Genomic DNA, 57,671 nt, shown 5'->3' with positions numbered 1-57,671 from the left:
GAAGCCCTTGTCGGCCCGGCCGCCGAACACCGCGGCGTGGAAGAGGTCGCGCAGGGTCTCCCCCGCGGCCCGCGCGGGCCGTACGGCCTCCGCCCGCTCCGCGGCTGCTTCCGCCTCGGGTGTGTCGGCGGCCGGTGCCTGTACGGCGTACTCGTCCAGGAGCAGCGCGGCCAGCCGGGCCGGGGTCTCGCTGTCGAACACCACCAGCGGCGGCAGCTTGAGCCCGGTGTCCATCATCAGGACGTTGCGCAGCTCCATCGCGCTGAGCGAGTCGAAGCCGGACGCCAGGAACCCGCGCTCGAGGTCGATCTCCGCCGGGTCCGCGTACCCGAGGATGGCCGCGGCCCGCGTCTGCACCAGCTCCCGCAGCGCCGCCTCCTGCTCGCCGCGGGAGGCCTGGGCGATCCGCGGCCAGATGAGCTCCGCCTCGACCGCCTTGGCCCCTGCCGTGCGCCGCTGGGCGGTGACGGGACGCAGCAGGGCGGCGAGTTTCCCGGCCGTCCGCGACTGGAGGGCCGTGCGGTTGATGTGCAGGGGCACGGTGGCGGGGCGGCCGGAGGTGAGGGCCGCGTCGAACAGGGCGAGGGCCTCCTCGGCCGTGAGCGGCGGCAGGCCCTGGCGTTCCATGCGCTTGACGTCGGTGTCGGAGAGGTACTGCCCCAGGCCCGTGTCCAGCCACAGGCCGTACGCCAGGGACTGCGCGGGCCGGCCGTGGGTGTCGCGGTGGGTGGCGAGGGCGTCGAGGAAGGTGTTGGCGGCGGCGTAGTTGGCCTGTCCGGCGGCGAGGGTGAGACCGCCCGCCGAGGAGATGAGGGCGAACAGGGCCAGCGGGGCGTCGGCGGTGAGCTCGTGCAGGTACCAGGCCGCGTCCGCCTTGGGGGCGAGGACGGCGTCCAGGCGGTCGGGGGTCATGGTGGCGATCAGACCGTTGTCGCCCGTGCCCGCCGCGTGGATCACGCCGGTGAGGGGGTGGGCGGCGGGGATGCCGGCCAGGAGCTCGGTCAGGGCGTCGCGGTCGGAGACGTCGCAGGCGGCGACGGTGACCCGGGCGCCGAGCTCGCCGAGTTCGGCGGTGAGCTCGGCGGCGCCTTCGGCGGCCGGGCCGCGCCGGCTGGTCAGCAGCAGGTGGCCCACGCCGTGCTCGGTGACCAGGTGGCGGGCCAGGTGGGCGCCGATGCCACCCGTGCCGCCGGTGATCAGGACGGTGCCCTCGGGGGCGAGGGCGGGGCTGTCGATGGGGGTGGCGGCGACCGGGGCCAGGCGGGGGATGCGGACGCCGCCCGCGCGCAGGGCGCTCTCGGGCTCGCCGGAGGCGATCACCGCGTCGAGGCCGTCGAGGTCGTCGCCGGTGGTGTCGGTGATCTGGATGCGGCCGGGGTTCTCGGCCTGGGCGGCGCGGACCAGGCCCCAGACGGGGGCCTGGGCGAGGTCGATGCTCTCGTCGTCGTCGACGGCCACACCGGACCGGGTGACGACGACGAGGGTGGAGTCGGTGAAGCGTTCGTCGGTGAGCCACTGCTGGATGACGGCGAGGGTGCCGCCGGTGGCGGCACGTACGGCGTCCGGCACCGGCCCGTCGGTCCGCGGGACGCGGTGGACGACCGCGCCGGAGACCGGCTCGTCACCGGTCACGTCCTCCCACAGCCGGTGGGCGGCGGTCCCGGTGGCCGCCGCGCCGGGCAGGGGCCGCCAGGCGATCTCGTGCAGGGAGTCCGGCCGACCGCCCTCCAGCTGCTCCTGCGACACCGGGCGGAACGTCAGGCTGCGCACGGACAGCACCGGGGCGCCGGTCGTGTCGGAGGCCTCCAGGGACATGGTGTTCTCGCCGGTCCAGGCGATGCGCACGCGCAGGGCGGTGGCGCCGACCGCGTGGAGGGCCACGTCCTCCCAGTGGAAGGGCAGCAGCGGCCGGGCGCCGTCCTCGCCGTCGTCGGCGGAGCCGCCGATGCCGAGGGCGTGCATGGTCGCGTCGAGCAGGGCCGGGTGGATGCCGAAGTCCTCGGCGTCGCCGTGGGCCTTCTCCGGCAGCTCGATCTCGGCGTAGATGTCGTCGCCGGCCGTCCAGGCGGCCTTCAGGCCCTGGAAGACCGGGCCGTAGTGGTAGCCGCGCTCCTGGAGGACCTCGTAGGTGTCCGTCACGTCCGCCTGGACGGCGCCGGCCGGGGGCCAGGCCGTGAGGCCCGCGGCGGGAGCGGGCGCGCCGGTGCCGAGGAGGCCCTCGGCGTGCAGCAGCCACGGGCTGTCGGCGGTGGCGTGCTCGTGCCGCGAGTGGATACGGACGGCCCGTCGGCCCTCGTCGTCGGGCGCGCCGAGCGCGACCTGGAGGGCGATGCCGCCGTCCGCGGGCAGCACCAGGGGCGCCTGGAGGGTGAGTTCCTCCAGGGTGGTGCAGCCGGCCTGCTCCCCCGCCCGCAGGGCGAGTTCGACGAAGCCGGTGCCGGGCAGCAGCACGGTCCCCAGAACGTCGTGGTCCGCCACCCAGCCGTGTGTTGCCGCGGCCAGCCGCCCGGTGAGGACCACCTCGTCGGAACCGGCCAGGGCGACGGAGGCGCCGAGCAGCGGGTGGCCGACCGAGGTCTGGCCGTGGTGGGCGACGTCGGTGACCGCCGTGGCCTCCATCCAGTACCGCTGGTGCTGGAAGGCGTAGGTGGGCAGGTCGACCCGGCGGGCTCCGGTGCCCTCGTAGAACGCCGTCCAGTTCACGCGGACGCCCGCGGTGAACAGGCGTGAGACGGCGGTCAGGAGGGTGCGGGCCTCGGGGCGGTTGCGGCGTACGGCCGCCTCGACCACGGTGTCGTCGACGGTGGCCTGGGTGAGCGCGGACAGGACGGCGTCCGGGCCCAGTTCCAGGAAGCGGGTCACTCCCCGTGCGTTGAGGTGGGTGACGGTGTCGGCGAAACGGACGGCTTCGCGCAGGTGACGGGTCCAGTAGTCGGGGGTGCCCCAGCCGTCGGTCACCTCGCCGTGGACGCCCGCGACCACGGGGATGCGCGGCGCAGCGACGGTGATGTTCTCGGCGACCAGGTGGAACTCGGCGAGGGCCGGGTCCATGAGCGGGGAGTGGAAGGCGTGGGAGACGCGGAGGCGGGTGGTCTTCCGGCCGCGCTCCGAGAACTCGGCGACGATCGCTTCCACGTCCGCCTCGACACCCGAAACCACCACGGACTGGGGACTGTTGATCGCCGCGATGCCGACGGTCTCGGAGACGAGGGGGAGGATTTCGTCCTCGGTCGCCTGGATCGCGGCCATCGCGCCACCTGCGGGGAGGGCCTGCATCAGACGTCCGCGTGCGGTGACCAGACGGGCCGCGTCCTCCAGCGAGATCGCGCCCGAGACGTGAGCCGCGGTGATCTCGCCGATGGAGTGCCCGGCGAGGTAGTCCGGGCGGATGCCCCACGACTCCACCAGCCGGTACAGAGCGGTCTCGACGGCGAACAGCGCCGGCTGGGTGTACGAGGTGCTGTTCAGCAGCTCCTCGTCCTCGCCCCAGATCACCTCGTACAACGGCCGTTCGAGGTAGGCATTCACGGCCGCGGCGACCTCGTCCAGCGCGGTCGCGAACACCGGGAAGGCGGCGTGCAGTTCGCGCCCCATCCCCAGCCGCTGGGCGCCCTGACCGGTGAACAGGAACGCCGTCCTGCCGTCCACCCGGCCGCCACTGACCGCAGGAGCCGAAAGCCCCGCCAGCAGTTCCTCCCGCGACTCCGCGACCACCACGGCCCGCTGCTCGTGCAGTGTGCGACTGGTCACCGTCGAGAAGGCGAGATCCGTCAGGGAAAGCTCCTCGTCGGCCTCCACCAGCGCGCGCAGCCGTGCGGCCTGCTCGGCGAGGGCCTGAGGCGTACGGGCCGTCACCGCCACGGGGACCAGGGGCAGTTCGGCGTGCTCCTCGGCCGCCACCGGTTCCACGGCGGGCGCCTCTTCGAGGATGACGTGGGCGTTCGTACCGCTCAGACCGAAGGACGACACACCCGCGCGGCGCGGACGGTCCCCGCCGGGCCACTCCACCGCCTCCGTCAGGAGCCGGACGTTGCCCTCCTCCCAGTCGACGTGCGGGGTCGGCTCGTCCACGTGCAGCGTCTTCGGCAGCACCTCGTTGCGCAGGGCGAGGACCATCTTGATGACGCCGCTGACGCCGGCGGCGGCCTGGGTGTGGGCGATGTTGGACTTCAGGGAGCCGAGCCACAGCGGCTTGTCGTCGTCGCGGTCCTGGCCGTACGTCGCCAGCACCGCCTGCGCCTCGATCGGGTCGCCGAGCTTGGTGCCGGTGCCGTGCGCCTCGACCGCGTCGACGTCGGCGGTGGTCAGGCCGGCGGCGGCGAGGGCGCTCTGGATGACCCGTTGCTGGGAGGGCCCGTTGGGGGCGGTCAGGCCGTTGCTCGCACCGTCCTGGTTGACCGCGGAGCTCCTGACGAGGGCGAGGACCTGGTGGCCGTTGCGGCGGGCGTCCGACAGGCGCTCCACCACCACGACGCCCACGCCCTCCGACCAGGCGGCGCCGTCCGCCGCGCCCGCGAAGGACTTGCAGCGGCCGTCGGCGGCCAGGCCACGCTGGCGGCTGAACTCGATGAACATGTCGGGGCTCGCCATCACCGCGACGCCGCCGACCAGCGCGAGCGTGGACTCGCCCGAACGGAGCGACTGGATCGCGAGGTGGAGGGAGACCAGGGAGGAGGAGCAGGCCGTGTCCACGGTCATCGACGGGCCTTCCAGGCCCAGGGTGTACGAGACACGGCCGGAGATCAGGCTGCCGCCGGTGGTGGCGGCGGCCTCGGTGCCCTGGCCGTAGTCGTGGTACATCACGCCCGCGAAGACACCGGTCCGGCTGCCCTTGAGGGAGCGCGGGTCGATCCCGGCCCGTTCCAGGGCCTCCCAGGACACTTCGAGCAGCTGACGCTGCTGCGGGTCCATGACGAGCGCCTCGTTGGGGCCGATGCCGAAGAAGCCGGGGTCGAAGTCGCCGGCGTCGTAGAGGAATCCGCCCTCGTTCGCGTACGTCTTGCCGGGGGTGCCCGGCTCGGGGTCGTACACGCCCGGGTCCCAGCCGCGGTCCGACGGGAACACGGACACCGCGTCCCGGCCCTCGAGGAGCAGGTCCCAGAGGTCCTCGGGTGAGGTGACGCCGCCGGGCAGACGGCAGCTCATGGCGACGATCGCGATCGGGTCGTCGTCGTCCGAGGTGCCGCGGACCGGGCCGGTGACGGCCGCGGCGGCGGTCGTCCCGGCGAGGCTCTCGCCGAGGTAGTCGGCGACGGCGCGGGCGTTCGGGTAGTCGAAGACGAGCGTCGCGGGCAGCCTGAGGCCGGTGCGGGCGGCGAGCTGGTTGCGCAGTTCGACGGCGCTGAGGGAGTCGAAGCCCAGCTCCTGGAAGGCCCGGTCGGGCTCGACGGCGTCGGCCGAGGCGTGCCCGAGAACGGCGGCGACGTTCTCCCGGGCCAGCTCCAGCAGGGCGTCGGCGCGCTCGTCGGCGGTGAGCCCCGCCAGCCGGGCGGCGAGGGCCGAGCTGTCGGCCGCCGCGCCCTGCGCGCTCCGCCGGACCGTGCGGCGCTGCGCGGTCGCGGGCCGCAGGAGGGCGGCGACCTCGTCCGTACGGGCCTTGAGCGCCGCGCGGTCGATGTGCAGCGGGACGGTGGCGGGGCGGCCGGAGGTGAGGGCCGCGTCGAACAGGGCGAGGGCCTCCTCGGCCGTGAGCGGCGGCAGGCCCTGGCGCCGCATCCGCTTGACGTCGGTGTCGGAGATGTACTGGCCCATGCCGGTGCCCATCCACAGGCCGTAGGCGAGGGACCGGGCGGGCCGGTCCTCGGCGTGCCGGTGGGCGGCGAGGGCGTCGAGGAAGGTGTTGGCGGCGGCGTAGTTGGCCTGTCCGGCGGCGAGGGTGAGGCCGCCCGCCGAGGAGATGAGGGCGAACAGGGCGAGGGGGGTGTCGGCGGTGAGTTCGTGCAGGTGCCAGGCCGCGTCCGCCTTCGGGGCGAGGACGGCGTCCAGGCGGTCGGGGGTCATGGTGGGGATCAGGCCGTTGTCGCCGGCCCCGGCCGCGTGGACCACGCCGGTCAGGCGGACGCCCGACAGGAGCTCGGCGAGGGCGTCGCGGTCGGAGACGTCACACGCCGCGACGGTCACCTCCGCGCCGGACTCGCGCAGTTCCGCGGCGAGTTCGGCGGCTCCCTCGGCCGCGGGGCCGCGGCGGCTGGTCAGCAACAGGTGCCGTGCGCCGTGCTCGGTGACCAGGTGGCGGGCCAGGTGGGCGCCGATGCCTCCCGTACCGCCGGTGATCAGCACGGTGCCCTCGGGGTCCAGGGAGGGTGATTCGGCATCCGGCGCGGTCACCGGGACCAGGCGCGGGATACGGACCTTGCCCTCGCGCACCGCGCTCTCCGGCTCGCCGGAGGCGATGACCGCGGCGAGGCCGTCCAAGCCGTCCGCGATGTCGGTGATCTGGACGCGGCCGGGGTTCTCGGCCTGCGCAGCGCGCACCAGGCCCCACACCGGTGCCTGCGCCAGGTCCGCGCGCTCACCGGGCTCCGCGGCCACACCGCCCTGGGTGACGACGACGAGGGTGGAGTCGGCGAACCGCTCCTCGGCCAGCCATTGCTGAATGACCGTCAGGGTCTGGTTCGCGGCGGCGCGTACGGCCTCGGGGAGCGGGCCGTCCGTCCGCGGGACGCGGTAGACGACCGCGCCGGTCACCGGTTCGTCGCCGGTGACCTCCTCCCACAGCCGGTGGGTGGCCTCGGTGTCGGCCGTGCCGGGCAGGGGGTGCCACCCGATCTCGTACAGCGACTGCTGCGGTCCGCCGTCCAGTTGCTCCTGGGAGACCGGGCGGGAGATCAGCGAGCCGACCGTCAGGACGGGCGCGCCGCCGGCGTCGGCCACGGTGACGGTCACCGTGTTCGGGCCCGACGGTGTGATGGCCACCCGGAGCGTGGCCGCGCCGGCGGCGTGCAGGGTGACGTCGTTCCAGGAGAAGGGCAGGACCGTGGACTCGTCCGTGCTCGAACCGTCGTCGATCAGTGCCACGTGCATGGCCGCGTCGAGGAGGGCGGGGTGGATGCCGAACTCGGCGGCGGCTTCGTGCGACTGCTCGGGGAGGGAGACCTCGGCGTACAGCGAGTCGCCGGAGGACCAGGCGGCCGTCAGGCCCTGGAAGACCGGGCCGTAGTGGTAGCCGCGGTCGCGCAGCAGCTCGTACGCGCCCTCGACGGTGGTCGGGGTGGCGCCGGGCGGCGGCCACGCGGTGAGGTCGGCGGCCGGGGCGCCGGCCTGCGGGGCCAGGGCGCCCTCGGCGTGCCGGATCCAGTCGGCGTCGTCGGCGTGCTCCGGACGGGAGTGCACGGTCACCGTACGGCGGCCCGCGGCGTCGGGGGCGCCGATCCACACCTGGACGGCGACCCCGCCGCGCTCGGGCAGTACGAGCGGTGCGTGCAGGGTCAGTTCCTCGACCCGGTCGCAGCCGGCCCGGTCGCCCGCGCGGACGGCGAGTTCGACGAACCCGGTGCCGGGGAACAGGATGGTGCCGAGGACGTCGTGGTCGGCCAGCCAGGGCTGGGAGTCGACGGACAGCCGCCCGGTCAGGACGATCTCGCCGGAGTCGGCGGAGGAGATGGCGGCACCCAGCAGGGGGTGCCCGACGGACTCCAGGCCCGCCGAGACCGGTCCGGCACCGCTGGCCTCGTCCGGCTCGACCCAGTACCGCTCGTGCTGGAAGGCGTAGGTGGGCAGGTCGGCCCAGCGTTCCCCGACCGCACCGAAGTAGGCCGCCCAGTCGACCGCCACGCCCTGCGCGTGCACCCGGCCGGCGGCGGCGATGATCTCCCGCGCCTCCGGTCGCTTGCGCCGCAGTGCCGGCACGAAGACGGCTCCCTCGGCGTCGGCGGCCGTCTGTGCGCCTAGCGCGGTGAGGATCGCGTCCGGGCCGAGCTCCAGGAAGGTTTCGACGCCGCGCTCCTGGAGGTGGGTGACGGTGTCGGCGAAGCGGACGGCTTCGCGCAGGTGGCGGGTCCAGTACTCCGGGGTGCCCCAGTCGTCGCTGATCTCGCCGTGCACACCGGCGACCACGGGAATGCGCGGGGCGTTGACCGTGATGCTCTCCGCGACCCGGCGGAACTCGGCGAGGGCCGGTTCCATCAGGGGCGAGTGGAAGGCGTGGGAGACGCGGAGGCGGGTGGTCTTGCGGCCCTGCTCGGCGAACTGGGCGACGATCGCCTCGACATCCGCCTCGACACCGGAAACCACCACGGAAGTGGGGCTGTTGATCGCCGCGATGCCGACGGTCTCGGAGACGAGAGGGAGGATTTCGTCCTCGGTCGCCTGGATGGCGGCCATCGCGCCGCCCGCCGGGAGCGCCTGCATCAGACGTCCGCGGGCGGTGACCAGCCGGGCCGCGTCCTCCAGCGAGATCGCGCCCGAGACATGGGCCGCGGTGATCTCACCGATGGAGTGCCCGGCCAGGTAGTCGGGGCGGATGCCCCACGACTCCACCAGCCGGTACAGAGCCGTCTCCACGGCGAACAGCGCCGGCTGGGTGTACGAGGTGCTGTTCAGCAGCTCCTCGTCCTCACCCCAGATCACCTCGTACAACGGCCGGTCCAAGTGGGCGTCCACGGCCGCCGCCACCTCGTCCAGCGCGGACGCGAACACCGGGAAGGCGGCGTGCAGTTCACGTCCCATCCCCAGCCGCTGGGCCCCCTGACCGGTGAACAGGAACGCCGTCCTGCCCTCCCGTACGGAACCCGTGACGACGTCCGGTGCCGCCGCGCCCTCGGCCAGCGCGGACAGGCCGGCCAGCAGCTCGGCGCGGGACTCGCCGACGACGACGGCCCGGTGGTCGAGGCGGGCCCGCCGGGCGGCCAGGCCCCGGCCGGCGGAGGCGATCGCCGTGTCGTCCAGGCCCTCCGCGTACGCGGCCAGACTCGCCGCCTGGGCCCGCAGGGCGTTCGGGGTACGGCCGGAGACCACCCACGGCACCAGTGACGGCACGGGCGCGGTGCCCTCGGTGGCGGCCTCCTCGGCGGGTTCCTCGGCGGGCGCCTCCTCCACGATGACGTGGGAGTTCGTACCGCTCAGCCCGAACGACGACACACCCGCCCGGCGCGGGCGCTCCCCGGAGGGCCACTCCACCGCCTCCGTCAGGAGCCGGACGTTGCCGGCCTCCCAGTCGACGTGCGGGGTCGGCTCGTCCACGTGCAGCGTCTTGGGCAGGACGCCGTTGCGGAGCGCCTGCACCATCTTGATGACGCCGGCGACACCGGCGGCGGCCTGCGAGTGGCCGATGTTGGACTTCAGGGAGCCCAGCCACAGCGGCTTGTCGTCGTCGCGGCCCTGCCCGTACGTCGCGAGCAGTGCCTGGGCCTCGATCGGGTCGCCGAGGGTGGTGCCCGTGCCGTGGGCCTCGACCGCGTCGACGTCGGCGGTGGTGAGGCCGGCGTTCTCCAGGGCGGCGCGGATGACGCGGCGCTGGGAGGGGCCGTTGGGCGCGGTCAGGCCGTTGGAGGCGCCGTCCTGGTTGACGGCGGAGCCCTTGACCACGGCGAGCACGCGGTGGCCGTTGCGGCGGGCGTCGGACAGCCGCTCCAGGAGCAGCACGCCGACGCCCTCCGACCAGCCGGTGCCGTCGGTGGCCGCGGCGAAGGACTTGCAGCGGCCGTCCTTGGACAGCCCGCGCTGGCGGCTGAACTCGACGAACACCTCGGGCGAGGACATCACGGCCACGCCGCCCGCGAGCGCGAGGGTGGACTCGCCGGAGCGCAGCGACTGGGCGGCCAGGTGGATGGCGACGAGGGAGGAGGAGCAGGCGGTGTCGATGGTGACCGACGGGCCCTCGAACCCGAAGACGTAGGAGACCCGGCCGGAGGCGATGGAACCGGTGGCGTTGTTGTACGGGTAGTCGTGGTACATCATCCCGGAGTACACGCCGGTCCGGCTGCCCTTGAGCGTGTGCGGGTCGATGCCCGCGCGCTCGAAGACCTCCCAGGACGCCTCCAGCAGCAGCCGCTGCTGGGGGTCCATGATGAGCGCCTCGTTGGGGCTGATGGAGAACAGCGCCGGGTCAAAGCGGTCCGCCTCGTGCAGGAAGCCGCCCTGGTTGACGTACGTGGTGTTCGGGCGCTCGCCGTCGGGGTCGTACAGGCCCTCGGTGTCCCAGCCGCGGTTGCCGGGGAACTCCGTGACGGCGTCGCGCCCTTCGTCGACCAGCCGCCACAGCCCCTCGGGGGAGTCCACGCCACCCGGGTAGCGGCAGGCCATGCCGATGATGGCGATGGGCTCCCGGGCGGCGGCCGTCAGGTTCCGGTTCTGGGTGCGCAGGCGGGCGGTTTCCTTCATGGACGCCCGGAGTGCGTCGAGGAGCTTCTGGTCTGAATTGGACATCTGCTTCTCTCACATTCCCTGTGTGTCGTCCAGCCCGAAACCGTCGAGCGCCATGCTGATGAGACTCTCGGCGTCCAGGTCGTCGATCGCTTCCTCGTCGGCGACGGCCGTGCCCGGCGCGCTCTCGGCGCCGTCCCCGTCGGCGAGTTGCAGCAGGGTGTCCACGACGCCCAGCTCGCGCAGCCGGGCCAGCGGGACGGTCTGCAGCAGCCGGCGGATCCTCGCCTCGTCCTCCGCGCCCGGCCCGTCCGCGCCGTCCGTCCCGCTCTCCGGGCGGAACTCCTCGGCGAAGTACTCGGCGACCGCCGTCGGGTTCGGGTAGTCGAAGACCAGCGTGGGCGGCAGGCGCAGCCCGGTGGCCTCGGCGAGGCTGTTGCGGAACTCGACGGCCGACAGCGAGTCGAAGCCCAGCTCGTTGAACTCGCGGGTCTTGCCGACGGCCGATGTGGAGGAGTGGCCGAGGACGGCGGCGGCGTGGGCCCGTACCAGGTCGATCAGTTCGTCGGTGCGGGCCTGCTCGGACAGGGCGGCCATCCGGGTGCGGAACGCCGTCGCGTCGGCGGCGGCGGCCTCCGCGCGGCGCCGGGACCGGCTCGGGGCGAGGCCGCGCAGCAGCGGCGGCACGTCCGTGGCGGACCGCAGCGCCCTGAGGTTCAGCCGCAGGGTGACCAGGGTGGCCTCGCCCTCGGTGAGCGCGGCGTCGAAGACCTCGGTGCCGGCCGTCGTGGACAGCGCCTCGATGCCGAGGCGGCCGATCCGGTCGGCGCCGGAGGCGGCCAGGTCGCCCGCCATGCCGCCCGTGCTGTCCTCGCCGGCCCACGGCCCCCACGCCAGGGACTGGGCGGGCAGGCCGGCGGCGCGGCGGTGGGCGGCGAGGGCGTCGAGGAAGGCGTTGGCGGCGGCGTAGTTGGCCTGGCCGGGGTTGCCGAGCACACCGGCCGCCGAGGAGAACAGGACGAACGCCGCCAGGTCGCGGTCGGCCGTCAGCTCGTGCAGGTGCAGGGCGGCCTCGGCCTTCGGGCGCAGCACGGCCGCGACCCGCTCGGGGGTGAGGGAGGCGAGGACGCCGTCGTCGATGACACCCGCCAGGTGCAGGACGCCGGTCAGCGGCCGGGCGGCCGGGATGCCGGCCAGCAGTGCCTCCAGGGCCGCGCGGTCGCCGGTGTCGCAGGCGACGATCTCAGCCTCGGCTCCCAACTCACTGATTTCCTGTACGAGTTCGGTGGCGCCCTCGGCCGCGGGGCCGCGCCGGCTGGTGAGCAGCAGGTGTCGTACGCCGTACCGGGTCACCAGGTGGCGGGCGAAGATCCGGCCCAGCAGACCGGTGCCGCCCGTGATCAGGACGGTGCCGTCGGGGGCGAACTCCGGTGCGGGGGCCTCTGTTTCGGTGGTGGCGCGGGCCAGGCGCGGGACCAGGTGGGCGCCGTCGCGCACGGCGAGCTGCGGCTCCCCGGAGGCGACGGCCACGGCGACGGCGGTGTCCGCCGTGTCCCCGTCCAGCAGGACGATCCGGCCCGGGTTCTCCGACTGCGCGGACCGGATCAGGCCCCACACGGCCGCACCGGCGAGGCCGGGCCGTTCCCCGTCGGCGACGGCGACCGCGCCCCGGGTGCGTACGACCAGGGTGGCGCCCTCGAAGCGCGCGTCCGCGAGCCAGTCCTGGACGGTGCGCAGCGCCGCGTCCACGGACTCCCGTACGGCGGAGGTGTCAGCGGAGGTGTCCGCGTCCCAGACGACGGCGTCCGGTACGGCGGCCTCGGCGGAGGCGGTGACCTCCGCCCAGGTCCCCACGGTCGGTACGTCGGCGGGCGTGTCGGCGGTCAGCTCCGTCCAGTCCACCCGGAAGAGCGCGTCACGGGCGGCGGACGCGCCGGAGACCTGGTCGGCGGCGGTCAGCGGGCGCAGGACCAGCGAGCCGATCGAGGCGACCGGCGCGCCGGAGCCGTCCGCGAGGTCCACGCTCACGGCACCCTCGCCGTGCGCGGTGACCCGGACTCGCAGCCGCGTGGCCCCCTCGGCGGTCAGGGACACCCCGGACCAGGCGAAGGGCAGCGCGGCCTTGCCACCGGTCACACCGGACAGCGCCACCGGGTGCAGCGCGGCGTCGAGCAGCGCCGGGTGGACGCCGAACCCGTCGGCGTCGACGCCCTCGGGCAGCGCCACCTCGGCGTACACGTCGTCACCCGCGCGCCAGGCGGCACGCAGCCCGCGGAACACCGGCCCGTACCCCAGCCCGGCCTGAGCCACCTCGTCGTAGAACCCGTCCAGGTCGATCGGCTCGGCACCCTGCGGCGGCCACACCGCCGCGTCGAACTCCCGGGCGATCTCAGCGACTTCGGCGAGCGTGCCGGTCGCGTGCCGGACCCACGGCTCGTCCTCGTCGCCGCGCGAGAAGAACAGCACGGGGCGCCGCCCGGTCTCGTCGAGGGCCCCGACCGACACGCGCACGGCCACACCGCCGCGCTCCGGCAGCACCAGCGGCGCCTCCAGCGTCAGTTCTTCCACGACCGGGCAGCCGACCTCGTCGCCGGCGCGGATCGCCAGCTCGGCGAACCCGGTGCCCGGGAAGACGGCCGCCTCCCCGATCCGGTGGTCGGCCAGCCACGGCTGCACGGCGGCCGACAGCCGCCCGGTCAGCACCACCCCGTCCGTCTCCGGCGAGGAGATGACCGCGCCGATCAGCGGGTGGTCGAGTGTGGTCAGACCGAACGAGGCCGCGTCGCCGGCGCCCTGGTTGTCCAGGATCCAGAACCGCTGGTGCTGGAAGGCGTAGGTGGGCAGGTCGATCCGGCGGGCGCCGGTGCCCTCGTAGAACGCCGACCAGTCGACCTGGACGCCCGCGGTGAACAGGCCGGCCACGGCGGTCAGGAGGGTGCGCGGTTCCGGGCGGTTCTTGCGTACGGCCGCCTCGACCACGGTGTCGTCGAGTGTGGCCCGGGTGAGGGCGGTCAGGATCGCGTCGGGGCCCAGTTCCAGGAAGCGGGTCACTCCGCGTTCGTTGAGGTGGGTGACGGTGTCGGCGAAGCGCACGGCCTCGCGCAGGTGACGGGTCCAGTAGTCGGCCGTGCCCCAGTCGTCGGTCACCTCGCCGTGGACGCCCGCGACCACCGGGATGCGGGGCGCGTCGACCGTGATGCTCTCCGCGACCAGGTGGAACTCCGACAGGGCCGGGTCCATGAGCGGGGAGTGGAAGGCGTGGGAGACGCGGAGGCGGGTGGTCTTGCGGCCCTGCTCGGCGAACTGGGCGACGATCGCATCCACGTCAGCTTCGACGCCTGAAACGACCACGGACTGGGGGCTGTTGATCGCCGCGATGCCGACCGTGTCGGACAGCACCGGGAGGATCTCCTCCTCCGTCGCCTGGATCGCCGCCATCGCACCGCCCGCCGGGAGCGCCTGCATCAGGCGTCCGCGGGCGGTGACCAGCCGGGCCGCGTCCTCCAGCGAGATCGCACCCGACACATGGGCCGCGGTGATCTCACCGATGGAGTGCCCGGCCAGGTAGTCCGGCCGGATCCCCCACGACTCCACCAGCCGGTACAGCGCCGTCTCCACCGCGAACAGGGCGGGCTGGGTGTAGGCGGTGCTGTTCAGCAACTCCTCGTCCTCACCCCAGATCACCTCGTACAACGGCCGCTCAAGATAGGCGTCCACGGCGGAGGCCACCTCGTCCAGGGCTTGAGCGAACACCGGGAACGCGGCGCGCAGTTCACGCCCCATCCCCAGGCGCTGTGCGCCCTGCCCGGTGAACAGGAACGCCGTCCTGCCGTCCACCCGGCCGCCACTGACGGCAGGAGCCGAAAGCCCCGCCAGCAGTTCCTCCCGCGACTCCGCGACCACCACGGCCCGCTGCTCGTGCAGCGTGCGACTGGTCACCGTCGAGAAGGCGAGGTCCGTCAGCGACAGCTCCTCGTCGGCCTCGACCAGCGCGCGCAGGCGGTCGGCCTGCTCGGTGAGGGCCTGCGGGGTGCGGGCGGTGACGACCACCGGGACGACCGGCAGTTCGGCGCGCTCGTCGGCCGCCGCCGGCTCCCCGGCAGGCGCCTCCTCCAGGATGACGTGGGCGTTCGTACCGCTCAGGCCGAAGGACGACACACCGGCACGGCGCGGCTGCTCTCCGGCGGGCCACTCCACCGCCTCGGTCAGCAGCTTGACGTTGCCGGCCTCCCAGTCGACGTGCGGGGTGGGCTCGTCCACGTGCAGTGTCTTGGGCAGGACACCCTTGCGCAGGGCCTGCACCATCTTGATGACGCCGGCGACACCGGCGGCGGCCTGTGCGTGGCCGATGTTGGACTTGAGGGAGCCGAGCCAGAGCGGCTTGTCGTCGTCGCGGTCCTGGCCGTATGTCGCCAGGACGGCCTGGGCCTCGATCGGGTCGCCCAGTGTGGTGCCCGTGCCGTGTGCTTCCAGGGCGTCGACGTCGGCCGTGGTGAGGCCGGCGGAGGCGAGGGCGCTGTGGATGACGCGCTGCTGGGAGGGGCCGTTGGGGGCGGTCAGGCCGTTGGACGCGCCGTCCTGGTTGACGGCGGTGCCCTTGACCACGGCGAGCACGCGGTGACCGGCGCTGCGGGCGTCCGACAGGCGCTCCACCACCAGGACGCCCACGCCCTCCGACCAGGCGGCGCCGTCGGCCGCGCCCGCGAAGGACTTGCAGCGGCCGTCGCGGGCCATGCCGCGCTGGCGGCTGAACTCGACGAAGATCTCCGGGTCGGACATGACGGTGACGCCGCCGACCAGGGCGAGGGTGCACTCGCCGGAGCGCAGGGCCTGGGCGGCGAGGTGGAGGGAGACCAGGGAGGAGGAGCAGGCCGTGTCCACGGTCATCGAGGGGCCCTCGACGCCGAGGACGTAGGAGATGCGGCCGGAGGCGATGCCGCCGGTGGACGCGTTGTGCGCGTAGTCGTGGTACATCATCCCGGCGTAGACGCCGGTCCGGCTGCCCTTGAGGGTGCGCGGGTCGATCCCGGCGTCCTCGAAGGCCTCCCAGGACGCCTCCAGCAGCAGCCGCTGCTGCGGGTCCATGAGGAGTGACTCGTTGGGGCTGATGCCGAAGAAGCCGGGGTCGAAGTCGCCGGCGTCGTAGAGGAATCCGCCCTGGTCGGTGTAGCTGGTGTCGGGGCGCAGGCCCTCGGGGTCGTGGATGCGGGCGATGTCCCAGCCGCGGTCGGTGGGGAACGCGGAGATGGCGTCGACCTCGTTCGCCACCGCCTGCCACAGGTCCTCCGGGGAGGAGATGCCGCCGGGGTAGCGGCAGGCCATGCCGACGATGACGATCGGGTCGTCGGTGCCCGGGGTGGTGGGCGCGACGGCGGCCGGGGTGGCCGGGGCGGGGGCGCCGCCGACCTCGGCGAGGAGGTGGCGGGCCAGGCCGAGCGGGTTGGGGTAGTCGAAGACGATGGTGGCGGGCAGACGCAGGCCGGTGGCCTCGGCGAGGCCGTTGCGGAACTCCACGGCCCGCAGCGAGTCGAAGCCCAGCTCCTTGAAGGCGCGTTCGGGTTCGATGGACTGGGTGGAGCCAAAGCCGAGGACGTCCGCGATCTGCTGGAGCACGATCTCCAGGACGGCGCTCTCCCGGTCGGCCTCGCCGAGAGCGGCCAGCCGCTGCTGGAGTCCGCCCGCGGCGACCTTGCCGCCGGCCTTGCGGCGGGCGGTGACCGGGGCGAGGGCGCGGAAGACCTCGCGGGCGCCGGCGCCCTGGGCGCGGATGGCGGCGAGGTTGAGCTTGACGGGGACGAGCGTGGCGTCGCCGGACCGGCGGGCGGCGTCGAAGAGGAGCACGCCCTCGTCGTTGGCGATGGGCAGGACGCCGCCCTGTGCGGCGATCCGGGTGCGCTCGGCGTCGGTGAGGGCGCCGGTCATGCCGCTGGCCTCGCCCCAGAAGCCCCAGGCTAGGGACTGGGCGGGCAGGCCGGTGGCGCGGCGGTGGGCGGCGAGGGCGTCGAGGTAGGCGTTGGCGGCGGCGTAGTTGGCCTGCCCGGGGTTGCCGAAGGTGCCGGCGACGGAGGAGAACAGCACGAACGCGGCGAGCTCCCGGTCGCGGGTGAGGTCGTGCAGGTGGGCCGCCGCGTCCATCTTGGGACGCAGGACGGCGTCGAGGCGCTCGGGGGTGAGGGAGGCGAGGATGCCGTCGTCGAGGACGCCGGCGAGGTGGATGACGCCGTTGAGGGGGTGTGCGGCGGGGATGCCGTCGAGGAGGGCGGCCAGGGCGTCGCGGTCGGCGGCGTCGCAGGCGGCGATCTCCACCTCCGCTCCCAACTCGCTTATCTCTGCGATGAGTTCGGCGGCACCCTCGGCGGCGGTGCCGCGGCGGCTGGTCAGCAGCAGGTGGCGTACGCCGAGCTCGGTGACCAGGTGGCGGGCGAAGACGCGGCCCAGGACTCCGGTGCCGCCGACGAGCAGCACGGTGCCGTCGGGGGTGAACTCGGGTGCCTCGCCCTCGGGTTCGGGGGCGCGGACCAGCCGCGGGGCGAGGAGGGCGCCGTCGCGCAGGGCGAGCTGGGACTCGCCGGTGGCGACGGCCGCGGTGACGTCGGTGTCCGTCGTGTCCGCCGTATCCGTGTCCAGCAGGACGATCCGGCCCGGGTTCTCGGACTGCGCGGACCGCACCAGGCCCCAGACGGACGCACCGGCGAGGTCGGTGACGTCGTCGCCGGGGCCGGCGGCGACCGCGCCGGTGGTGCTCACGACCAGGGTGGCGGCCGTGTACCGCTCCTCGGCCAGCCATTCCCGTACGACGTCCAGGGCGTGGTGGACGGCGGTGCGGGCGTCCTCGGCCGAGGTGCCGGGGGCGGGGCGGTGCACGACCACCTCGGGGACGGTGTCCCCGAGGGCGTCCCAGGTGCCGACGGTGAGGGCGTCGGCGCCGGCGGGCGGCACGGGCTGCCAGTCGACGCGGAAGAGGGCGTCGCGGGCGAGGGAGCGGGCGGTGTCGGTCTGTTCGCCGGTCAGGGGGCGCAGTACGAGGGAGTCGACGGCGGCCACGGGGGCGCCCGCGGCGTCGGCCAGGTCGACCGAGACCTCGCCCTCGCCCAGGGCGCGGACCCGGACGCGGACGGCGGTGGCGCCCTCGGCGGCGAGCGAGACGCCGGTCCAGACGAACGGCAGGGCGGCCTGGTCGCCGGTGACGCCGGTGAGGGCGACGGTGTGCAGGGCGGCGTCCAGGAGGGCGGGGTGCAGGCCGTAGGCGGAGCCGTCGACGCCCTCGGGCAGCTGGGCCTCGGCGTAGAGGTCGTCGCCGGTGCGCCAGGCGGCCTTCAGGCCCTGGAAGACGGGGCCGTAGCCGAGGCCCTCGGCGGCGACGGCGGCGTAGAAGTCCGCCAGGTCGACGGGTTCGGCGCCGGCCGGGGGCCACTGGGCGGTGTCGAAGGGGCGCGGCTCGGCGGCGGCGCGGCTGAGGGTGCCGACGGCGTGCCGGGTCCAGGCGCCGGAGGCGTCCTCGGCGCGGGAGTGGACGGTGACCGTGCGCCGGCCCGCCGGGTCGGGGGCGTCGACGGTGACGCGCAGGGCGACGCCGCCGCGCTCGGGCAGGATCAGCGGTGCTTCGAGGGTGAGTTCGTCGAGGGTGGTGCAGCCGGCCTGGTCGCCGGCGCGGACGGCGAGTTCGACGAAGCCGGTGCCAGGGAAGAAGGCGCTGTCGCCGACGCGGTGGTCGCCGAGCCAGCCGTGGGTGGCCAGGGCGAGCCGGCCGGTGAGGGTGAAGCCGTCGCCGTCGGGGACGGTGACGACCGCGCCGAGCAGCGGGTGGTCGGCGGGCTCCAGGCCGGCGGCGGCGACGTCGCCGCGGACGGCGGGTGCCTCGGCCCAGTAGTGCTCGCGCTGGAAGGCGTACGTGGGCAGGTCGACCGGGGTGGTGGGGCCGCCGAAGAACTGCGCCCAGTCGACCGGGGCGCCGGCCACGTGGGCCTCCGCGAGGGAGGTGACGAAGCGGTCCAGGCCGCCCTCGCCGCGGCGCAGGGAGCCGACGCCCGCGGCTCCGGCGCCGGTGGAGGTGACGGTCTCGGCGAGTCCGACGAGCAGCCCGGGGTGCGGGCTGGCCTCGACGAACAGGGTGAAGCCGTCGTCGAGGAGGGCGCGGGTGGTCTCCTCGAAGCGGACGGTCTGGCGCAGGTTGCGGTACCAGTAGCCGGCGTCCAGGCCGGAGGTGTCGACGGGGGCGCCTTCGACGGTGGAGTAGAAGCCGATGGGCGCGGAGCGCGGGGTGACGTCGGCGAGGGCGGGGATCACCCGGTCGCGGATCTCCTCGACGAACACCGAGTGCGAGGCGTAGTCCACGGGGATCTTGCGGGCCTGGACGTCGCGGGCGGTGAGCTCGTCGTACAGCTCGTCGAGGGCGTCGAAGGCGCCGCAGACGACCACGGAGGTGGGGCTGTTGATGACGGCCAGCTGGAGCCGGCCGTCGAAGCGGGGCAGCAGTTCCTCCGCCTCGGCGACGGGCAGCCGTACGGACATCATGCCGCCGAGCCCGGCCAGTCCGTCGCGGATGATCTGGGCGCGCAGGGCGACGACGCGGGCGCCGTCCTGGAGGGTGAGGGCGCCGGCGGCGGTGGCCGCGGCGATCTCGCCCTGGGAGTGGCCGACGACGGCGTCGGGTTCGACGCCGAAGGAGCGCCACAGCTCGGCCAGGGAGACCATCACCGCCCACAGCACCGGCTGGACGACGTCGACCTCGGCGAAGGTGGGGGCGCCGTCCCGCTCGTACAGGACGTCGAAGAGGTCCCAGTCGACGAACTCGGCGAGGGCCTCGCCGCAGGCGCGCAGCTTCTCGGCGAACGCCGGGTGGGATTCGAGGAGTTCGATGGCCATGCCGGCCCACTGGGAGCCCTGGCCGGGGAAGACGAAGGCGATACGGGGGTTGCCGACGGCGGTGCCGCGGACCACGTGGGCCGCCTTGTCGCCGGCGGCGAGCGCGTCCAGGCCGGACAGCAGGCCCTCGCGGTCGCCGGCGAGGACGACGGCCCGCTGGTCGAAGGGGGTGCGCCGGGTCAGCAGGGAGTGGCCGAGGTCGGGCAGGCCGGCGTCGGGGTGCTCGCGGACGAACGCGGCCAGCTTGGCCGCCTGGCCCTTGAGTGCCTGGCCGCCGCGCGCGGAGACCAGGTGCGGCAGCACCGGCGAAGCGACGGCGGGCGGCACGGGCTCGGCGGGCGCGTCGGCGTCGGTGGCGGTGTCGGCGGACTCCGCGGCGACCGCGGGGGCCTCTTCGAGGATGAGGTGGGCGTTGGTGCCGCTGAGGCCGAAGGCGGAGACGGCCGCGGTGCGCGGGTGGTCCTCGGCGCGCTCCCAGGACACGGGCTCGGTGAGGAGTTCGACGTGGCCGGCGTTCCAGTCGACGTGGCTGGAGGGCCGGCTGACGTGCAGGGTGCGCGGCATCAGGCCGTTGCGCATGGCCATCACGGTCTTGATGACGCCGCCCACGCCGGCCGCGGCCTGGGCGTGCCCGATGTTGGACTTGAAGGAGCCCAGGCGCAGCGGCCGTTCGGCGGTGTGGTCCTGGCCGTAGGTGGCGAGCAGGGCCTGTGCCTCGATGGGGTCGCCGAGGGTGGTGCCGGTGCCGTGCGCCTCGACCAGGTCGACGTGGGAGCCGGGGATCTGGGCGTTGGCCAGTGCCTGCCGGATGACCCGCTGCTGGGCGGGGCCGCTGGGCGCGGTGAGGCCGTTGGAGGCGCCGTCGGAGTTCAGGGCGGAGCCGCGGATGACGGCGAGGACCTGGTGGCCGTTGCGGCGGGCGTCGGAGAGCCGTTCCAGCAGGACGACGGCGGCGCCCTCGGCCCAGCCGGTGCCGTCGGCGGAGTCGGAGAACGCCTTGCAGCGGCCGTCGGGCGAGAGGCCCTTCTGCTTGCTGAACGCGACGAACGGCGACGCCGTCGACATGATCATCACACCGCCGGCCAGGGCGAGTCCGCACTCGTGGTTGCGCAGTGCCTGCGCGGCGAGGTGGAGGGAGACCAGCGAGGAGGAGCAGGCGGTGTCGACGGTGAGGGAGGGGCCCTCGAAGCCGAGGACGTAGGAGACGCGGCCGGAGATCACCGAGGAGGCGCGGGAGGTCGCCATGTAGGCCTGGACGGCCTCGGGGACGCCTTCCTCGTTGTCGCCGTAGTCCTGGATGCCGGAACCCATGTAGACGCCGACCCGGCCGCCGCGCAGGGTCTCCGGGTCGATGCCGGCGCGTTCGAACGCCTCCCAGGACACCTCCAGGACGAGCCGCTGCTGCGGGTCGGTGCCCTCGGCCTCCATGGGGCTGATGCCGAAGAAGCCGGGGTCGAACTGGCCGGCGTTCTGAAGGAATCCGCCCTCGTGGACGTAGCTGGAACCGGGGGCGTCGGGGTCGGGGTCCATGAGGGCCTCGAGGTCCCAGCCGCGGTCGGTGGGCATGCCGGTGACCGCGTCGCGGCCCTCGGCGACCAGCTCCCACAGCTCCTCGGGCGTGGTGATGCCGCCCGGGTAGCGGCAGCTCATGGCCACGATCGCGATCGGTTCCCGGGCCTGGGCCTCGGCGTCCTGCAGCCGCTGGCGGGTCTGGTGCAGGTCGGCCGTGACCTTCTTCAGGTAGTCGAGGATCTTCTCGTCGTTTGCCATGTCGGGTCCCACCGAGTCCTTTGCCGCGTCCTTTGGTGAATGGGTCGTCAGTTGTGCTCGGTCAGGCCAGGCCGAGTTCTTGGTCGATGAAGGCGAACACGTCGTCCGCGGAGGCGGATTCGAGCTGCCCGCGGACGTTCTCGCCGCCGCCCTGGAGGTCGGTGAGCCTGCCGACCAGGGCCTGGAGCCGGGAGGTGAGGTGGCTGCCGCGGATCTCCTCCGGGTCGAGGGAGGCCGCGAGCTGCTCGAAGCGGTCCAGTTCGGCGAGTACGTCCGTGCCGCCGGAGCCGTCCGGGAACAGCTCGGTGCGCAGGAAGCCGGCCAGGGCGGCCGGGGTGGCGTAGTCGAACACCATGGTGCTGGGCAGGCTGACACCGGTGGCCTCGCTGAGCCGGCTGCGCAGCTCGACCGCGGCGACGGAGTCGAAGCCCAGGTCCTCGAAGGGCCGGGTGGGTTCGAGGTCGGCCGGGGAGTCGTAGCCGAGCAGGCCGGCGACCTTGCCGCGGACCAGGTCCAGCAGGGCCCGGGTCTGTTCCGCCTCCGGCTTGCCGGCCAGCTCGGCGACGAGGCCGGTGCCGCTCGCCGCGGCGGGCGCGGCCGAGGCGCCGGTGAGGATGTCCCGGACCTCGGGCAGGGCGTCGAGCAGCGGGCGGGGCCGGGCGAGGGTGTAGGTGGGGACGAAGCGCTCCCAGTCGAACTCGGCGACCACCAGGTGGCTCTCCTCGTGCTCGACGACCTGGCGGAGCGCGCCGACCGCGATGGACGGCCGCATGGCGGGGGCGCCGATGCGCCGCATCATGGCGGCGAGTTCGGCGTCGACCATGCCGCCCTCCCAGGAGCTCCACGCGACGGAGGTGACGGTGCGGCCCTGGGCGCGGCGGCGGTGGGCGAGCCCGTCGAGGTGGGCGTTGGCGGCGGCGTAGGCGCCCTGTCCGGCGCTGCCCCACACGGCGGCGCCGGAGGAGAACAGCACGAAGGCGTCCAGCGGCCGGTCGCCGAGCAGGTCGTCGAGGTGCAGTGCGCCGGTGACCTTGGCGTCGGCGACCTCGGCGAACTCCGGCAGCGGCAGGTCGGCCAGGGGTGCGATGCGCTGCATGGCGCCGGCCGCGTGCACGACCGCGGTCAGCGGCAGTTCCTCCGGTACGGAGTCCAGGACCCGGGCGAGGGCGGCGCGGTCGGTGACGTCGCAGGCCTCGACGGTGACCTTGGCGCCGAGTGCCTGGAGTTCGGCGGTGAGTTCGTCGGTGCCGGCGGCGGCCCGGCCGCGGCGGCTGGTGAGCAGCAGGTGTTCGGCGCCCTCGGCGGCGAGGGTCCGGGCGACGTGCGCGCCGAGGCCGCCGGTGCCGCCGGTGATGAGGACGGTGCCGTGCGGCCGCCAGCTGCGGCGGGGGGCGGTGGTGCCGATCGGGGCGCGCACCAGGCGTCGTACGAACATGCCCTGGGGGCGCAGGGCGACGGCGTCCTCGCCGGTGGCGCCGGTGAGCCAGGCGGCGAGCCGACGGGCGCCGCGGTCGTCGAGTTCGGCGGGCAGGTCGGCGATGCCGCCGTAGGTGCCAGGCAGGTCCAGGGCGAGCGCGCCGGCCAGTCCCCACAGCGGGGTCTGGGACACGGCGGTGACCTCGTGGGCGCCGGCCACGGCGGCGGCCTGGGAGGTGATCAGCCACAGCGGCGCGGTGACCTCGGCGTCGCCGAGGGCCTGGACCAGGGTGACGGTGGCGGCGAGGCCGCGGCTGAGGACGGGGTGCGCGGGGTGCGGGCGTTCGTCCAGGGCGAGCAGGGACAGCACGCCCGCCGCGGTGTGCTCGCGCAGGGTGGCGGCGAGGGTCGCGCGGTCCTCGCCGTCGGTCTCCAGGACGTCCGGGGTGGCGCCGTGCGCGGCGAGCCCGGCGACCACGGCCGTCACCCGCGGGTCGGCGGCCGACTGCTCCGGTACGACGACCAGCCAGGTCCCCGACAGCGCCGGTTCGGCGGACGCCGCCTCGGGGGAGGGCTGGAAGACGATCCGGTAGCGCCAGGAGTCCAGGGTGTGCAGGTCGTGGTGGACGCGCCGCCAGCGGGCGAGCGCGGGCAGCACCTCGGCGAGCGGGCCCTCCTCGATCTCCAGCCGGCCGGCGAGGGTGGCGGCGTCGGCCTGTTCGACGGCGTTCCAGAAGGCGGTGTCGGCTGCGCCGTCGACCGTGCCGGGGGCGGCGGCCATGCCGGGGGTGGCGGGGGCGGCGTCGGCCCAGAAGGTGCGGTGCTGGAAGGGGTAGGTCGGCAGGTCCACGCGCCGGCCGCCGCGCCCGGCGAAGAACGCCGCCCAGTCGGTCCGGCCGCCGCGCGCGAAGGCCCGGCCGACGGCGTCGAGCAGGGTGCGCTCCTCGTCGCGGTCGCGGCGCAGCACCGGGGCGACGACGGCGCCCGGCGACAGCGAGTCGCCCGCCATCGGGGTGAGCGCGGCGTCGGGGCCGAGTTCGAGGAGGACGCGGACGCCGGCGGCGTCCAGGGTGCGCAGCGCGTCGGAGAAGCGGACGGCCTCGCGGACGTGCCGCACCCAGTAGTCGGGGTCCTGGAGTTCGCCGGGTCCGGCGGCCCGGCCGGTGAGGTTGGAGACGACCGGGATACGGGCCTCGTGCCAGGTGACGCTCGCGGCGACGGCCCGGAAGCCGTCCAGCATCGGCTCCATCAGCGGGGAGTGGAAGGCGTGCGAGACGCGCAGTTCGCGGGTCTTGCGGCCCTGCTCCTTGAAGTGGGCGGCGATCGCGAGGACGGTGTCGCGGGCGCCGGAGACGACGACGGAGGACGGTCCGTTGACGGCGGCGATGCCGGTGTCGTCGGTGAGGTGGGGGCGGACCTCGTCCTCGGTGGCCTGGACCGCGGCCATCGTGCCGCCCGCCGGCAGGGCCTGCATCAGCCGCCCGCGGGCGGTGACCAGCCGGGCCGCGTCGGCGAGGTCGAGGACGCCGGAGACGTGGGCGGCGGTGAGCTCGCCGATGGAGTGCCCGGCCAGGAAGTCGGGGCGGATGCCCCAGGACTCCACCAGCCGGTACAGGGCGGTCTCGACGGCGAACAGGGCGGGCTGGGTGTACGCGGTGCTGTTGAGCAGCTCCTCGTCCGTACCCCACATGACGTCCTTCAGCGGGGTGTCGAGGTGTGCGTCGAGCGCGGCCACCGCCTCGTCCAGGGCGGCCGCGAACACCGGGAACGCGGTGTGCAGTTCACGTCCCATGCCCAGGCGCTGGGCGCCCTGCCCGGAGAACAGGAACGCGACCTGTACGTCGGGTTCGGCGACCCCGTGCGCCACCGAGTCCGGGATGTCCCCGCCGGCGAGCGCGGTCAGTTCCCGGGTCAGTTCCTCGGTGCCGGCGGCGAGGAGCACCGCCCGGTGTTCGAGGGCGGCGCGGGTGGTGGCGAGGGACAGGGCGAGGTCGGTGACGGACGCGGGGTGCTCGGTGAGGTGGGCGAGCAGCGTGGCGGCCTGGGCGCGCAGGGCGTCGGGGGACTTGGCGGACAGCGGCAGCGGTACGACGGCGGCGGCCGGGGCCGGGGTGGCCTGGTCCTCGGCGGCGGTCTCCGGTTCCGGGGCCTGCTCGATGATGACGTGGGCGTTGGTGCCGCTCAGGCCGAACGCGGAGACGGCGGCGCGGCGGGGGTGTCCGCGGTCGGGCCAGGGCACGGCCTCGGTGAGCAGGGCGATGTTGCCCGCCGACCAGTCGACCTCGGTGCTGGGCTCGTCGACGTGCAGGGTCTTGGGGAGCAGGCCGTGCCGGATCGCCTCGACCATCTTGATGACGCCGCCGACGCCCGCCGCGGCCTGCGCGTGCCCGATGTTGGACTTGATGGAGCCCAGCCACAGCGGCTGGTCGGCGGGGCGCCCCTGCCCGTAGGTGGCGAGCAGCGCCTGGGCCTCGATCGGGTCGCCGAGCGTGGTGCCCGTGCCGTGCGCCTCGACGGCGTCGACCTGGTCGGCGGTGAGCTGGGCGCCGGCCAGGGTCTGCCGGATCAGCCGCTGCTGGGCGGGCCCGTTGGGGGCGGTCAGGCCGTTGGAGGCGCCGTCCTGGTTGATCCCGGAGCCGCGTACGACGGCGAGCACGGGGTGACCCTTGGCGCGGGCGTCGGCGAGCCGCTCCAGGACGAGCATGCCGACGCCCTCGCCCCAGCCGGTGCCGTCGGCGGCGGCGGCGAAGGACTTGCAGCGGCCGTCGGGGGCCAGACCGCGTTCCTGGCTGAAGCCGACGAACGAGGTGGGCGTGGCCATCACGGTGACCCCGCCGGCCAGCGCGAGGGTGCACTCCCCGGCGCGCAGCGCCTTGACCGCCCAGTGCAGTGCGACCAGCGAGGAGGAGCAGGCGGTGTCGACGGTGACCGCCGGGCCCTCCAGGCCGAGGTTGTAGGAGATGCGGCCGGAGGCGACGCTGCCCAGGCCGCCGGTGCCGCCGTCGGAGGGGTAGTCGTGGTAGACGACTCCGGCGAAGACGCCGGTCCGGCTGCCCTTGAGGGACAGCGGGTCGATCGAGGCGCGTTCCAGGGCCTCCCAGGAGGTCTCCAGGAGCAGCCGCTGCTGCGGGTCGGTCTCCCGCGCCTCCTTCGGGCTGATCTTGAAGAAGTCGGCGTCGAAGGCGTCCGCCTCGTGCAGGAAGCCGCCTTCGCGCGCGTAGGACTTGCCGGGCGTGCCGGGCTCGGGGTCGTACAGGTTGTCCACGTCCCAGCCCCGGTTGAGGGGGAAGCCGGTGATGCCGTCCCCGCCGGAGGCCACCAGGTTCCACAGGTCCTCGGGGGAGTCGACCCCGCCGGGATAGCGGCAGCTCATCCCGACGATCGCGATCGGCTCGTGCTCGCGCGCCTCGGCCTCGCGCAGCCGCCGCCTGGCGCTCTGGAGGTCGGCCGTCGCGCGCTTGAGGTAGTCGCGGAGCTTGTCCTGGTCAGGCATCTGAGGTCAACCAATCTGAAGCGGGCGGTGGTACGTGCCGGTCGGGGCGGAACGCAGGCATGTCAGGACAGCCCCAGTTCCCGGTCCAGTGCCGCGAACAGTTCGTCGTCGGAAGCCCCTTCCAGGTCCTGCTCGGGGGCGTCGGGTTGCGTGTCGCGCGAGTCCTGCCAGCGGCGCAGCACCGCTTCGAGCCGTGCGGTGACGCCGTCCGGGTCCGCCGCGCCGGCGCCGACTGCGGCGAGGGCCGCGTCGAGCTGGTCCAGTGCGGCCGTCAGGGCCCGGCTGCCGTCGTCGGTGTCGGGTTCCAGTACGGAGTCCAGGTAGCCGGCGACGGCGCGCGAGGTCGGGAAGTCGAAGGCGAGGCTGGCGGGCAGGGCCAGTCCGGTGGCCGCGCCGAGCCGGGCGCGCAGTTCGACGACGGCCAGCGAGTCGAAGCCGAGTTCCTGGAAGGAGCGGTCGGCGGCCACGGCGTCGGCGCCGGCGTGCCCGAGGAGTCCGGCGACGTGCGAGCGGACCACCTCCACCAGCGCCCGCTCCCGGCCGTCCGCGTCCAGTCCCGCGAGCTTGCGGCGCAGCTGCTTGGCTTCGTCGGCGCCGCCCCGGCCCTGCTGTCCCGGTGCGCGCACCAGCCCGGCGAGGACGGCGGGCAGCCGGCCGGCGGACGGGCCGCGCAGCACGGCCCGGTCGAGGTCGAACGCGGCGAGGTCGCTCTCGCCGCCGCGCAGTGCCTCGTCGAGCAGGGCGAGGCCCCGGTCGGTGTCGAGGGCGGGCAGGCCGAGGGAGGCCAGCAGCCCCCGCTGCTCGTCGCTCTCCGGGCCGGCCTGCCAGGGGCCGAGGGCCAGCGCGGTGCCGGGCAGGCCCAGGGTGCGGCGGTGACGGGCCAGGGCGGCGAGGCGGGTGGCGCTCGCGGCGGGGGCCGCCTGTCCGGCGCCGTGCATCAGTCCGGCGGTCGAGGTCAGCAGCAGGAACGCGGCGAGGTCCCGGTCCCGGGTGAGTTCGTCGACGATGCGCGCGCCCTCGGTGCCCGCGCGCAGGGCCGCCTCGAACTCGGCCGGGCCGGTGCCGTCGACGAGGGCGGCTTCGGGGGCGGGGGCGAGGTGCACGGCGGCCACGAGGGGGTGCTCGGCGGGGATGCCCGCGAGGAGGTCCGCGAGGGCGGCGCGGTCGCCTTCCGGTGTCTCGCCGGCCGCGATCAGCGTCCGTACCCCGTACTTCGCCGCGAGGTGCTCGGCGATCACGGTGACGGTCGGCTCGGGGGCGCCCGTGATCAGCACCGTGCCCCCGGTCAGGGCGGGCGCGGCGTCCACCGCGGTGACCCGGGTCAGGCGCGGGGCGAACACCGTGCCCGCGCGGACGGCGAGTTCGGTCTGTCCGGTGCCGAGCGCGGCGTACAGGTTCTCCTGGGAGGCGTCGGTGTCGTCGAGGTCCACCAGCAGGAACCGGCCCGGGTGTTCGCCCTGCGCGGCCCGCACCAGCCCCCAGACGGCGGCCTGCCGCGGATCGGCGTCCGCGTCGGGCCGTACGGCGACGGCACCGCGGGTGACGACGGCGAGCGGCGGCCGGTTCCCGTCACCGAGGTGACCGGCGATCCGCTCCAGCACGGCGGCCGCCGCGTCCTCGCCCTCGGGTGTCTCGAAGTCCCCGGGTGTCTCGAACACCTCGACGGCGTCCGGTGCCACGGGCGTGCCCCCGGCCGTCTGTTCCCAGGCGAGCCGGTACAGGGCGCCGGCCGGGGCGCCGCCGCGCAGTTCGGCGGAGGTCACCGGCCGGCGGCGCACCGCGCCCGCCGACAGCACCGGTGTGCCGTCCTCGTCTGCGGCCTCCAGGGTCCAGGCGCCGGTCTCGTCCTCGGTGAGCCGCACCCGCAGGCCGGTGGCGCCGGTCCGGTGGATCCGGACGTCGGACCAGGCGGAGGCGGTCAGCGGCCCGTCGGCGCCGGCGTCGAGCAGGCCGAGGTGCAGGGCGGCGTCCAGCAGGGCCGGGTGCAGCGCGCAGCGGGCGGCGACGGTCTCGCTCTCCTCGGGCAGCGCGATCTCGGCGAACATCTCGCCGCCGCGCCGCCAGGCCGACACGAGGCCCTGGAAGACGGGGCCGTAGCCGTGGCCGCGGGCGAGCAGCCGCTCGTAGAGGTCGTCGACGTCGACCGGCTCGGCGCCGGCCGGCGGCCAGGCGGTGAGGTCGTACGACGGTGCCGCGTCCGCGCGGTCGAGGACGCCCTCGGCGTGCCGGATCCAGGCGTCCTCGGTGCCTTCGGCGCCCCGCGCGTACACGGTCACCGGGCGTCGGCCGTCCTCGCCGGCGGCGCCGACCACCACGTGCAGCGGGACACCGCCTTCCTCGGGCAGCACCAGCGGGGCGTCCAGGGCGAGTTCGGCCAGCCGGTCGCAGCCGAACTCGGCTCCGGCCCGCAGGGCGGCCTCCACCAGGGCGGCGGCGGGCAGCGTGACCGTGCCGAGCAGGTCGTGGTCGGCCAGCCAGGGCTGCGTGGTGCGCGCCGGGCGGCCGGTCAGCGTGGCGCCGCCGCCCGGTCCGGGGGCGGGCACCACGGCGCCCAGCAGGGGGTGGTCGAGGGCGTCGAGGCCGAGCGTGCCGGCGTCGCCGCCCGCGCTCTCGGGCAGCGCCCAGAACCGCTCGTGGCGGAAGGCGTACGTCGGCAGGTCCACGCGGCGGGCGTCGCGCCCGGCGAAGAACGCCTCCCAGTCGACGTCGACGCCCGCGGTGTGGGCGCGGGCGAGGCCGGCCACCAGGGTGTGCTCCTCGTCGCGGTCGCGGCGGGCCAGCGCGACGAACTCGGCGTCCTGGACGGCCTGTTCCGCGTCGGCGAGGCAGGCCGGGCCGAGGCCGGACAGGACGGCGTCCGGGCCCACCTCGACGTAGGCGGTGACACCGGCCTCGCCGAGGGTGCGGATGCCGTCGGCGAACCGCACGGCCTGGCGGACGTGCCGCACCCAGTAGCCGGGGTCGGCGATCTCCTCGGCGGTCAGCAGGCGGCCGGTGACGTTGGAGACGACCGGGGTGTGCGGCGCGGCGGCGGTCAGGTTGGCCGCGACCTCGGCGAACTCGGCGAGCATCGGCTCCATCAGCGGCGAGTGGAAGGCATGGGAGACCCGCAGCCGGGAGGTCTTGCGGCCCTGCCCGGCGAAGTGTTCGGCGATCGCCTGTACGGCGTCCTCGGCGCCGGAGAGCACCACCGAGCGCGGGCCGTTGAGGGCGCCGATGCTCACCTCGGCGGTCAGCAGCGGCAGCACTTCCTCCTCGGTGGCCTGGACGGCGGTCATCGCGCCGCCCGCGGGCAGCGCCTGCATCAGCCGGCCGCGGGCGGCGACCAGCCGGGCCGCGTCCGCCAGGGACAGCGCGCCGGAGACGTGCGCGGCGACGAGTTCGCCGATGGAGTGCCCGGCCAGGAAGTCGGGTCGTACGCCCCACGACTCCAGCAGCCGGAACAGCGCGGTCTCGTAGGCGAACAGGGCGGTCTGGGTGTAGCCGGTGCGGCTGAGCAGCTCGGCGTCCTCGCCCCAGACGACCTCGCGCAGCGGGCGGTCCAGGTGCCGGTCCAGTTCGGCGAGGGCCGCGTCGAAGGCCTCGGCGAACACCGGGAAGGCGGCGTGCAGTTCGCGGCCCATGCCGGGGCGCTGGGCACCCTGCCCGGAGAACAGGAACGCGGTCACCGGGCCGGCCTCCGCCCGCCGGGCCGGTACCGCCCCGGGCGTTCCGCCGGCCAGCGCGGCCAGCTCCCGCCGGGCCTCGTCGAGGCCGGTGACGGTCAGCGCGGCCCGGTGCTCCATCGGGGTGCGTCCGGTCGCCAGCGAGTATGCGACGTCGGCGGGGACGGCGGGACCGGTGGCGGCCGGTCCGTCGAGGTGGGCGAGCAGCCGCCGGGCCTGGTCGCGCAGGCCTTCGGGGTCACGGGCGTTGAGGATCCACGGGACGGGCCGGCCGGGGGTGGCCACAGCGGGCTCGGTGGGCTCGGCCTCCGGCTCGGCGGAGGCGCCGTCGGTGCCGGGGGCCTCCAGGATGACGTGGGCGTTGGTGCCGCTGATGCCGAAGGAGGAGACGCCGGCGCGGCGGGGACGGCCGGTCTCGGGCCACGGGCGGCTCTCGTCGAGGAGGGCGACCGCGCCCGCCGTCCAGTCCACCTTGGTCGACGGCTCGTCCAGGTGCAGGGACTTGGGCAGCACCCCGGCCCGGATGGCGTGCACCATCTTGATCACACCGGCGACACCGGCGGCGGCCTGGGTGTGCCCGATGTTGGACTTGACGGAGCCGAGCCACAGCGGCTGTTCGGCGTCCCGGTCCTGGCCGTAGGTGGCCAGCAGGGCCTGCGCCTCGATCGGGTCGCCGAGCGCGGTGCCGGTGCCGTGCGCCTCGACGGTGTCGACGTCGGCGGTGCCCAGGCCCGCGTTGGCGAGGGCCTGGCGGATGACGCGTTCCTGGGAGGGGCCGTTGGGGGCCATCAGCCCGTTGCTCGCGCCGTCCTGGTTGACGGCCGAGCCGCGGATCACGGCGAGCACCTGGTGTCCGTTGCGGCGGGCGTCGGAGAGCCGTTCGACGACGAGGACGCCGACACCCTCGGACCAGGCGGCGCCGTCGGCGGCGTCGGAGAACGACTTGCAGCGGCCGTCCGGGGACAGCCCGCGCTGCCGGGAGAACTCCACGAACGTCTCGGTCGACGCCATCACGGTCACCCCGCCGACCAGCGCCAGCGGGCACTCGCCCGACCTGAGCGCCTGGGCGGCCAGGTGCAGCGCGACCAGCGAGGAGGAGCAGGCGGTGTCGACGGTCACCGAGGGGCCCTCCAGGCCGAAGGTGTACGACACCCGGCCCGAGCCCAGCGATCCGGCGGCGCTGTTGCCCGCGTAGTCGTGGTACATGATCCCGGCGAACACGCCGGTCGGCGTGCCCTTGAGGCCGGCCGGGTCGATCGCCGCGCGCTCCAGCGCCTCCCAGGCGACCTCCAGCAGCAGCCGGTGCTGCGGGTCGGTGGTCAGGGCGTCGTTCGGGGCGATGCCGAAGAAGGACGCGTCGAAGCCGTCGGCGTCGTGCAGGAAGCCGCCGTGCCGGACGTACACCTTGCCGGGGGTGCCGGGCTCGGGGTCGTAGAGGCCCGCCAGGTCCCAGCCGCGGTTGTCGGGGAACTCGGTGATGGCGTCGATCCCGTCGGTGACCAGGCGCCACAGGTCCTCGGGCGAGTTGGCACCGCCCGGGTAGCGGCAGGCCATGCCGACGATGGCGATCGGGTCGTCGGCGTCCGCCGAGGCGACCGCCGTAGGCGCCACGGCCGCCGCGGTGGAACCGGCGAGCAGCGTGTCGAGATGGTCGGCGACGGCGCTCGCGCTCGGGTGGTCGAAGACCAGGGTGGGCGTCAGCCGGAGCCCGGTCGCGGCGGTGAGCTGGTTGCGCAGCTCCAGCGCGGTCAGCGAGTCGAAGCCGAGTTCGTTGAACGCCCGGTCCGGGCCGACCTCGGCGGCCGACCGGTGCCCGAGGATGGCCGCCACCTGGTTGCGGACCAGCTCCAGCAGGGTGCGGCGCCGCTCCTTGTCGTCCAGCGCGGCGAGCCGGGCCGTCGTGTCCCCGGTGCCCTGGGCGCCGGTGCGGGCGGCGACCCGGGCACGGCGCCGGACCAGTGCGCCGAACTGGGCGGGTACGTCGTCGGCGGCGCGCAGCGCGGCCAGGTCCAGGGCGAGCGGCAGCAGCAGGGACTCGCCGGAGGCCGCGGCGGTGTCGAACAGGGCGAGGCCGCGCTCGGCGGACAGCGCGCCGATGCCGGAGCGGCGCATGCGCTCCAGGTCGGCGCGGGCGAGTTCGTCGGCCATGCCGTCGCCGCTGACCGTGCCGTCGGCGCTCTCGGTGGCCCACAGGCCCCAGGCCAGCGACTGGCCGGGCAGGCCGGCGGCCCGGCGGTGCGCGGCGAGCGCGTCCAGGAAGGCGTTGCCGGCCGCGTAGTTGCCCTGGCCGGGGTTGCCGAGGACACCGGCGACCGAGGAGAACAGCACGAACGCGGTGAGGTCCGTGTCCCGGGTCAGGGTGTGCAGGTTCCAGGCCGCGTCGGCCTTCGGGCGCAGCGACCGGTCGAGCTGTTCGGGGGTGAGGGAGCCGATGGTGACGTCCTCGAGCACACCGGCCAGGTGGACGACCGCGCGGACGTCGTGCGCGGCGAGCAGGTCGCGGGCGGCGGCCGGGTCCGCCAGGTCGCAGGCGGCGAAGGTGACGTCGGCGCCCGCCTGCTCCAGCTCGGCGCGCAGTTCGTCTGCGCCGGGTGCGGCCGGGCCGCGGCGGCTGACCAGCAGCAGCCGGCGCACGCCGTGCGCGGTGACCAGGTGACGGGTCACGAGGCGGCCCAGGGTGCCGGTGGCGCCGGTGACGAGTGCGGTGCTCTCCCCGTCGAAGCGAATCGTTTCGTCCGCTTCGGCCGCCTCCGCGCGCACCAGCCGGGGCGCGTACAGCTTGCCGTCCCGTACGACGAGCTCGGGTTCCCCGGCGGCGACGGCGGCGGGCAGCTGCGGCTCGGGATCGCCCGTGACGTCCAGGAGGACGATCCGGCCGGGGTTCTCGGCCTGCGCGGAACGCAGCAGACCGCGGACGGCGGCACCCGCCAGATCGGTGACCCGCTCGTCCGGCACGGCACCATGGGTGACCACGACCAGCCGCGAGTCGGCGAACCGCTCCTCGGCGAGCCACTCCTGAACGACCGTCAGCACACGACCGGAGGCGGAGCGGACCTGCGCGGGAACGTCGTCGTCCCCCGTCGGCCCGGCGGTGTCGAGGACGAAGACGTCGGGCACCGGCTGCGAGGGGTCGTACTCCTCCCAGCGGCGGAAGTTGACGGCGGCGGGGGCGGACACGGCGGCCGCCGGCCGCAGCTCCACGGCGTACAGCGCCCCGCCGGACGAGTCCTCGGCGGCGGCGACGGGCGCGGCCGGCCGCGACAGCAGCGTGTCGACGGAGAACACCGGGCGTCCCTCGCCGTCCGCGCCGTGCACGGCGATGCCGTCGCCGCCGGCGGGTGCGATCCGTACCCGCAGCCGGGTGGCGCCGACCGCGTGGACCTGGACGCCCCGCCAGGCGAACGGCAGCAGCACCGCGCCCGTCGGGTCGTCGTCCAGCAGCGACCCGTGCAGGGCCGCGTCGAGCAGGGCGGGGTGCAGACCGAAGCGGGCGGCGTCCTCGTGGGCCTGCTCGGCGAGTTCGACCTCGGCGAAGACCGTGTCGCCGTCCCGCCAGGCGGCCGTCAGCCCCTGGAAGACCGGCCCGTACGCGTAACCCCGCTCGTGCAGCAGCCCGTACGCGTCCTCGACCGCGACCGGCGTCGCGGACCGCGGCGGCCAGACGGTCAGGTCCGGGCCCGTACCCACCGGCTCGGTGCCGAGGAGACCCTCGGCGTGCAGCAGCCAGGGCGTCTCCGGGAGGGCGTCCTGCGCGCGCGAGTGGACGCGGACGGGACGGCGGCCCAGCTCGTCCACGGCGCCGACGGACACGCGCAGCGCGATACCGCCGCGCTCGGGCAGGATGAGCGGGGCCTGGAGGACCAGTTCCTCCAGGGTGGGGTTGCCGGTCTGTTCGCCCGCGTGCAGGGCGAGTTCGACGAAGCCGGTGCCGGGCAGCAGCACGGTGCCGAGGACGTCGTGGTCGGCCAGCCAGGGGTGGGTGTCGAGCGCGAGGCGGCCGGTGAACGTCACGCCGTCGTCGTCGGGGGCGGAGACGACCGCCCCGAGCAGCGGATGGTCGGCCGCTTCCACACCGAGCGCGGCGGCGTCCGCTCCCCCGGTGAGCTCGCCGAACATCCAGTACCGCTCGTGCTGGAAGGGGTACGTCGGCAGGTCGACACGCCGGGCTCCCGTGCCCTCGTAGAACGCCGCCCAGTCGACGGCCGTACCGGTGGCGTGCAGCCGGGCCAGCGCGGCGAGCAGGGTGCGGGCCTCGGGACGGTTCCTGCGTACGGCCGCCTCGACCACGGCGTCCTCGACGGTGCCCCGGGTGAGCGCGGTGAGGACGGCGTCCGGACCGAGTTCGAGGAAGGTCTCGACGCCCTTGGACTTGAGGTGGGTGACGGTGTCGGCGAAGCGGACGGCTTCGCGCAGGTGGCGGGTCCAGTACTCCGGGGTGCCCCAGTCGTCGCTCACCTCGCCGTGGACGCCCGCGACGACCGGGATCTCGGGCCGGCGGTGCGTAATGCCCTCGGCGACCTGACGGAACTCGGCGAGGGCCGGGTCCATGAGCGGGGAGTGGAAGGCGTGGGAGACGCGGAGGCGGGTGGTCTTCCGGCCCTGCCCGGCGAACTGGGCGACGATCGCCTCGACGTCGGCTTCGACGCCTGAAACGACCACGGAGGTGGGGCTGTTGATCGCCGCAATGCCGACGGTCTCGGAGACGAGAGGGAGGATTTCGTCCTCGGTCGCCTGGATGGCGGCCATCGCGCCGCCCGCCGGGAGCGCCTGCATCAGACGTCCGCGTGCGGTGACCAGCCGGGCCGCGTCCTCCAGGGAGATCGCCCCGGAGACGTGGGCCGCGGTGATCTCGCCGATGGAGTGTCCGGCCAGGTAGTCCGGGCGGATGCCCCAGGACTCCACCAGCCGGTACAGAGCCGTCTCCACCGCGAACAGGGCGGGCTGGGTGTAGGCGGTGCTGTTCAGCAGCTCCTCGTCCTCGCCCCAGATCACCTCGTACAGCGGCCGTTCGAGGTAGGCGTCCACGGCGGAGGCCACCTCGTCCAGCGCGGCGGCGAACACCGGGAAGGCGGCGTGCAGTTCGCGCCCCATCCCCAGTCGCTGCGCGCCCTGACCGGTGAACAGGAACGCCGTCCTGCCGTCGCGGACCGTCCCGGTGACGACGTCGGCCGACACCGCGCCCTCCGCCAGGGCGGAGAGCCCGCTGAGGAGTTCCTCGCGGGACTCGGCGACGACCACGGCCCGGTGTTCGTGCGGGGTGCGGGTCGTCGCGGCCGAGTGGGCGAGGTCGGTCAGGCCGGCCCCGGCCGTCGCGCGCGCGTGCAGGCGGGTGGCCTGCTCGGCCAGTGCCTGGGGCGTACGGCCCGACAACACCACCGGGACCAGGGGGAGTTCACGCTGCTCGACGGACTCCTCGTCCTCGGCGGCGGGTGCTTCCTCGACGATGACGTGGGCGTTGGTGCCGCTGAGGCCGAAGGAGGAGACGCCGGCGCGGCGGGGGCGGTCCCCGGCCGGCCAGGACACGGCCTCGGTGAGCAGCTGTACGTGTCCGGCTTCCCAGTCGACGTGCGGGGTGGGCTCGTCGAGGTGGAGGGTCTGGGGCAGGACTTCGTGGTGCAGGGCGAGGATCATCTTGATGACCCCGCCGACGCCCGCCGCGGCCTGGGTGTGGGCCAGGTTGGACTTCAGCGAACCCAGGTACAGGGGTTGGTCCTGGGATTCACGCTGACCGTACGTCGCCAGGACGGCCTGGGCTTCGATGGGGTCGCCGAGTTTGGTGCCGGTGCCGTGGGCCTCGACGGCGTCGACGTCGGCGATGGTCAGACCGGCGTTGTCCAGCGCGGCACGGATCACGCGCTGCTGGGAAGGGCCGTTGGGGGCGGTCATGCTGCTGGAGGCGCCGTCCTGGTTGACGGCGGAACCCCGGATCACCGCCAGCACGGGGTGACCGTTGCGGCGGGCGTCCGACAGCCGCTCCAGGACGATGACCCCGACGCCCTCCGAGCAGCCGGTGCCGTCGGCCGACGCGGCGAACGGCTTGCAGCGGCCGTCGGAGGCGAGGCCGCGCTGGTGGTTGAAGTACAGGAACATGTCCGGTTCGGACATGACGGTGACGCCACCGGCGAGGGCGAGCGTGGACTCGCCGGAGCGCAGGGACTGGGCGGCGAGGTGGATGGCGACCAGGGAGGAGGAGCAGGCGGTGTCGATGGTGAGTGCCGGGCCCTCCAGGCCCAGGCTGAACGCGACCCGGCCGGTGACCAGGCTGCCTCCGGTGGTGCCGGACGCCTCGGTGCCCTGGGCGTAGTCGTGGTACATCAGCCCGCCGAAGACGCCGGTCCGGCTGCCGCGCAGTGTGTGCGGGGCGATGCCGGCGCGTTCGATCGCCTCGTGGGACATCTCCAGGAGCAGGCGCTGCTGCGGGTCGAGCGCGAGCGCCTCGCGCGGGGAGATGCCGAACAGGCCGGCGTCGAAGTCACCGGCGCCGTAGAGGAATCCGCCCTCGGTGGTGATCGTGCGGCCCGGTTTGCCGGGCTCGGGATCGTAGAGGTCCGTGGCCCAGCCGCGGTCGGTGGGGAACGCGGAGACTCCGTCGCGGCCCTCGGCCAGCAACTCCCAGAGGTCCTCCGGGGAGTCGACCCCGCCGGGGTAGCGGCAGGCCATGCCGACCACCGCGACCGGCTCGCCGGAGACCTTCCGTTCCGCCTCGGCCAGCCGGGCGCGGGTGTCGCGCAGATCGGCGGTAGCCCGGCGTAGGTATTCGAGAAGCTTCTCCTCGTTGCTCACCGAGCACACCCCTCCTATGTCTTTCGAGCGCGCCGAGGCGAGCCGGAAAACGGCACACGCATTTGACGAACTCACGTCGGACCGAGATACCTGGCAAATTACTTCGCCGCCCGTGGCGAGCCCACCCCTGAGCCCCACCGTGGGACCCCTAGAACCCGCACCCGGCCTGTCCCAGGCATCGTCGCCGACGTGATTTCGGGGTCAGGTTAGGGGGTATATAGGGGTGGCCCGTGCCGGTACCACACCGCTACCTTCACGAAGGGGCTTTCTCGAGTCGATCTTTTCCGCTCGGCAAGCGAATCCCGATCCTGAATGCACTTGCGGTCAGGGATTAAAGGAAATGTCTCACACCACCGCATCACACAGGGTTTCTCTCATAACGCATCGGCCGAGCGCCGTGGGGCCGCATCCCACGGCGCTCGACGGACGTGCGCCTGCCCCCGGACCCCCCACAGCCCCAATGAGTACGTGACACGCGGATGCGTACCTGATACGCTCTGCGTACCACGTACACCGAGAGGATTTGGACGATTGCCATGTCGGAACTGAAGCCCAAGGCAGGAATGAAGGAGTGGTGCGGCCTCGTGGTGATCGTCCTGGTCACCCTGCTGGTCGCCGTCGACGTATCGGTCCTGGGGTTCGCCATCGCCCCGCTCAGCGAGGACCTCTCACCCAGCGCGACCCAGCTGCTGTGGATCATGGACGTCTACAGCTTCGTGCTGGCCGGCACCCTGGTCACGGTCGGCTGGCTCGGTGACCGCGTGGGTCGCCGCAAGCTGCTGCTGATCGGTGCCGCCATGTTCGGCGTCGCGTCGGCGGCGGCCGCCTTCTCGACCAGCCCCGAGATGCTGATCGCCTCGCGGGCGCTGCTGGGCCTGGCCGCGTCGACCCTGACGCCGACCTCGCTCGCGCTGATCCGGAACATGTTCCACGACTCCAAGGAGCGCAAGGCCGCCATCGCCGCCTGGGGCGGCACCCTCACCTCGGGCGCGGCCGTGGGCCCGGTCGTCGGCGGTCTGCTGCTGAACAACTTCTGGTGGGGCTCGGTCTTCCTGATCAACACCCCGGTCATGGTCCTGGTCCTGATCCTCGGCCCGATCCTGCTGCCGGAGTACCGCGACCCGAACCGCGGCCGCCTCGACCTGCTCAGCACCATCCTGTCCCTGGCCGGCGTGATGACGCTGATCTACGGGTTCAAGGAGCTGGTCATCAACGGCTACAGCCGCAACCCCGCGATCTCCGCCGCGGTCGGCGGTGTGCTGCTCCTCGCCTTCGTGATCCGGCAGCGGGTCGCCGACGACCCGATGATCAACGTCCGGCTGTTCCGCAACGGCGGCTTCAGCGGCGCGGTGATCACCAACATGATGGTGGCCTTCGCCCTGATGGGCAGCAGCGTCCTGACCAACCAGTACCTCCAGATGGTCCTCGGCTACTCCCCGCTCAAGGCCTCGCTGTGGTCGCTGGCGCCGATGCCCGCCATCGGTGTCGCGGTCGGCCTCGCCCCGGTCCTGGGCCGGAAGGTCCGTCCCGGGAAGATCATCGGCGTTGCCCTGCTGATCATCGCCGCGGGCTTCGGGGTGCTCACCCAGGTCCAGACGGACTCCAGCGTCGCGGTGGTCCTGGTCGGCGTCGGCCTGCTGGCCGGCGGCATGGTCGCCTGCAAGACGCTGGCCGCCGAGATCGTGGTCACCTCCGCCCCGCCGGAGCAGGCCGGTTCCTCGGTCGCCGTCTCCGAGACCTTCACCGAGTTCGGCATCGCCATGGGCTTCGCCACGCTCGGCAGCATCGGTTCCATGGTCTACCGCCACGACATGTCCGACGTGAGCCCGGCCGGCGTCTCCGGCTCCGCGCTGCACGCCCTGCGCAACACCATCGGCGGCGCCGCCGACGTGGCCTCCCACCTGCCCGGAAAGTCCGGCGGCCAGCTCATCGCCAGCAGCCGCGACGCCTTCACCCACGGCATGCAGATCGGCTGCCTGGCCGGTGCCGGCCTGCTGGCCTTCACCGCCCTCGTCGCCACCCTGCTGCTCCGCAAGACCCCGATCGAGGCGGCCCTGCCGGGCTCCCTCGAGGCGGTGCAGGCCCAGGAGGACGGCGTCGCATTCCCGACGACCGCCAGGACCACCGCCCGGACGGACGGATCCCCCGCCGCCGTCCGGCACTCTTCGGCCGTCTAGTCGCTCCCCCGGCGACCGCCCGAAGAGCTCCAAAAAGGTCCGCTCCCGCCACCTGCGAAGGTGCCGGGAGCGGACCGCGTTGTTCTGGGGTGGGCTCCCCTCGCGGGCGACTGGGAGGCGCGGCCTGCTCTTATCAGCCCGTCTGGGGGTGCCCCCTCTGGGGGAGTTTGAGGACGAGGCCGTTCAGGCCGAAGGGGGGTCCAGGGGGCGCAGCCCCCGGGCGGGGGCGAGGAACCCCCCTACACCCCCTCCGCCCGCGCCAGCGGATCCGCCCCCGCCCGCTCGCGTACCAGCACCTCCACACCGTCCAGCACCCGCCGCAGGCCGAAGCCGAAATCGTCGTCGGCGGTCTCGAAGGTGCCCGCGTCGATGAGCTCACGGACCGCGGGAAAGTTCTCCGCGTCGACGAACTTGTCCATCGCCTGCCCGTACTCGGCCATCAGCTCGGCCTCGCTCTGCTCCTTGCTGGCCAGCCCCGAGGACAGCTGCGCGTTGTTGCGCACGTACCCGACCATCAGCAGCATCACCGACAGCTTCTCGTCGGGCGTCAGCCCCGTACGGGCGAGGGTGCGCAGCCCGCGCTCCAGCCAGCTCAGCTGCCCCGGCTCCAGCGGCGGCCCGCCGACCGGGATCTGAAGCATCCACGGGTGCCTGCGGAACACCTCCAGGAACGCCCGCGCCCACTGCTCCAGCCCCACGCGCCAGTCGCCGTCGCCCGCCTCGATCTCGGGCGGGCTGCCGTACGCCAGGTCGACCATGAGCGCCTGCAACTCGTCCTTGCTCGACACATGCCGGTACAGCGACATCGTCGCGAACTCCAGCTTCTCGGCGACCCGGGCCATGGACAGCGCCCCGAGCCCGTGCTCGTCCGCGAACTCGATCGCGGCCGCGACGATGCGCCCCGCGCTCAGTCCGGCCCGCTCGCGCTGCGCGCGCTCACGCAGCTCCCACAGCACGCCGATGCTGCTCGGCAGTCCCGCGCTCTCGGTCATGGCCCGCTCCGCCTTCATACGCTCTCTTCCAGGGATCCGCTGCGTATCACGCACGCAAGTGCGTCCATCGTATGCGCCCCGAGCCGTGCGCGGGTATACGTGCGCCGGCCCGCGCATTCACCGCCATATCTTCCGGACGCTTGAATTCCGCTGGAGAACGACTCAAGAGCGTCTGGAGACCGACCCGAGAATGACTTGAGCCACTCGCCTCACGCATTCCATCGAAACCGGCGACGACCGGAATACGCCATTGCCGCGACCCCCAGTGCGCACCCTTTCCACCCCCCTAATTCCGGCCCCTTGTCTCAGGCCCCTTGCCTTAGGGCCCTGACACGGAGAAGTAGGGGTTTTCCGGACCGGGAATTCGAAGGAGTCTGCACGGGGTGAACTCCGTTTTGGCGGAAGCCCCGACCACACCTCACACGATCGATCCAGACCGGGACCGCGCACCCCGTGCGGACGGATGAGAGAAGGAACCATGACGGAACTCACCAACGCGCCGTCGGAGACGCAGGTGCGCGCGTTCCCCCTGGAGCGCCGCTGCCCGTTCGCGCCGCCCGAGGAGTACGGCGTCCTGCGTGAGGCCGAGCCGGTCTCGAAGGTGAAGCTCAAGTACAACGGCCGTGAGGCCTGGCTGCTGACCCGCTACGAGGACATGCAGCAGATGCTGCGCGACCCCCGCTTCGAGTCGGACATCGCCGACCCGGGCTACCCCCTCCAGTTCGCCTTCCCGCTGGACCTGCTGGAGCAGGGCATCGTCAGCAAGACGCTGTTCCACATGGACCCGCCGGTGCACACCAAGCACCGCATGATCCTGATGCCGGAGCTGACGGCCCGGCAGGTCGAGGCCATGCGGCCGCGTACCCAGGAGATCGTCGACGAGCTGATCGACGCGGTCCTGGAGCAGGGCCCCGGCTCGGTCGACCTGGTCAAGACGCTGACCGCGCCGCTGCCGTCGATCCAGACCGCCGAGCAGCTGGACCTGCCGCGCGACACGACGGACCTGTTCTACCGCTGGATCGCGCTGCTGGTGACGCAGGGCACCGCGGAGGAGCACGCCTCCGCCAACGCCGAGGTCGAGATGCTGCTGCACCGGCTGATCGCCGAGCGCAAGGCGAACCCCGGCACCGACCTGATCAGCAACATCATCAAGCGCAACGCCGAGCGCGGCGGCGAGCTCAGCGACCTGGACCTCAGCGCCCTGGTCCGCACGATGATCGCGGGTGGTCACGAGAGCACCCTGAACGGCATGACGGTCGGCATCTTCACCCTGCTGACCCACCCGGAGCAGGCCGCGCTGCTGCGCGAGCACCCGGAGCTGGGCGGGCAGGCCGTCGACGAGCTGATGCGCTACTCCACCGTCTCCGACCACGGCACCGTCCGGGTCGCCAAGGAGGACGCCGAGATCGGCGGGGTGCTGATCAAGAAGGGCGAGGGCGTCATCTGCGCGCTCCAGGCCGCCAACCGCGACCCGCGCGCCTTCGCCGACCCCGACACGCTGGACTTCCACCGCAAGGAGGCGGGCGCCAACCTCGCGTTCGGCTCCGGCCACCACCGCTGCGCCGGCCAGACCCTGGTCCGCATGCAGATGGAGGTGCTGTTCACCACGCTGCTGCGCCGCATCCCCGGCCTGCGGCTGGCCGTGCCCGTCGAGGAGCTGCCGTTCAAGGACGAGAAGGCACTGATCGACGGCCTGCACGAGCTGCCGGTCACCTGGTAGAGGGAGGAACGTTCATGCTGCAAGTCGTCATCGACAAGGACGTCTGCGTCGCCTGCGGAGCCTGTGTGCTCGCCGGCCCCGACGTCTTCGACCAGAACGAGGACGGCCAGGCGATCATGATCGTCGACGAGCCGGACGAGTCGCTGCGCGACCAGATCGAGGAATCCATCGACGCCTGCCCCGTGCAGGCCCTGAAGATCGTCGAGCCCGCGCAGGAAGCGGCCTGACCTCTCCCGGCCCATCGCGGTGACCCCGCGGTCGGCACCCGTCCGCCCGGTGACGCGATGTCACCGGGCGGACCGCGAACGTCCCGGACCACAGAAGTTCCCTCCGTCCGCTGCGGACAACGAAGGTGTGGAGTGCAGATGACTGAGCCCGGAAACCCCGGCACCCACGGCGGTCCGACCGGTGAGACCGCGGCGACCGCGGCGGCGGAGTCCCCGCTCGTACGTGACCTCGCGGCGCTGCCGACCGCCGAGCAGACGTACGTCCTGCTGGGCCTGGTACGCGAGCACACGCTCGCCGTGCTGCGCTCCAAGCAAGCCGACGTGCCCGACTCCGTGGCGGGCGCGGGCTCACCACCGCCGGTCGACACGGACCGGTCCTTCAAGGACCTCGGCCTCGACTCCGTGGCCCTGCTGGAACTCCAGAACCGGCTGAACGAGGCCACCGGTCTGACGCTGCCGCCGACCGTCGCCTTCGACCACCCCTCACCGGCCGAACTCGCCGCGCACCTGCGCACCGAGGTCCTCGGCCTGCCCGAGAGCGAGGCGGCACCCGCGGTGCGCCCGGCGGTGGCGAACGACGAGCCGATCGCGATCGTCGGCATCGGCTGCCGCTACCCCGGCGGGGTGGCCTCCCCGGAGGACCTGTGGCGGCTGGTCGAGGCCGGCGAGCACGTGCGCGACCCCTTCCCCGCCGACCGCGGCTGGGACCTCGACACCCTGTTCTCCGACGACCCCTCCACACCCGGCACCACCTATGTGCGGCACGGCGGATTCCTGCCGGACGCCGCCGAGTTCGACGCGGACTTCTTCGGCATCAGCCCGCGCGAGGCCCTCGCGATGGACCCGCAGCAGCGGCTGGTCCTTGAGACGGTGTGGGAGGCGATCGAGCGGGCCGGCATCGACCCGGGCGCGCTGCGTGGCACCGAGGCGGGCGTGTACATCGCCGCCGAGCCGCAGGAGTACGCGATGCGGCTGCACGAGGCCCCGGACGGCCTCGACGGCTATCTGCTCAGCGGCAACGCCCCGAGCGTCATCTCCGGCCGGGTCTCCTACGTCCTCGGGCTGGCCGGGCCCGCCCTGACCGTCGACACCGCCTGCTCCGGTTCCCTGGTCGGCGTCCACCTCGGCGTGCAGGCGCTCCAGCGCGGCGAGTGCTCGCTGGCGCTGGCCGGCGGTGTGGCCGTGATGGGCAGTCCGGGCACGTTCACCGCGTTCAGCCGGCAGCGGGGCCTTTCGCCCGACGGGGTCGTGAAGGCGTTCGCCGCGGCGGCGGACGGCACCGCGTTCGCCGAGGGCGTCGGCGTGTTCGTGCTGGAGCGGCTGTCCGACGCGCGCGCCAACGGCCACCCGGTCGTCGGTGTCATCCGGGGCTCCGCCATCAACCAGGACGGCGCCTCCAACGGCCTGACCGCGCCCAGCGGCCGGGCCCAGCAGCAGGTCATCCGCCAGGCCCTCGCCAACGCCGGCCTGACCGCCGGGCAGGTCGACGCGGTCGAGGCGCACGGCACGGGCACCACCCTGGGCGACCCGGTCGAGGCCCGCGCGATCATCGCCACGTACGGACGCGACCGCGACGGGGACGCGCCGCTGTGGCTCGGCTCGGCGAAGTCGAACATCGGCCACACCCAGGCGGCGGCCGGCGCGGCCGGCGTCATCAAGATGCTCATGGCCATGCGCCACGACACGCTGCCGAAGACCCTGCACATCGACGAGCCCACCCCCAACGTCGACTGGACGGCGGGCGAGGTGCGGCTGCTGACCGAGCCGGTCGCCTGGCCGCGGGGCGAGGAGCCGCGGCGCGCGGGCGTGTCCTCCTTCGGGGTGAGCGGCACCAACGCGCACCTCGTCGTGGAGGAGCCGCCCGCCGAGGACACCGACGACAGCGAGCAGAGCGGGGACACCGAGCCGCAGTGCGCCGCCCCCGTCCCGGTCGTGGTCTCCGCCGCCACCGCCGGCGCGCTGCGCGCCCAGGCCGAGCGGCTGCTGGAGCACGCCACCGGCACCGACGCCTCCCCCGCCGATCTCGCCCTGTCCCTGGCCACTTCGCGGGCCGCGCTGCGCCACCGGGGCGTGGTCGTCGCCGAGGACCGCGACGAGGTGCTGGCCGGGCTGCGCGCGCTGGCCGCCGGCCAGGAGTCCGCGGCCGTCCACTCCGGCAGCGCCGACGGCGGCCGGCTGGCGTTCCTGTTCACCGGGCAGGGCAGCCAGCGCCTGGGCATGGGCCGGGAACTGTACGACACCGAGCCGGTGTTCGCCGCCGCCCTCGACGCGGCGGCCGGCCACCTCGACCTTCAGCTGGAGCGCCCGCTGCGCGAGGTGCTGTTCGCCGCGGAGGGCAGCGACGAGGCAGCGCTCCTCGACGAGACCGCGTACGCCCAGCCCGCCCTGTTCGCCGTGGAAGTGGCCCTGTTCCGGCTGCTGGAGTCCTGGGGCGTGCGCCCCGACCACCTGGCCGGGCACTCCATCGGCGAGCTGGCCGCCGCGCACGTCGCCGGTGTGCTGTCGCTGGAGGACGCGGCGACGCTGGTGGCCGCGCGCGGCCGGCTGATGCAGGAGCTGCCCACGGGCGGCGCGATGACCGCGATCGAGGCCACCGAGGAGGAGGTGCTGCCGCTGCTGACCGGCGCGGTGAGCATCGCCGCGGTCAACGGCCCGCGCTCGGTGGTCGTCTCCGGCGAGGCCGCCGCGGTCGAGGCGGTCGCCGCCCGGCTGGCGGCGGACGGGCACCGCACCAAGGCGCTGCGGGTCAGCCATGCCTTCCACTCCCCGCTGATGGAGCCGATGCTCGACGAGTTCCGGCAGCTCGCGGAGATCCTGGAGTACCACGCGCCGCGCATCCCGATCGTGTCCACGCTGACCGGCCGGGCCGCCACCGCCGAGGAGCTGTGCTCCCCCGAGTACTGGGTGCGGCACGTCCGTGAGGCGGTGCGCTTCCACGACGGCGTGCGCGCCCTGGCCGGCCTCGGCGTCACCACCTTCCTCGAACTCGGCCCCGACGCGGTCCTGTCGGGCATGGGCCGCGAGATCCTCGACGGCACGGCGGACACGGAGTTCGCCGCCGCGCTGCGCCGCGGCCACGCCGAGCGGCGGCAGCTGACGGCCGCGCTGGCCCGGGTGCACGCGCGCGGCGCCCGGGTGGACTGGGCGGCGTACTTCGCCGGAAGCGGTGCGCGCCGCGTCCAGCTGCCCACGTACGCCTTCCAGCGCGAGCGCTACTGGCTGTCCGCGCCGGCCGGGCGCGGCGAGGCCTCCGGGCTCGGCCAGGTCGCCGTGGACCACCCGCTGCTGGGCGCGGTGGTGCCCCTCGCGGACACCGGCGCGACGGTGCTGACCGGGCGGATCTCGGCGCGCTCCCAGGAATGGCTCGCCGACCATGTGATCGCGGGCACCACGCTGCTGCCGGGCACCGCGTTCGTGGAACTCGCGCTGCGCGCGGGCGAGGAGACCGGACTCACCCGGCTCGACGAGCTGATCATGGAGGCGCCGCTGGTCCTGCCGGCCACCGGTGCCGTGGCCCTCCAGATCGTGGTGGACCCGCCGGCCGCCGGCGGCCGCCGTACGATCGCCTTCCACTCCCGCGACGAGGACGCCCCGGCCGACGCGCCGTGGACCCGCCACGCCTCCGGTGTGCTGGCCGCCGAGGACGCGGCCGGTGCGCGGTTCGAGGCGACGGTGTGGCCGCCGCGCGGCGCCGAGGCCGTCGACCTGACCGGCCTGTACGACGAACTCGCCGGGCAGGGCTACGAGTACGGCCCGTCCTTCCACGGCCTGAAGGCCGTCTGGCGCGGCTCGGGCGAGGCGTTCGCCGAGGTCGCGCTGCCGGCCGAGGTGGCCGGGCAGGCGGGCGGGTTCGGCCTGCACCCGGCGCTGCTGGACGCGGTCCTCCAGTCCACCGACTTCGCCGTGCCCGAGCAGGCCGGCGACGGCCCCCGGCTGCCGTTCGCCTGGTCGGGCGTGAGCCTGTACGCCGCCGGGGCCGCCGCGCTGCGGGTGCGGATCACCCCGGCCGGCACCGACTCGGTGACGCTGGAACTGGCGGGCCCCGACGGGCGCTCCGTCGGCCGGGTCGAGTCCTTCACGGTACGGCCGGTGGACACCGAGCGGCTGCGCGGCGCGGGTCGCGAAGCGCTCTTCCACCTCACCTGGACCCCGCACCCCGTGCCCGCCCCGGGCCCGGACGCGCCGCTCACCGTCGCCCACCCCGTCCCCGCGGGCCCGGCGGACGCGACCGTGCCCGAGCGGGTACGGGCCGCGACCGGCGATGTGCTGGCCGCGCTCCAGGCCTGGCTCGCCGACGAACGCTCCGCGAACGGACGGCTGGTCGTCCTCACCCGGGGCGCGGTCGCCGCGGCACCCGGCGAGGAGCCGGACCTCGCCCAGGCGCCGGTGTGGGGCCTGGTGCGCTCCGCGCAGGCCGAACACCCCGGCCGGTTCGTGCTGGTGGACTCCGACGGCTCCGTCGAGGACACCGAACTGGTCCGGCTGGCGGCCGGTCTGACGGAGGGTGAGGCGGCCGTCCGGGACGGCGCGTTCCTCGTGCCGCGGCTGGCCACCGTGTCCGACGCGCCCGCGGGGTCCGCCCCGTGGGGCCCGGACGGCACGGTCCTGATCACCGGCGGCACCGGCGGTGTCGGCGCCGCGGTGGCCCGCCACCTCGTCACCGAGCACGGCGTACGCCATCTGCTGCTGACCGGCCGGCGCGGCCCCGACACCCCCGGCGTCCGCGAACTCGCCGCCGAACTGGGCGAGTCGGGCGCCGAGGTCACGGTCACCGCCGTCGACGTCGCCGACCGGGCCGCGCTCGCCGCCGTACTCGACGCCATCCCCGCCGACCGGCCGCTGACGGCGGTCGTGCACGCGGCCGGTGTGATCGACGACGGCCTCGTGGAGTCCCTCGACGCCGGGCGGCTGGACACCGTACTGCGGCCCAAGGCCGACGGTGCCTGGCACCTGCACGAGCTGACCCGCGACATGGACCTGACGGCGTTCGTGCTGTTCTCGTCCACGGCGACCCTCCTCGACGGCGCCGGCCAGGCCAACTACGCCGCCGCGAACGTCTTCCTCGACGCGCTCGCCGCCCACCGCCGCGCCGCCGGGCTGCCCGCGACCTCGCTCGCCTGGGGCCTGTGGACCGGCGTCGGCGGCATGGGCGCCGCACTGGACGAGGCCGCGCTGCGCCGCATCGACCGGCTGGGCCTCCAGGTCCTGAGCCCGGCCGAGAACCTGGCCCTGCTGGACGGGGGCGTCACCACCGACGCCGCGGCCCTGGTGCCCGTACGGTTCAACCTGCGCACCCTCCAGGCCCGCGCCGACCTGCCGGACGTGCTGCGCGGCCTGGTCCGCCCGGCCCGCCGCAGCGCGGCCACCGGCGCGGCGGACGTGGAGGAGTCGCTGGCCCGCCGGCTGGCCGGACTGTCCCGGGCCGAGCGCGGGGAGGCCCTGCTCGACCTGGTGCGCACCCAGGTCGCGGCGGTCCTCGGCCACGACGGCGCCGACCGCGTCAACGCCACGCGCGCCTTCAACGAGATGGGCTTCGACTCCCTCGCCGCCGTCGAACTGCGCAACCGGCTCGGCGCGGCCATCGGCGTCCCGCTCGCCGCCACCCTCATCTTCGACTACCCCTCCCCCACCGCACTCGCCGACCACCTCGCGGCCCGCCTCGGGGACACCGACCGCGACACCCGCGGCGCCTCCCCGGCCGTGGCCGTCGCCGCCACCGACGACGACCCGATCGCCATCGTCGGCATGGCCTGCCGCTACCCCGGCGGGGTCGGCTCGCCCGAGGAGCTGTGGGAGCTGGTCCACGAGGGCCGGGACGCGATCTCCGCGTTCCCCACCGACCGCGGCTGGGACTCCGACGTCTTCGACCCCGAGCCCGGCAGGACCGGCAGGAGCCTCACCGACCAGGGCGGATTCCTCTACGAGGCGGCCGAGTTCGACGCCGAGTTCTTCGGCATCAGCCCCCGCGAGGCCCAGGCCATGGACCCGCAGCAGCGGCTCCTGCTGGAGACGGCCTGGGAGACCTTCGAACGCGCGGGCATCGACCCGCACGCCCTGCGCGGCAGCGACACCGGCGTCTTCGCCGGCGTGATGTACCACGACTGGGGCCTGCGCCTCGGCCCGCTGCCCGAGCAGCTCGCGGGCTACCACGGCAACGGCAGCCTGGCCAGCGTCGTCTCCGGCCGCGTCGCCTACTCCCTGGGCCTGGAGGGCCCGGCCGTCACCGTCGACACCGCCTGCTCCTCCTCCCTGGTCGCGATGCACTGGGCGGCACAGGCCCTGCGGCGCGGCGAGTGCGGTCTCGCCCTCGCGGGCGGCGTCACCGTCATGTCCACCCCGGACACGTTCGTGGACATGAGCCGGCAGGGCGGCCTCGCCGCCGACGGCCGCTGCAAGTCCTTCGGCAGCGGCGCCGACGGCACCGGCTGGGGCGAGGGCGTGGGCCTGCTGCTCCTGGAGCGGCTGTCCGACGCCGAGGCCAAGGGCCACCGCGTCCTCGGCCTGCTGCGCGGCTCCGCCGTCAACTCCGACGGCGCCTCCAACGGCCTCACCGCCCCCAACGGCCCCTCCCAGCAGCGGGTCATCCGGCGCGCCCTCCAGGACGCAGGCCTCACCACCGACGACGTCGACGTCGTCGAGGGCCACGGCACGGGCACCACCCTGGGCGACCCGATCGAGGCGCAGGCCCTGATCGCGACGTACGGCCAGGACCGGGACGCGGACAAGCCGCTCTGGCTGGGCTCCCTGAAGTCCAACATCGGCCACACCCAGGCCGCCGCCGGTGTCGCCGGTGTCATCAAGATGGTCCAGGCCCTCCAGCACGACGTCATGCCGCGCACCCTGCACGCCGGCGAGCCCTCCCCGCAGGTCTCCTGGGAACTCGGCGCGGTCGAGCTGCTCAACGAGGAGGTCGCCTGGCCCGCCGGGGACCGCCCGCGCCGCGCGGGCATCTCCTCCTTCGGCATCAGCGGTACGAACGCCCACGTCATCCTGGAGGAGGCCCCGGCCACCCCCGAACCGGCCGCCGACTCCGACGAGTTCGTGCCGTCGCTGGTGCCGTGGGTGGTCTCCGGCCGCACCCCGGACGCCGTCCGCGCACAGGCGGCACGCCTGGCCGCCTACGCCGAGGACCTCGACGACACGGCCGTCACGTCCGCCGGACACGCGCTGGCCACCCGCCGCGCCCGGCTCGACCACCGGGCCGTGGTCGCCGGCGAGACCCGCGCCGAGCTGCTGGCGGGCCTGTCCGCGCTGGCCGAGGGCGCGGTGTCGGCGGACGTCGTCACCGGATCCGTACGCGAAGGAAAGACCGCGTTCCTGTTCACCGGCCAGGGCGCGCAGCGACTGGGGATGGGGCGTGAACTGCACGCCGCGTTCCCGGTGTTCGCCGCCGCGCTGGACGAGGTGGCCTCCGCCGTGGACGCCTACCTCGAACGGCCGTTGTACGAGGTGATCTGGGGCGAGGACGAGGAACTGCTCAACAGCACCGCCTACACCCAGCCCGCCCTGTTCGCCGTGGAGACGGCGCTGTACCGGCTGGTGGAGTCCTGGGGCATCCGCCCCGACTACCTCGCCGGACACTCCATCGGTGAGATCACCGCGGCCCATGTCTCGGGCGCGATCTCGCTGGAGGACGCGGCCCGGCTCGTGACCGCACGCGGACGTCTGATGCAGGCGCTCCCGGCGGGCGGCGCGATGGCCGCCATCCAGGCGACGGAGGACGAGATCCTCCCGGTCCTGTCCGCCACGGTCGGCATCGCGGCGATCAACAGCCCACAGTCCGTGGTCGTTTCAGGCGTCGAGGCCGACGTGGACGCGATCGCGGCCCGGTTCGCCGAGCAGGGCCGCAAGACCACCCGCCTCCGCGTCTCCCACGCCTTCCACTCCCCGCTCATGGACCCGGCACTCGCCGACTTCCGCGAGGTCGCGGAGAGCATCACGGTCAACGCCCCGCGCATCCCCGTGGTCGCGGGCGTCCACGGCAAGATCAGCGACGACTGGGGCACCCCGGAGTACTGGACCCGCCACCTGCGCGAAGCCGTCCGCTTCGCCGACACCGTCACCCACCTCAACGAACGCGGCGTCAGCCGTTTCCTGGAGCTGGGCCCGGACGCGATCCTCACCGCCCTCACCCAGGCCACGCTCGACGACACCGTGGTCGAGGCGGCCGTACGCAAGAACCGCCCGGAACCGCGCACCCTCCTGACCGCCGTGGCCCGGCTGCACGCCACCGGTGCCCCGGTCGACTGGACGGCGTACTTCGGTGCGGCGGAGGACCGTTGGGAGGATCTGCCGACCTACGTCTTCCAGCACCAGCGGTACTGGCTGGAGGGTGCGGCGATCGGCGGGGCCGGGCTGGGTTCGGCCGGGCTCGAGGCGGTGGAGCACCCGCTGCTGAGCGCGGTCGTGGACGCTGCCGACTCCGGTGACGTGGTCCTGACGGGCCGGCTGTCGGTGGACACGCAGCCGTGGCTGGCCGACCACGACGTCCTGGGAACCGTGCTGCTGCCGGGCACCGGCTTCGTCGAACTCGCCGTCCGGGCGGGCGACCAGGTCGGCTGCGAGAAGATCGAGGAACTGCTGCTGGAGGCGCCGCTGATCGTGCCCGCGCGGGGCGGAGTCTCCCTTCAGGTGCGGGTGGGCGCGCCGGACGCCTCGGGCGCCCGTGCGATCGGCATCCACTCGCGCGGCTCCGACCCGGAGGCGCCGTGGACCCGGCACGCTTACGGCACGCTGGTGCCGGGCGGTCAGGCACCCGCGTTCGACCTGGTCCAGTGGCCGCCGGCCGACGCCACCGCGCTGGAGGTCTCCGGCGCGTACGAGCGGCTGCTGGAGCGGGGTTACGTCTACGGGCCGGTGTTCCAGGGGCTGAAGGCCGCCTGGGTGCGCGGCGACGACGTGTTCGCCGAGGTGGCCCTGCCGGAGCAGGCCCACGGTGATGCCGCACGCTTCGGTCTGCACCCGGCGCTGCTGGATGCCGCCATGCACGCCGACCTGCTCGGCGGGGACGGGGCGGCCGAGGGCGACACGCTGCTGCCGTTCTCCTGGAACGGGGTGACGCTGCACGCGGCCGGTACGTCCGTGCTGCGCGTGCAGATCCGCCGGCTCAGGGGCGACGAGCTCTCGGAGATCCTGGTCGCGGACGAGACCGGGGCGCCGGTGGCGACCGTGGAGTCGCTGGTGTCGCGCCCGGTGTCCGAGGAGCAGCTCGCGGCGGCGGCCGACGGCACGGGCGCGGCCCTGCACCGCGTCGAGTGGCTGCGGGCCGGTGCCCCGGCGGAGACCGGGGACGCGGCGGGCGTCACGGTGTACGCGGTGCCGGTGCCTGGCGGCGAGGACGCCGCCGGGCGGGCCCGTACTGCCGTACGCGAGGTGCTCGCGCGGGTCCAGGAGTGGCTGACCGGTGACGCGTCCGCGACGGCCCGGCTCGCCGTGGTCACCCGCGGCGCGCAGGCGGTGCTGCCCGGCGAGGACGCCGATGCGGCGCAGACCGCCGTGTGGGGTCTGGTGCGGGCGGCCGAGGCGGAGAACCCGGGGCGTTTCGTCCTGGTGGACGTGGCGGCCGACGCGGCAGACGACGTGGCCGCGGAGGTCGCGGCGGCGGTGGCCGTCGGCGAGAGCGAGACGGCGGTGCGCGGCGGTGAGGTGCGGGTGCCGCGCCTGACCCGGGTCACCGGGCCGGCCGGGACGCCGGAGTGGAGCTCCACCGGTACGGTGCTGATCACCGGCGGGACGAGCGGTCTGGGCGCGCTGGTGGCCCGCCGGCTGGTCACCGAGCACGGCGTACGGCATCTGCTGCTGACCAGCCGGCGCGGCCCCGACGCCCCGGCGGCCCGTGAACTGATGGCGGAGCTCGGCGAGTTCGGTGCCTCGGTCACGGTGGCCGCGATCGATGTCACCGACCGGGAGGCGCTGGCCGCCGTCCTGGCCGGGATCGACCCGGCTCACCCGCTCAGCGGTGTGGTGCACGCCGCCGCGGTGGCCGGAGGCGGCCTCGTGGGCTCGCTGACGGCCGACGGTGTCGAGACGGTGCTGCGGCCGAAGACCGACGGCGCCTGGCACCTGCACGAGCTGACCCGCGAGCTGGAGCTGACGGCGTTCGTGCTGTTCTCCTCGGCGGGCGGCTCGGTGCTGGCGGCCGGGCAGGCCGACTACGCCGCCGCGAACGCCTTCCTCGACGGCCTCGCCGTGCACCGCCGGGCGCTCGGACTGCCCGCGTCGGCACCGGCGTTCGGCATGTGGGAGCTCAGCACGGGTCTGGGCGGCGACCTCACCGACGCCGACCTGGACAGGATGCGGCGCCTGGGGCTGCCCGCCCTGACGGTCGCGGAGGGCCTGGCCCTGTTCGACGCGGCCGTGGCCGGCGAGGACGCCGTGGTGCTGCCGCTGAAGCTGGACGCGGCGGCGCTCGCCGCCCGGGGCGACGACCTTCCGGCGCTGCTGCGCGGCAAGGTGCGCGGCCCGGTCCGCCGTACCGCCCGTACGGAGTCGGCGGAGACCGGCGAGCTGGAACGGCGGCTGGCCGGGGTGCCGGCGCAGGAGCGGGACCGGATCGTCCTGGACCTGGTGCGCACCCATGTGGCTACGGTGCTCGGGCACCCGTCGGCGGACGCGGTGGGCCCGGAGACGGCCTTCCGCGAGCAGGGCTTCGACTCGCTGGCCGCGGTCGAGCTGCGCAACCAGCTCGGTGCGGCCACCGGGCTGCGGCTGCCCGCCACGCTGGTCTTCGACTACCCCAACTCCCGTGCGGTGGCGGGCTTCATCGTGGAGAAGCTGTCGGCCTCGGCGCCGACGGCCGCCCCGGTGCCCGCCGTCCGTACCGCCGCCCCGGCCGGGGCGGACGACCCGATCGCGATCGTCGCGGTCAGCTGCCGCTTCCCCGGCGGGGTGCGCTCCGCCGACGACCTGTGGCGGCTGGTCGCCGAGGGCCGGGACGCCATCGGCGGCTTCCCCGCCGACCGCGGCTGGAACGTCGACGCCCTGTACGACCCGGAGCCGGGCACGCCCGGCAGGACGTACGCCAAGGACGGCGGATTCCTGTACGACGCCGCCGAGTTCGACGCCGACTTCTTCGGGATCATGCCGAAGGAGGCCCTGGCCATGGACCCGCAGCAGCGGCTCCTGCTCGAGGCCGCGTGGGAGACGTTCGAGCGGGCGGGCATCGACCCGCACACCCTGCGCGGCAGCCGCACCGGCGTGTACGCGGGCATCATGTACCACGAGTACGGCAGCAGGGTGAGCGACGTCCCGGAGGACCTGGCCGCGTACCTCGGCAACGGCAGCGCGGGCAGCATCGCCTCCGGCCGGGTGGCGTACACGCTGGGCCTGGAGGGCCCGGCCGTCACGGTCGACACCGCGTGCTCCTCGTCCCTGGTGAGCCTGCACATGGCCTGCCAGGCGCTGCGCACCGGTGAGATCACGATGGCGCTGGCCGGCGGTGTCACCGTGATGCCGACGCCGGACCTGTTCGTCGACTTCAGCCAGCAGCGCGGGCTGGCCGCCGACGGCCGCTCGAAGGCGTTCGCGGGTGCCGCGGACGGCACCAGCTGGTCGGAGGGCATCGGCCTGCTGCTGGTGGAGCGCCTCTCCGACGCGGAGCGGCTCGGCCACCCGGTGCTCGCGGTGATCCGCGGCTCGGCCGTCAACCAGGACGGCGCGAGCAACGGCCTGACCGCCCCCAACGGCCCCTCCCAGCAGCGGGTCATCCAGCAGGCGCTGGCCGCCGCGGGCCTGACCACCGCCGATGTCGACGCGGTCGAGGGCCACGGCACCGGCACCAAGCTCGGCGACCCGATCGAGGCCCAGGCACTGCTGGCGACCTACGGGCAGGGCCGCGACGAGGACAAGCCGCTGTGGCTCGGCTCGATCAAGTCGAACATCGGTCACGCGCAGGCGGCGGCCGGTGTCAGCGGCGTCATCAAGATGGTGATGGCCCTGCGCAACGGGGTGCTGCCCAAGACGCTGCACGTGGACCAGCCGTCCCCGCACGTGGACTGGGAGGCGGGCGACGTCAGGCTGCTGACGGAGGCCAGGGAGTGGCCCTCGGCCGGCCGTCCGCGCCGGGCGGGCATCTCCTCCTTCGGCCTCAGCGGCACCAACGCCCACGTCATCCTGGAGGAGGCGCCGAACCGTACGGAGGAGGCCGCCCCCGCCCAGGAGCCGGCCGTGCCGGCGCCGGTGCTGCTGCCGGTGTCCGCGAAGAACGCCAAGTCCCTGCCCCGGCAGGCCGAGGCCCTGCGCGCCCACCTGGCAGCCCACCCCGAGCAGTCCCTGCGTGACGTCGGCCTCTCCCTGGCGGTCTCGCGCGCGGATCTCGACCACCGCGCGGTGATCATCGCCGAGGACCGGGCGGCCGCCGTACGGGAGTTGGCGAAGCTCGCCGAGGAGACGGAGTCCGCGGACGTCGTCACCGGCGGCCTGGTGGACGGGGCGACCGCGTTCCTGTTCACGGGCCAGGGCGCGCAGCGGCTGGGGATGGGGCGTGAACTGCACGACACGTTCCCGGTGTTCGCCTCCGCGCTGGACGAGGTGGCCTCCGCCGTGGACGCCTACCTCGAACGGCCGTTGTACGAGGTGATCTGGGGCGAGAACGAGGAACTACTCAACAGCACCGCCTACACCCAGCCCGCCCTGTTCGCGATCGAGACCGCGCTGTACCGACTGGTGGAGTCCTGGGGCATCCGCCCCGACTACCTCGCCGGACACTCCATCGGCGAGATCACCGCGGCCCACGTCTCCGGGGCGATCTCCCTTGAGGACGCGGCCCGTCTGGTCACCGCCCGCGGACGCCTCATGCAGGCCCTCCCGGCGGGCGGCGCGATGGCCGCCATCCAGGCGACCGAGGACGAGATCCTCCCGGTCCTGTCCGCCACGGTCGGCATCGCCGCGATCAACAGCCCCACCTCCGTGGTCGTTTCCGGTGTCGAGGCCGACGTCGAGGCGATCGTCGCCGACTTCGCGTCACGCGGCCGCAAGACCACCCGCCTCCGCGTCTCCCACGCCTTCCACTCCCCGCTCATGGACCCGGCCCTGTCGGAGTTCCACCTGGTAGCGGAGAGCGTGACCGTCGGTGCACCGCGGATCCCGGTCGTGGCCGGTGTCCACGGCGCCATCAGCGAGGACTGGGGCACGCCCGACTACTGGACCCGTCACCTGCGCGAGGCCGTGCGCTTCGCCGACACCGTCACCCACCTCCAGGAACGCGGCGTCAGCCGCTTCCTGGAGCTGGGCCCGGACGCCGTCCTGTCCGCGCTCACCCGGGCCACCGTCGACGACGCCGTGGTCGAGGCGGCCGTACGCAAGAACCGTCCGGAGGCCGGCACGCTGCTGGCCGCCGTGGCCCGGCTGCACGTGACCGGCGCGCCGGTCGACTGGGCGGCGTTCTACCCGGGCGCGAGCCGGGTCGAGTTGCCGACGTACGCCTTCGAGCGGCGGACGTACTGGCTCGACGGTCCGGCGGGGGCACCCACGGGTGATGTCACCAGCCTGGGGCAGCGCCCGGCCGAGCACCCGCTGCTGGGTGCGGTGGTGGTGTCGCCGGAGGGCGGCGGTGTGGTGCTCACCAGCAACCTGTCGGTGCGCACCCACCCGTGGCTGGCCGACCACGACGTCCTCGGCACCGTGCTGCTGCCCGGCACCGGGTACATCGAACTGGCCATCCGCGCCGGTGAGGAAGTCGGCTGCGACGTGGTCGAGGAGCTCACCATCGAGGCGCTGATGCCGATGCGGGAGGACGGCGGCGGGCTCGCCGTGCAGGTCGTCGTCGACCCCGCCGACGGCACCGGGCGGCGCTCGCTGAACGTGTACTCGCGGCCCGACGACGCCGACCCGGACACCCCCTGGACCCGGCACGCCAGCGGTGTGCTGGCACCGGGCGCGCAGCCCGCGCCGGCCGCCGAGTCGTTCGCCGGGAACGCCGCCGTCTGGCCGCCGGAGGGCGCCCAGGAGGTCGACATCTCCGATGTGTACGACTACCTGACCGGCCAGGGCTACGGGTACGGGCCCATGTTCCGCTGCCTGCGCGGCATCTGGACGCGCGGCAAGGAGACCTTCGTCGAGGTGTCGCTGCCGGAGGACAACCTCGCGGTGGGCTCCGCGTTCCGGATCCACCCGTCGATCCTGGACGGCTCGCTGAGCGCGACGGACTTCATGGACGGGCGCAAGCCGCAGGACGTCGGCGGCACCCAGCTGCCGTTCGCCTGGGAGGGCGTGACGCTGCACGCGGCCGGCGCCTCGCAGCTGCGCGGCCGGATCACCGCCGTCGAGGGTCACAAGTCGCAGGGCTCCGACGCCGTCCGGCTTGAGCTGGCCGACCCGAACGGCACCCCGGTGGCCACCATCGAGTCCCTGGTCGTACGGCCCGTCACGGCGGCCCGGGTCAACGCCGCCGCGGCGGCCGGACGCAGCGAGCGGACGTCGATGTTCCACCTGGAGTGGAACCAGCTGCCGCTGGGCGCGAGCCACACGGCGACCGCCGACGGCTGGGCGGTGCTCGGCGACGCCGGCCACGGGCCTGAGGGCGCCACCGCCTACCCTGACCTGGCCGCCCTGACGGGCGCGCTGGACGCGGGTGGCGCGGTGCCCGAGGTGGTGCTGCTGCCGGTGACCGGCATCGGCGGCGACGTCCCGGAGTCCGTACGGCAGGTGTCGGGTGGTGTCCTGGAGGTGCTCCGGGGCTGGCTCGACGACCACCGGCTCGGCCGGTCCCGGCTGGTCGTCCTGACCCGGGGTGCGGTCACCGCGAGGGACACCGACACCGTGGACCTGGCACAGGCGCCGGTGTGGGGCCTGCTGCGGTCGGCCGCGGAGGAGAACCCGGGCCGGTTCGTCCTGGTGGACACCGACGGCTCGGACGCCGCCCGCCAGGCGCTGCCCGCGATCCTCGCCACCGGTGAGCCGGAGTCCGCCGCGCGCGGCGGCGAGGTCAAGGTGCCGCGGCTGGCCCGGGTGCCCGCCGGCCAGGTCACCACCGCGCTGCCGTGGAACGGGGAGGGCACCGTACTTGTCACCGGCGGCACCAGCGGCCTGGGCGCCATCGTCGCCCGCCACCTGGTCACCGAGCACGGCGTACGGCATCTGCTGCTGACCAGCAGGCGGGGCGCCGAGGCGCCGGGCGCGGCCGAACTCGCCGCCGAACTCCTGGAGTCGGGCGCCGAGGTCACGCTGGCCGCGTGCGACGTGTCGGACCCGGCGGCGATCGACGCGCTGCTCGCCGCCGTGCCCGCCGACCGCCCGCTGACCGCGGTGGTGCACGCGGCGGCCCTGATGGACAACGCGCTCATCGCCCAGCTCACGCCCGAGCAGCTGGACACCGTGCTGCGGCCCAAGGCGGACGCGGCCTGGTACCTGCACGAGGCGACCCGCGAGCTGGACCTGGCGGCGTTCGTGCTGTTCTCCTCCTGCGCCGGACTGGTCGTCGGCGCCGGGCAGGGCAACTACGCGGCGGCGAACCGCTTCCTGGACGCCCTCGCCGCGCACCGCCGGGAGCAGGGCCTGCCCGGCACGGCGCTGGCGTTCGGCCTGTGGGAGACGAAGACCGGTCTGGGCGGCGGCGTCAACGACGCCGACCTCGGGCGGATGCGCTCGCTGGGTCTGCCGGCGCTGCCCACCGCCGAGGGCCTGGAGCTGTTCGACGAGGCGCTGACCCTCGACGAGGCGATGATCGCGCCCATCCGGGTCGACGCCGCCGCGCGGGGCGCCAACCCGGGCGAGCCGCCCGTACTGCTGCGGGACGTGCTGCGGCAGGAGCAGCCCGCGCCGAAGCGGCAGGAGGTGCGCGCCCCGTCGGTCACGGCCGCCGCGGCGGCCACCGGCGGGCAGTCCCTGGAGGAGCGGCTGGCGCGGATGCGGCCGACGGACCGGGAGGCGGCGGTGCTCGACCTCATCCGGGTCGAGGTGGCGGCAGTCAGCCACGCCGACCCCGAGCAGCTCGACGTCAACAAGGGCTTCACGGACCTCGGTCTGGACTCCCTGGCGGCGATCGACCTGCGCAACCGGCTCCAGTCGGCGACCGGGATGCGGCTGCCGGCGACGATGATGTTCGACTATCCCAGCCCGGTCGTGATGGCGGAGTTCCTGCTGGAGGAGCTCATGCCGGGCATCGAGGAGTACGAGGAGGAGGCCGGGGCCGCCGAGCCGCAGGCCGCCGCCCCGGCGACGCAGGACGACGAGTCGATCCGCGACCTGCTCACATCGATCCCGGTCGCCGCGCTGCGCGAGGCGGGGCTCCTCGACGCGCTGCTCGCCCTCGCCCCGGCCGACC

General features: G+C 74.4%; 9 protein-coding genes (2 of these 9 cut by a window edge). 4 read left to right on the top strand and 5 right to left on the bottom strand.

The features are described 5' to 3' along the window. The 4 genes from ABZ915_RS41435 to ABZ915_RS41420 form a co-directional block, all read right to left on the bottom strand. Positions 1–10,365: the 5' portion of a type I polyketide synthase gene (locus ABZ915_RS41435; protein WP_361814238.1), read on the bottom strand. 840 nt of this gene lie to the left of the window's left edge; 10,365 of the gene's 11,205 nt are visible here — the first part of the coding sequence; it begins with the start codon at positions 10,363–10,365; the stop codon falls past the left edge of the window. A gap of 9 nt (positions 10,366–10,374) precedes the next feature. After that, complete coding sequence (locus ABZ915_RS41430; RefSeq protein ID WP_361814236.1) at positions 10,375–20,937, bottom strand: type I polyketide synthase; 10,563 nt, start codon at positions 20,935–20,937, stop codon at positions 10,375–10,377. 61 nt (positions 20,938–20,998) lie between these two features. After that, complete coding sequence (locus tag ABZ915_RS41425) at positions 20,999–25,846, bottom strand: type I polyketide synthase (RefSeq protein WP_361814234.1); 4,848 nt, start codon at positions 25,844–25,846, stop codon at positions 20,999–21,001. A 62-nt stretch (positions 25,847–25,908) separates the two neighbouring features. Beyond that, entirely contained in the window at positions 25,909–36,294 is a 10,386-nt protein-coding gene (locus ABZ915_RS41420; RefSeq protein ID WP_361814232.1) for a type I polyketide synthase, read from the bottom strand. Between the two features lie 536 nt (positions 36,295–36,830). On the opposite strand from ABZ915_RS41420, the gene ABZ915_RS41415 reads away from it, so the two are divergent. After that, positions 36,831–38,471: an MFS transporter gene (locus ABZ915_RS41415; protein WP_361814230.1), complete on the top strand. Its 1,641-nt coding sequence runs from the start codon at positions 36,831–36,833 to the stop codon at positions 38,469–38,471. 239 nt (positions 38,472–38,710) lie between these two features. Here ABZ915_RS41415 and ABZ915_RS41410 read toward each other — a convergent pair whose 3' ends face one another. Then, positions 38,711–39,463 carry a TetR/AcrR family transcriptional regulator gene (locus ABZ915_RS41410; protein WP_361814228.1) on the bottom strand — a complete coding sequence of 251 codons (753 nt, stop codon included), beginning with the start codon at positions 39,461–39,463 and terminating at the stop codon, positions 38,711–38,713. Between the two features lie 478 nt (positions 39,464–39,941). On the opposite strand from ABZ915_RS41410, the gene ABZ915_RS41405 reads away from it, so the two are divergent. From ABZ915_RS41405 to ABZ915_RS41395, 3 genes are all read left to right on the top strand, one after another. Beyond that, on the top strand, positions 39,942–41,183 hold the full coding sequence (locus ABZ915_RS41405) for a cytochrome P450 (protein ID WP_361814226.1): 1,242 nt from the start codon (positions 39,942–39,944) through the stop codon (positions 41,181–41,183). A gap of 14 nt (positions 41,184–41,197) precedes the next feature. After that, the gene (locus ABZ915_RS41400; protein WP_361814224.1) at positions 41,198–41,410 is read left to right on the top strand and encodes a ferredoxin; all 213 of its coding nucleotides are present in this window, start codon (positions 41,198–41,200) and stop codon (positions 41,408–41,410) included. A gap of 138 nt (positions 41,411–41,548) precedes the next feature. Next, positions 41,549–57,671: the 5' portion of a type I polyketide synthase gene (locus ABZ915_RS41395; protein WP_361814222.1), read on the top strand. Its footprint extends 131 nt past the window's final position; only the first 16,123 of its 16,254 coding nucleotides appear in the window; the start codon lies at positions 41,549–41,551; its stop codon lies off the right edge, out of view.

Source organism: Streptomyces sp. NPDC046915 (assembly GCF_040644935.1).
GTDB lineage: Bacteria > Actinomycetota > Actinomycetes > Streptomycetales > Streptomycetaceae > Streptomyces.
Note: the sequence above shows the minus strand (reverse complement) of the source record. Positions and strands in the feature narration are given on the sequence as shown.

What these genes read in the sequence shown, in the direction of transcription:
- ABZ915_RS41430 (WP_361814236.1), bottom strand. Translation starts at nt 20,937, where the DNA reads ATGGCAAACGACGAGAAGATCCTCGACTACCTGAAGAAGGTCACGGCC.
- ABZ915_RS41400 (WP_361814224.1), top strand. Translation starts at nt 41,198, where the DNA reads ATGCTGCAAGTCGTCATCGACAAGGACGTCTGCGTCGCCTGCGGAGCC.
- ABZ915_RS41425 (WP_361814234.1), bottom strand. Translation starts at nt 25,846, where the DNA reads ATGCCTGACCAGGACAAGCTCCGCGACTACCTCAAGCGCGCGACGGCC.
- ABZ915_RS41415 (WP_361814230.1), top strand. Translation starts at nt 36,831, where the DNA reads ATGTCGGAACTGAAGCCCAAGGCAGGAATGAAGGAGTGGTGCGGCCTC.
- ABZ915_RS41410 (WP_361814228.1), bottom strand. Translation starts at nt 39,463, where the DNA reads ATGACCGAGAGCGCGGGACTGCCGAGCAGCATCGGCGTGCTGTGGGAG.
- ABZ915_RS41405 (WP_361814226.1), top strand. Translation starts at nt 39,942, where the DNA reads ATGACGGAACTCACCAACGCGCCGTCGGAGACGCAGGTGCGCGCGTTC.